Raw genomic sequence first — 57,671 nt, 5'->3', positions numbered from 1 at the left:
TATAGTTGGCGGTAACACTCACTGTTGGCGGTGCAATATCCGGATACTGTGTAACCGGTAACGAGATCAGTCCCAACACACCGAGAATCACAATCAAAATTGAGATTACGGTGGATAAAACCGGTCTGTTAATAAAGTTTTTTATCATTAGAATTTCGGTTTTATTGATTGAACTAAACTATCCATTTTGATGGGTTTTGGCTTCACGGCAGTTCCAGGTTTTAAACCTCCGATACCTGCTGCAATTACCTTTTCCCCTTTATTAACTCCTGTTTTGATAAGAGCCATATTGTCTATTCTGTCAATAACATTAATCACAACATTTCTTGCGGTATCTCCTTTATCTACTTTATACACGTAAACGATACCCTGTTGCTCATACGTTGCACTTTCAGGAACCACCAATACATTTTCATAATGTTGAGGGAATCTGATGGTACCACTGTTACCGTTGCTTAATAGTTTTTGAGCATTGGAGAAACCAACTCTGAACTGAATAGTACCCGTTGTAGGATCTATCTGACCTGTTATGGCTTCAATTTTTCCTTTTTCAGGATACAAACTTCCGTTCGCTAACTGAAGTTCAACCAATGGAAGATTTTTGATCTTTTCTGGCATTGAAGCTCCCGGTGCTTTTTCAAGGAAATCAAAATACTCTTTCTCGTTCATTGCGAAGTAAGCAAAAATTTGAGAAGTATCTGAAATAGTTGTAAGCGGAGTCTGATCGGACGGGCCTACCAAGCTCCCTACTTTTAATGGAAGTTTACCAATCACCCCGGAAATAGGAGCACGAATGATAGAGTATTCAATATTCGCTTCTACTCCTTTATAATTGGCTTCTGCCTGTCTTTTGGCAGCGTTTGCCTGTTGTAGCTGCGCCTGAGCCTGGGCAAGATTTGCCTGTGCAGTCTGAAGCTGTACATTGCTGATAATATTTTTCTGAACCAAAGGTTTTAGTTTGTTAACTTCAACCTGAGCTGCATTTACAGAAGCCTGAGCTGCCGCAATACTGGATTCTGCCGCACCGATTCCTGCTTTGGAAGCTGCTGCATTTTCATTCAGAATGTTGGTTTCAAGACGGAATAAAGGCTGTCCTTTGGTTACATATTGTCCTTCATCTACCAAAACCTGGGTAATATATCCCTGGATTTTTGCACGTACATCATTGTTTACTCTACCTTGGATGGTAGCCGGAAACGTCTGATAACCCACTATATTCTTTGACTCCACGGAAACTACAGGGTATGGCTTTGCGCCATCCTGTTTTGGAGCTTCTTTTTTGCAGGCAGTGAGTGAAAATGCCGCAATAGAAAGTATAACTAGCTTATTATTCATTTTATAGTTTATTAAGAGATTCCTGAATATTTTCTATGTTTTTGTTTAAGAGTGCTTTGTAATGTTCTATTCTTTCGTTGTATCCATCATCGTTACTTTTTTTAAAATTGTCTAAATCATCTAGTAGTTTTAATTCGTCCTGCATTTTTTGAACTATTTTCTCAAATCTTATTTTTTTGTATTCATCATTGATAAAAAAATATCGTTTTCGCTCATCCATTTTGTTATGGTCTATAATGAGTTCCGCATTGAGTAATAGCGAAATACTTGTAGAAACAGAGCTTTTGCTGGCAGAAAGCACTTCCACAAATTCATCAAAAGTAATTCCTACTCTCTCATAATCGAAAAGAAGGTAGGAATAGATTTTTGAAGCTAAAGGGGGTAAGTTGAAAACGGTGCCGTAGAATTTTACGGCATCTTGAAAAATCTTCTCATCAATTTCTATACTTTGATGCATAATATAAAAATTTGAACAAAAGTAAATATTAGTTCGGAACTAAACGAACAAACACGATAGAGATTATAAATATGGGGTGTTTTAAAAATTCAATGAGAATTGATTTAACTTTTTCCTCAAATTATAATCTTTTCAAAGGCTTTTCTCATGCCGTCTCTCAAAAGGACTTCTCCACAATAGGAATATCCTCTGCCTTCCAGAATTTTCAGCATCGCCAAATTGTCATGATTGGTATCTACTTTGATGCTCTGAATTCCGTTGGATCTTGTAAAATCTTCAATATGGTCAAAAAGTTTTTTCACCATTCCTTTTCCTGCAAATTTCTCATCTACAGCCACTCTGTGTACTACTACAAACTCTCCGTCGCTTAGCCATGCCCCTTCAATTTTACTGTAAGCAGGTTCGTCATTAAGAATCAATGCAGCGTATACTGCGATCTCCCCATCAACACTAAGAACATATGCAAATCCTTTTGCGATGTCACTTTCCACTGTGTCCAAATTAGGATACCCATTCTGCCATTGCGTGCTTCCATCCTGTCTTCTTCTTTCAATAGACTGCTGGATTATTCCCCAAATAATGTCTCTGTCTTCAATTTCCGCTTTTCTTAGTTTGATTTCTGAATCCATGTTGTTTTAAAAAATATATGTTATAAAAAATGATCAAAAAGAATTGAATGATTAAAAGATAAACTTTCTTATTACAGTTTCTGAGCAAATTCTGAAAACTGAAATTTTAATGGTTAAATCAATTAAAAAACCGAAAACTAATTAAAATTAATTTTCGGTTCGAAGTAGTAAAATTTAAAATTATGAAATTGTTTATTAATTTTCATTTTGTTGAAGATAAGCATCAATAATTTCGAATGCTTTCTTCTCATCTTGCAGATCTACCATCACTTTCAGCGACGTGGCTGTGGGTGTAGTAGTAAACGTAAGATAGTTATTTTCAATGGTATTTGTAATTTGTGCATCATCCAATTTAGACTTAACCAACTGAATCTCTGAAGGGTTATCACTTTCATAAACCGATACTCTCGTGCTTCTTTCCATATTCTAATTTGTTTGAATATCTAAATATACGATGTTTTGTTGAGAATTACAAATCTTTTGGTTTTAAATTTTATTAATATTGCTTTCGATCTTGTCTAATGCTAACTTTATTTCTTCTTGGGTAACATTCAGATGAGGTCTGAAACGTAGAGACTGATCTCCACATGGAAGTATGATCAATCCGTCATTGAAAAGTTCGTTCATCAGGTGATTTCTCTGTGCAGCAGTTGGAAGATCGATGGCGCACATCAGGCCTCTTCCTCTGGCGTTAGAGATCTTTTCCGGATACTTCTCTGCTAACGCTTTCAGATTTTCCAGTAAATAATCTCCTACCACTCTTGCATTTTCTACAAGATTTTCTTTTTCAATCACTTCCATTACCAATTGGAAACGAAGCATATCAATAAAATTACCTCCAAAAGTAGAGTTGATTCTTGAGCTTTCTCTGAAAACATTGTTCGGAACTTCATCGAATTTTTCTTTGTTGGCCAAAACTCCACATACCTGTGCTTTTTTACCAAAAGAAATGATGTCCGGTTTTGCTGTAAAGTGTTGGAAAGCCCACATTTTTCCAGTAATGGCGATTCCAGTTTGTACTTCGTCAAAGATTAGTAAGATCTCATTCTCATCACAAATTTTTCTTAATCCTAATAAGAATTCGTCTCTGAAATGATTATCTCCACCTTCTGCCTGAATAGGTTCAATGATGATACAAGCCACTTTATCAGGGTTCATCAGAATCGCTTCTCCAATCTGCAGTAAAGCAAGGTTTTCATTCTTGATTGTTTCTTCAAGGTTTTCTTCCGTAATTGGGAATGTAAGTTTAGGATTCAAAATTCTTGGCCACTCGAACATTGGAAAATATTGGTATTTTCTCGGGTCTGAAGTATTGGTTAAGCTTAACGTATAACCGCTTCTTCCGTGGAAAGCCTGTTTGAAGTGAATGCAGATTCCGGCTTCTGTCTGAAGTCCTTTTTCAAAATTTTTGCGGGTTTTCCAGTCGAAGCATGCTTTCATAGCATTTTCAACGCCCAGAGTTCCGCCTTCGATAAAGAAAGCATATTGTAATTCTTCAGGGATCACTACTCTTTCAAATACTTCTAAAAACTGAGCATATTCTTCTGAGTAAACGTCTGCCAAAGTCGGTTTGTTCACTGCCATTCTGCCCAGCCATTCTGATCTTTCTAAAAGGTAAGGATGGTTGTAGCCAATGGAAGCGGATGCGAACATAGAGAACATATCGAGGTATTCTCTATCAGTAAGTTTGTCATAAAGCCATGATCCGTGGGATTTTTCAATATCCATCACGAAATCGAAACCGTCTGCCAACACGTGTTTTCCAACTGTTTCTTTTACTTTATTTGCTTTTATATCTAATGTTTGTTCCATAATAAATTGTTGTGTGATTTAATAAGTGAATGATTAAATCGCCAAAAAATGACACATCAAACCATTCAGGTTATTAATTTTTATTGTTTTTTTGAGTGCTTAAAGTAAGACTTTTATAAGTCAAATTTAATCCCTTGTGCTAAAGGAAGTTGTGCGGTGTAATTTATAGTATTAGTTTGTCTTCTCATGTAGTACTTCCAGGCATCAGATCCTGATTCTCTTCCTCCTCCTGTTTCTTTTTCTCCACCGAAAGCACCTCCGATTTCAGCCCCTGAAGTTCCGATATTTACATTGGCGATACCACAATCTGAACCTGCGTGAGAAAGGAATAATTCTGCTTCTCTAAGATTCTGTGTCATGATTGCTGAAGACAATCCTTGTGGAACATCATTTTGAATAGCGATAGCTTCTTCTAACGTTTTGTATTTGATCAAATATAAGATCGGTGCAAAAGTTTCATGCTGAACAATCTCATAAGAGTTTTTCACTTCTGCAACGCAAGGCTGAACATAGCATCCGGACTCGTAATCTTTTCCGCTTAGTACTCCGCCTTCTACAACGAATTTACCACCTTCTTTTTTACATTTTTTAATGGCTTCAGAATATTGGTTCACAGCATCTACGTCAATCAAAGGACCTACATGGTTCTTTTCATCCAATGGATTTCCGATTTTCAGCTGCCCGTAAGCTTTTACCAATCTTGTTTTCACTTCGTCATATACACTTTCGTGGATAATCAGTCTTCTTGTTGAAGTACATCTCTGACCGGCAGTTCCTACAGCTCCGAAAACAGCTCCGATAATAGACATATCGATGTCTGCTTCTTTTGTGATGATGATGGCATTGTTTCCACCCAATTCAAGGATTGATTTTCCGAATCTTTCTGCTACTTTAGAAGAAACCATTCTTCCTACTCTTGTAGAACCGGTGAAAGAAACCAGTGCTACTCTTTTATCATCTACCAATTTCTGTCCGATTTCGTGATCGGATACCAATACGCTTGAAATGCCTTCAGGAAGGTTGTTTTCCTTTAAAACTTCCATCATGATATTCTGACATGCGATGGCACAAAGTGGTGTTTTTTCTGACGGTTTCCAAATTGTTACGTTTCCACAGATCCATGCCAATGCTGTATTCCAAGACCATACGGCAACCGGGAAGTTGAATGCGGTAATGATTCCCACTACTCCAAGAGGATGGTATTGTTCGTACATTCTGTGACCTGGTCTTTCTGAGTGCATGGTATACCCTTGAAGCTGTCTTGAAAGACCTACTGCAAAATCGCAGATATCGATCATTTCCTGTACTTCTCCAAGCCCTTCCTGTAATGATTTACCCATTTCGTAGGAAACCAGTTTTCCAAGGTCATCTTTATATTCTCTTAACTTTAATCCCAGCTGTCTTACCATTTCTCCTCTTTTAGGAGCTGGGATCAGCCTGAATTCCTGAAATGCCTTTTGAGCAGTTTCAATTACTTTGTCATAATCACTTTCTCCGGAAGTTTTCACTTTTGCGATTAGTTTTCCATCCACAGGAGAGATGCTTTCTATCACCTTTCCTGAAGCGAAATATTTACCACCTACTGAGGTACCTTTATTTTCTTCTTTAATCCCTAAGTTTTTCAGTGTTTTTTCGATTCCGAAATCCTTTACTTTTTTTGACATAAAATCTTACTTTTCGTTCTCTCTAAAGATAAAAATATTATGTGAACCTCAAAACTTTAATTTTTTAATGTGTTTTTTATTTGGACTAATTATAAACATGCTTATCTTTGTAAGGTAATCTTTTGAATTTCAGCAATGGAAAATAACAGCACAATAGAAGATAATAATACGACAAAAGAAAACAAGGGCTCGAAATGGAAAAGCCTTGTAAAGAAGTTTGGAATAGGCGGAATTATATTCTTTACCGTAAAAGGAATCATTACTTCCACTCTGATCTATTTCCTGGGAAAAAATTTCTGGACTGTGATCAGTAATTACTTTACCACTCTATTTGAATAAATACTTGATATACCACAAAAAATAAAGCAGAGAATAATGTTCTCTGCTTTATTTTTATAATAAGGTTCTTTTTTAGGGTAAGATTAGTCTTTTTTCTTTCTCCCCGAATTCACAAGGCTTTGATGCAGTAGATATTCTATCTGTCCGTTTACACTTCGGAATTCATCATTGGCCCATTTTTCCAGAAGTTTGTACGTAGACTCATCTATTCTTATGACAAAGGATTTCTTGGCTTTGTTTTCTGAAGAGTTCTGAGCTTTTTCTGATTTCATTCTCTAAATTTCTTTAAAAAGATTATCTGCCTATTTTAAAGTAGAGAAAATCTACCGTAAAATGTAATTGTTACTGTTTCACTTTTAGTTATAAAGTGTTCCTGCATTTAAGATAGGGGTTGCAGCTTTTTCACCGCATAAAACCACCATTAAATTGCTTACCATTGCTGCTTTTCTTTCGTCGTCAAGTTCTACAATATTGTCTTCGGAAAGTTTTTTCAGTGCAAGATCTACCATTCCTACAGCTCCTTCTACAATCTTTGTTCTTGCTGCAACGATAGCTGTAGCCTGCTGTCTCTGAAGCATCGCTCCGGCAATTTCTGATGCATAGGCAAGGTGTGAAATTCTCGCTTCCTGAATGACAATTCCTGCTTTTGAAAGGCGGTCTGTAAGTTCCTGCTCCAAAATAGAATTGATCTTATCTCCTCCTTCTCTCAAGGTAATCGGAGCGTGATCATCTTCCAAATTATCATAAGGGAAACTCATTGCCAAATGGCGCACTGCTGCCTCGCTCTGCATTTTTACAAAATCAGAATAGCGTTCAACATCAAAAGCTGCTTTATAAGTATCTCCTACTTTCCATACAATAACTACGGCAATTTCAATAGGATTTCCCATTTTATCATTTACCTTCAAGGTCTGTCCCTGTAAGTTTTCTGAACGGAGAGACATTTTCTGTGATGAATATAAAGGGTTGATGAAAAACAAACCATTCTCTTTCACTGTTCCTACATATTTTCCAAAGAAATTCAACACTCTTGAGTGGTTAGGCTGAATAATCATAAGTCCTTTCAGGAAGAAGCAGGAAGTAAGAAAACAAAGCATTGCCAACACAACGAAAGTAATACTCTGATCTACTCCGCTGATGAAAAAGTAAACGGCAGCTATAAACAAAATGAGACAAATCACTAATGTCACATAGCCGGACATGGGTTTTAAGATTTTTTCCATATAAATTCAGTTTTTAATTTGATATTATTTTGATATCATAAAGATACTAATGAATTTTGAATTATGAATGATAAATTTTGATTTTTTGGAATGTGGTGTGAGCAGTGAGTTTCGGGATTAGGAGGTATGGGATATAAGATTCAGGTATTTTTAACTAACGCAGAGTTCGCGAGGTTAATTTATTAGGATACATTATATTTTTGTTCGCGAAGCCACTTCGTTTAGCTAAGACCGCTAGTTTCTGTACTGAGTGAAATGCCTTTACGAAAGACAGCTCATCACCAAAATCATTGTAAATCTTAGCGCTTAGAAAAATACAAGTTCTTTACATTTTAGAAAACTTCCAGCTTAACCAAACCACCGCCTTCTCTTGCTGAGTGAAACGCCTTTGCGAACGACAACTCATCACCAAAATAATTGCGAACATAGCGTTAGGACAGCTTAATCCAAAGTCAGAAACAGTATGAACAAAAAAATCCCGGAAATTACTTTCCGGGATTTTATATTATATAATCAACATTTTATTTCTTAGTTAATGCTTTAAACTTCACATAAGAAACTGCTGACAGAAGGATCATTACTGAGACTCCAATGTATACCCATGCTGGCACCGGTACCGGATCTCCTGCTGCGTAAGAGTGCAATCCGCTTAAGTAATAGTTCACTCCAAAATAAGTCATTACCATTGAGCAGAAAGCAAACATTGTTGCTACGTGGAACGCCCATCTGCTTCTCAGTCCTGGAACCAATCTCATGTGCAATACGAAAGCATACACCATAATAGAAATGAAAGCCCATGTTTCTTTAGGGTCCCAGCTCCAGTATCTTCCCCATGATTCGTTGGCCCAGATTCCTCCAAGGAAGTTTCCAACCGTCAGAGCAAAAAGACCAATTGTTAATGACATTTCAGAAACGATTACCAATTCTTTCAATGTTGTATCGTGGTGAATTTTATATGTTTCTTTATTTGAAATAATATAGAATACTAAAGATAGTACAGCAATAATCATTGACAAGGCAAAGAAACCATAACTTGAGGTAATAATTGCTACGTGAACAATTAGCCAGTAAGACTTCAGAACCGGAACAAGCGGCGTAATCTGTGGATCAAGTGCTGAACCTCCATGCGCAAATCCCATCATGATAACGGCAACCATAAATCCAGAGGCAGGAATCAATGCATTTGCATTTCTGTAAAGAATTAAACCTGCTGTAATACCTACCCATGAGATAAAGATAATGGCTTCATATCCGTTACTCCAAGGAGCGTGTCCTGAAATATACCATCTTGCTACAAGACCAAGGAAATGACAAATATATCCAATCAAACCAACTGCAATGATAACCTTAATCGCTTTCTTCAAGACTTTACTTGGCTTGAATAATTCAACAAACCCAAGAATTAAAAGAAGACCTCCAATAATGGTATAGAAAATCAATAATTTGAAGTTGATATCTGCTTTGTTCATGAAAACCTCAAGATCAACTTTAGATTTTGTAGGAACTACTGCTTTTCCCCATTTCTGTTGATAATCTGAAAGCTTCGCTAATTCTGCATCTGCCTTAGTCCAATCTCCAGTTTTCTGAGCGTTAAGTGCTTCTGCAAAATAAGGCCCCATCACTTCCTGAGACTCCATGTCCGGTTCAAATTTCTGATCCAGCCATGAGTGCCATGTATGATTAGCGTCATTCTTTACAGGAACAATTCTCATAAACTGTCCGCTGAAAAACTCATTAAAGATCTGTACTCTTTCGTTAACCGCAATTACTTCTTTATCATAATTGGTTTGTTCAGCCGGTTTTTTACGGAATGCTGTATTATAATCATGTTCCAGAATATAGTTCAGGTTACCGTTAGCATCCGCAGGGAAAAGGTTCATTAGTGAAGTATAACCGTCTTCATCCGCCTTTGTTTTATTCTTTAATTCATCACCTCCTTTTGGTCCAACTTTAATCATTGGAACCATTGTCCAGCTTGGTGTATCCGTATTAATTGAAAGGAACCATTGGTTAGCCGTCAAAGATTTTCCGTCTGTTCCTTTGAAGCTATCATGCTTATAAAGTTTTCTTAAAACCTCCAAAGCCTGCGTGTTCATTGGAATAATTCTTCCTTCGAAGTTCTGAACCAAAAGATATCCGAATTTATCAGCATGTTCTTTGCTGATTTTGTTTCTGGCAATAATCTCATCCGGAGAAATTGATCTCATTTTCCCCATTGGAGTAGCCAAAGAGTTCTGCTGCTTAGGAGAAGCGCCATCAATAGGCTGAGCATGCGTATGGCCATCACCTTCTACATGGACATGCTCTGTGCTTCCGTCTGTTGTACCGTGAGTTTCAATTTTCTGAGCATTTAAGCCTAAACTTAAGAATAACAATAGTACAGCTGCTGCTTTTCCTTTCTTTTTGTTAACATCAGTCAACATTTTATTCAATTTCCAGAAGTGTGTTCCTTTCCAGAAGAAGATCACAAACATTCCTAAGAATAGAAGTCCGTACCCGATATAGGAAATCAAAGTTCCCCAATAATCGTGGTTTACAGAAAGAACGGTTCCCATTCTGTCCGGATCAAAACTTGACTGGAAGAAACGGTATCCTTTATGGTTAAGAACGTGGTTCATATAAATTTTATAAGGAGTTTCTTTTCCTTCATCAATAATTTTCACATGGCTTTCATAAGCACTTGGAGATGAACTTCCCGGATAGGTTTCCATTACGAAATCATCCAGTTTCAGAGCGAAAGGAGTATTATACACTTTAGGTCCGAATCCTACCATGATATTCAAACCGTCCATGGTTACTTGTTTGTAAGCATTTGGGTTTCCTTTTTCTACAGAAAGGTCAACAAGTTGTTTTGTTTTAGGTCCCTGAAGCTCAATCTGAAGCATATCCGGAACATTGATGTCTTTCTTTCTGTCTCCTTCAATGGCAATCAGTCTTCCTTTTTTAAGACCTTCAGGAACAACTAATTTCAACTCATTGATGGTATATAAACTTCTCAACGCTAAAGGCTGAAATTCGTTTTTCACGGTATTCCCTGTTGCCTGCGTAGCCATCGTCATATAGCTTGCATCTACAGGAGTTTTAATCATTAACTTTCCTTCCTCATTTTTAAATTCAACAGCTCCATCAATCGCTCTGTTGAACGTTACCAGAGTTCCATTGATTGATTTGGTTTCTCCCGGTTTAATGTAAATATTCTGTCTTCCGGTATTTCCTGTAGAAACCAGATGCAGATATTCAGCACCGTTGGGCTCAGCTACCAAGCTGTCTTTCTTTCTCTGGATGTATTCTTTAGCGAATACTTTTATTTCTTTTCCGTGAAAGTCATACGTTGCCTGGAAATCTTTGTGTAACGGCGACATCAGATAAGGTACATCCTGGTAGTTAAGAACATCTCCTTTTTCTTCGACCTGGATTTTAAAGAAATTTTTATCCGTTACGATTTCATTGGAAGTTTCCCCTTCTCGGATGTGCATCGTTCCTTCGAAGCTAATGTATCGGGTAATGGCTCCCCCAATGAAAATGAAGACGAAGGCGAGGTGAAAAACCAGAACGGGCCATTTATCCCTTTTCCAAAGTCTATATCTTCCGATATTTCCTATGAAGTTAAGAATAAGCAGCACCATGATCAGTTCAAACCATTTTGCTTCATAAATTAATGCTTTTGCTGTAGGAGTTCCGTAGTCGTTTTCTAAGAACGTTGCATAAGCCATCGCAAATGCGTACCCCAGTAACAATACAGCCATTGTCCTGGTTGAGATAATAATATCTTGGAGCTTCTTCATGTTTTATTGTACTTGACATGCAAAAATAAGGATGATAAACCACAAAGAGCTCAAAAAAAGCTGTTTTTTATCACTTTAGAGCCTATTCAGCTTATTTTGAACCATTCTTAATAACCCTGAAAACATTAGGGAAAATTCAATTTTGAAATCCGAAAAAATATACATTTATAATTCCTATTCAGCTTATTGAAACCTTCTATATGGCGATGTTCAAAAAACACATAATAAGCACATTTACATCATTTTACAATAAAAACAACGTGAAATCTAAAAAATTATTCATAAAAAATCCATTCTCAAAGGAAATAGTTTTCAAATTTTAATAAATATTTATGATTTTAAAGCTTGAAAAATTTTCATTGGAACTTGGATCAATATTTGTTCTTGTTGTAAAAAATAAACCTCAGATCACGTTTTATTGAGGGTTCGAAATGATATAAGAAAAATATCTTAAAATTCCGTTTCATTTCAAAAAAAATAACCCTAAATTAGGCTTTCTTTAGAGTAAAAAAGATTCATTTAGTGTTGAAAAAACATTAAATTTGCCACATTGATATTATGGACAAAAAGACACAAAAAAAACCGACTGAATTGCCTGATACAGGCAGAATTTTATCTAAGCCACGTATTTTTTTCGGGCTTACTTTTATACTTTTCTCGGCCGTTCTTGCCTTCTCTTTCATCTCTTATTTAATGAACTGGAAAGCAGATCAAAGCCAGGCAGGTACCATGCTTGATAAAAGTATAAAATCTTCAAATGTATTTGGTAAAGCAGGAGACTGGCTGGGAAATATTTTTATTTTTGAAAGTATCGGTATCGCTTCATTCATTATAGCCTTCTTATTTTTAGTCGTAGGAACCCTTATCCTTAAAAAGAAAGTTTTCAAGCCATGGAAGACCATCGGTCACTCTTTGTTTTTTATCTGCTGGCTGCCTATTTTTATGGGAGCACTTACAAAAGGTCAGGGTGTTTTAGGAGGTGTGTATGGTTATCAGATCATGGATTATTTGAATGCCATTATCGGAACGGTAGGTTTATGGACAGTACTGGCCGCAAGTATTCTTTTATATTTCATTTTGGAATTCAACCTTCGTCCAAGTTCCATCAAAGCTAAACTGAATAAAATTAATGAAAATACGATTGGGAAAGTAAAATCTATGATCCCGGATTCTGAAGAAGATTTTGAAGCAGATGAAGAACTGAAAGAAGAGATAGAAGAATCAGAGACAAAGGAAGTAATCGCTCCTAATGTAACTGTAAGTGAAGTAACCAATACTCCACCTCAAAATCCTATCAATATCACAAAACCACAACCTCAGATCAATACTCCTAAAGGATTTTCAGAGGCTGCTTCTACTGAGATAGAAACGATTGTTACTCCTAATCATACTTCGTTTGATAATGAGCCTAAAGATTTTTCACAACCTCTCAATTTAAATATTTCTCCCAAACCAGTTGTTCCGGTTTCGAGCCCGGAGGAGGCATTTGATATCAGACCATCAACTCCATCACCTGCAATGACTGCTTCAACAGCAGCTCCGGTAGTGGAAGATATTAAATTTAATGTAGAAGTAGCTCCGGTAATTGATACTCTTGATGATTCAGAAAGAAAGTCTCAGGAACTGGTAGAGAAACATGGTCTTTATGATCACCGATTAGATCTTGCCAACTTCCATATGCCTCCTGTAGATTTACTGAAAGATTATGGGAATGAGGAAATTTCTATCAATAAAGAAGAATTAGAAGAAAATAAAAATAAAATTGTAGGACTGCTGAAGAACTTCAATGTAGGGATTGCAGAAATTAAAGCGACCATTGGACCAACCGTTACATTATACGAAATTGTACCTGAAGCAGGGATCCGAGTTGCTGCCATTAAAAAACTGCAGGATGATATTGCCTTGAACCTTTCAGCATTGGGAATCAGAATTATTGCACCAATGCCTGGAAAAGGAACCATCGGTATCGAAGTACCAAGAAAAAATCCTACGATGGTTTCTATGCGTTCGGTAATTGCTTCTCACAAATTCCAGAATACGGATATGGATCTTCCGGTAGTTTTCGGAAAAACGATTTCTAACGAAGTTTTCATGGCCGACCTTGCCAAAATGCCTCACTTATTGATGGCAGGAGCGACAGGTCAGGGTAAATCTGTCGGGATTAATGCTATTCTTACTTCCCTACTTTATAAAAAACATCCTAGTGAACTGAAGTTCGTGATGGTGGATCCTAAGAAAGTGGAACTTTCATTGTATTCAAAAATTGAAAGACATTATCTGGCAAAACTTCCGGATGTAGATGAAGCCATCATTACAGATACCAATAAAGTGATCAATACCCTGAACTCTCTGTGTATTGAAATGGATACCCGATATGACCTTCTTAAAAACGCCTTCTGTAAAAACTTAAAAGAGTACAATAAGAAATTCACAGAAAGAAAACTGAATCCTGAAAACGGACACAGATACCTTCCTTATATCGTATTGGTGGTAGATGAATTTGCAGATTTGATCATGACCGCAGGAAAAGAGGTTGAATTACCGATTGCCAGACTGGCGCAGCTTGCAAGAGCCGTGGGAATTCACCTTATTGTTGCTACGCAAAGACCATCAGTAAATGTAATTACAGGTATGATTAAAGCCAACTTCCCGGCAAGGGCTGCGTTCAGGGTAATTTCCAGTGTAGATTCAAGAACGATTCTCGATTCCACGGGAGCGGACCAGCTGATTGGTAAAGGAGACATGCTGTATTTCAACGGAAATGAAATTCTAAGACTTCAGTGTGCATTCGTAGATACACCAGAGGTAGAAAAAATCGCAGAATACATTGGAGAGCAGAAAGGATATACTTCAGCATTTTTACTTCCGGAATATGTTTCTGAAGATTCTTCATCAAGCTCAGCCGGAACTTTTGATCCTAATGAAAAAGATGCTTTATTTGAAGATGCTGCAAGAATTATTGTTTCTACACAACAAGGATCTACTTCAATGCTTCAGAGACAGCTGAAACTGGGATATAACAGAGCCGGAAGAATTATGGACCAGCTGGAAGCCAGTGGAATTGTAGGAGGTTTTAATGGAGCTAAAGCCAGAGAAGTTCTGATCAGTGATCTTCATTCTTTGGAACAGTTTTTGGAAGATCTGCGTAGCTAAGGGATAAACTGAAGGTTTTAACCTTTACAATTAAAAAATGTCTAAAGATTATTAAATAGAAAAATGAAAAATATTATTTCAAAAGTTATATTAGGAAGTTTTGTAGTAGGTGCAGTAGGAATGGCCAATGCTCAGAAGATTGATGCTAAAGCTAAAAAGATTCTTGATGATATTACTGCCAATTATAATTCTAAAAAGAATTCTTACTTCAAATTTTCTTTTGGAAGCGGCCTAAACGGGCAGGTGACCAAAACAGAACCTGGGATCTACTATGCTGCCGGTGAAAAATACAAACTGAAGATCATGGATACAGAACAGATCTTCGACGGAAGTAAAATCTATAACATCAATTCGGATGATATGGAAGTAACGATTGCCAAACCTAACGGAAGCAGCACCATGTTCTCCCCTATCAACTACCTTACGACTTACAGAAATGATTATAACGTAACTTATAACGGTAAGAAAATGGTAAACGGAGTGAATGCCGACTTCATTAAACTGACTCCAGTAAAATCAAACGGAATAACGGCGGTTTATCTTTTTGTAGATTCTACAAAGAAACAAATGGTAAAACTGGAACAGCACGGAAGCAATAAAGATGTTGCTGTAATTGCGATCAAGGAGTACAAAGAGAACCAACAGCTGGATCCTAACATGTTTGTTTTTGATAAAAATAAATACAAAAACTACGTAGTTACAGAACTTTAAAAAGTAAAAAGGCAGATTTCTGAATCCACTTTAGAAAAAAAATAACAAAATATAAAAAGCCACAAGTAAAATTTGTGGCTTTTTGATTAATTTTGGCGCATGTTAAAAATACTAGACCGATATATCATAAAAACCTTCTTTGGACCGTTTTTCTTTATATTCAGCGTATTGTTTTTCATTTTTATTGTAAACATTATCTGGGTTCAATTGGGGCAATTTATGGGAAAAGGATTAAGCTACTGGCAGATCCTGAAACTTCTTTTTTATCTTGGGGTGAACGTTATCAGTATGGTTCTCCCACTTACCATCCTGTTGGCTAGCATCATGTCTTTCGGGGAATTTGGGGAACGGTATGAGCTTGCCGCAATGAAAGCTGCGGGAATTCCTTTAACCAGAGTTATGACACCTCTATTTGGGATTGCTACCATACTTGCTGTAATGCTTTTCTTCTTTTCCAATAATATCATTCCGGATTTTCAGAAAAAGGCTAAAAATATGCTTTTCAATATTGCTCAGACGAAGCCTGCTATCAACTTTACGCCAGGACAGTTCATTGATCAGATTCCCGGGTACATGGTAAAATTTGACAAGATCTATGGTGAAAATGGTGAAAATATTGAAGGAGTTTTTGTTCACAAAAAAGCAAATACATATGAAAACCAACAGTCTGTAGTAGCTGAAAAAGGACAGTTTGTTCCTGCCAGCAATAAAAACTTCCTGAAACTTGTTCTTTATAATGGATATGTATTTGAAGATGCTTTTGCAGGAAAAGGCGATAATGCAAGACAGAAACAACCGGATCAGGCTATTAAATTTGACACGTTGGTTTCTCACTTCGACATCAGTGAAATCATTAATAAAGCGATTGAAAAAGAGCAGATCACAGATGATTACCGTTTTCAGACGTATAACCAGCTTAACGAAACGGTCGACAGAAGCAAAAAAGAGAATAAAAAATTCTTTGATAATATCGGATATGAAGTACTGAGCCAAACCAACTCGGTGATCAGTTACATGGACAAGGGAAACAAACATAAGGTTGCTCCTAAAGCTCAGATCAAATTAGACTCTGTAAAAAGTGATAAGAAACTGGATATGATCTACTATTCTTACAACCGATTAGAGAACCTGAAAACCACGCTGGAATCTAAAAAGAATGAGTTCAGCACCAATGTAAAATACTTCAGTAAAGTCGTGATTTACCAGCAGAGGATTATTTCTTATTCGGTTACCTGTATTATTTTCTTCTTGATTGGAGCGAGTTTAGGATCTATTATCAGAAAAGGAGGTATGGGACTTCCGGTGATTATTGCGATTGTGATCTTCATTATATTCTACGTTATGAATGTAGGAGTGGAAAACATGTCATGGAGCGGAAAATTAAATCCTTATCTGGCAGCATGGCTTCCTAACTTTATCCTTCTTCCTTTTGGAGTCTGGATGACTTATAAAGCGCTCACCGATTCACAGTTATTTGATGCTGAAAAATACAAAGTGTTCTTTAAGCCTATTACGAAACTCTTTGTTAAGAATAAAGAACATCAGCGATACCAATAAATGTAATTTAAAATTCAACCATAAAAAAGATCCGGAATATGTCCGGATCTTTTGTTTTTTTAGAATATAGAACTCATTACCATTTCAAGATAAAGAGATCATAAAGCTTTCTTTTTTTATAGAAATTTTGAATTCATGATTATATTGAATGAAAAATCTATCTTTGCTGAAGATTTATATATAACCATGAAGAAATTACTACTTACGGCCATACTAGGGCTTATTTCCCTGAATAGCTATGCTCAGGAAGAAACAGCATCTTATAACGGAGAAAAATATGGATACATTATTGATAAAGCAGGAAAAAAGACTGAAGGTGTTGTAAGGCTTCACGGAAGTTACTACAGCCCATGGCAAAATCAGCTGAAAGTGAAATTTGCGGCCCCTGCTGATATCGATAAGGTAAAAAACAAAATCAAATATAAAAACTACGACGCTGACGATATCAAAGAATATATGGTGTATGAAGGAGACACACCCAGAGTTTTTCAATCTGTAAAATACTCGAACGCAAGAGAAGCACTGAATACTACTTCTGACGATATAACAGGATTGAGTGCAGGCTTAAAAGCAATCAATAACCTTTCAAGAAGTTCTCAGTTTGCAGAAGTTGTAGCAGAAGGTAAAATTACAGTATATAAACTATACGGCTATCCGTCATCCGTTACAGCCAACAGTGCCAATGGTGTATCCAGAGAAGAAACCGAAAGACTGCAGAAATATCCTAACTATATCTACTCTAAAAAAGGAGGAAAAGTAGAAGAACTTACTCCCGCAAAAGCAAAAATCATCATTGCGGATTGTCCTTATACAAAAGCAAAAGTAACCAAAGGCGAATATGGCTCGCTGAAAAACGAAGAGAAAAAAAGAACAGGCCTTGGAAAATTCATCAGAGAAGAGATCAGTAATTCTATGACAGATAAAATGACTCTCATCAATGAAGTGATTTATGACTACAACGAAAACTGTAAATAATGGTCAGTTCTACAAACTAAGATATTTTATAAAAGAAAAGCGGTTTTATTGAAAAACCGCTTTTTTATGATTCAAATTTATCTTTTTAAAATATTTTGGGATAGACAATGGAACTTTTAAAACTTATAAACAAAAGCATTGATATTCATCCCGGCTCCTACAGAAGCAAATAAAACAACATCCCCTTTCTCAATTTTATGATGTTCCAGTTCATCATTTAAAATCATGGTCAGCAAAGAAGGGATAGTCGCCACACTGCTGTTTCCCAGTTTGTGAATCACCATCGGCATAATATTTTCCGGAACAGGTGTTTCGTATAATTGATAAAACCGGCTCACAATTGCCTCATCCATTTTTTCATTAGCCTGATGAATGATGATCTTATTCAAATCAGAAATGGAGTATCCACTGTTATCAAGACATTTTTTCATGGCATCTGGAACATTCAGTAAGGCAAATTCGTATATTTTTCTTCCATCCATCTTAATGTATCGTATGGTAGGACAGTTTTCATTGTTATACGACTTTCCAAAATACAGATAATCTTTCTCCTCTAACGTATAAGAAGCTGATAAATGTGCCTTTATTCCAACATCGTCAGTACTGTCAGCTTCCAAAATAGCAGCGCCAGCACCATCGGCATAGATCATACTATCTCTATCATGAATGTCTGTCACACGGGATAATGTTTCGGCACCAATCACTAAACAACGTTTTGCAATGCCGGCCTTAATAAAAGCGTTTGCCTGAATGACTCCTTCAATCCATCCCGGACATCCAAAAACGACATCATATGCCACACAAAAATTATTTTTTATTCCCAGCAAATGCTTCACTCTTGCCGCAAGACTGGGAACCATATCCGACTGAACAGTTCCAAATCGAACATCCCCGAAATTATGTGCGAATATAATATAGTCAAGCGTTTCAGGATCTATCTTAGCATTTTCTATTGCTGAACGGGCGGCAATGTATCCCAAATCCGAAGTTACTTCTGTACTGCGAGCGTATCTTCTTTCTTCAATACCTGTAATTTTTTTTAACTTGTCTGTAATGGAGGCATTATTTTCTTTTAATAATATGCCTTGCTCATTAAGAAAAACATGTTGATCAAAAAATAAGTTGGTTATTGTTTCAGATGGAATGTAATTACCTACCCCGATAATCTTTGTCATTAATTAAATATTTAATTTCTTGTTGATAATAAAACTGGAGAAATAATTCTCTCAATATATAACGAGCTAACGTAAGAACTTATCAATATCGTATAAACTTCGAAAGTATTTTCACAAAAAATCTAAAGAAATAATATGCAGTCCTCAGTATCTCTGCTGTTAAAGATAACAAAACCTGATGATATAAAAAAAGAGGTTCCTCAAAGAAACCTCCTTATTATTTCAAAAACTGAAAATTATACTTTCATAATTTCAGCCTCTTTTGTCTTAAGATGCTCGTCACAAAGCTTTACATATTTGTCAGTATAAGTTTGAATCTCCTCTTCTACTCCTTTCACAACATCTTCAGAAACTCCGTCCAGCTTTTTAAGTTCCTTCAAACCGTCCTGTCTTGCGTTTCTTACTGTCACTTTAGTTTGCTCAGCTTCTACTTTAGCCTGTTTTGCAAGCTCTTTTCTTCTTTCTTCTGTTAAAGGCGGTACATTAAGGATGATGTTTTCTCCGTTGTTAGAAGGAGCAAACCCCAAGTTTGAGTTGATGATTGCCTTTTCAATAGCATTGATCGCTGTTCTGTCCCAAGGTTGAATAGAGATTGTCATTGCATCCGGTACAGAAACATTGGCAACCTGGTTGATAGGAGTCGGTGCTCCGTAATATTCTACCATTACATCCTGAACCATAGCTGTAGAGGCACGTCCTGCTCTAATTCTTTGAAATGCATGATCCAAGTGCTTTACAGCCGCATCCATGTCCTGTCTTACAGATTCTAATATAAGATCTAATTCTTCCATTATTATAGTATAGTTTGATAAATTACACATTTTAATATAATCTGAAAATCAAATAGTTAAATAACACAAATCGCCTATTTAAAGCTGTTTTTCAATGCTTTTTTACTATTTTTTACTATTCAGTGGTGCAAAAATAATGATTGTTTTTGATATTTCAGCAAAGCAATATTTCATTCTTTAGAATTTAAGCTTTTATTATACAGCAAAAGAGATTAATTTAATCTCTTTTTATTATTACCAGTTGTTATCTGTATCGGAAGGTTTGTTCATTTCCTGTTTTAAATCAGACACATTAAGTTCAACACTATCTTTTATGAATTCCTTAATGTCTTCCCATGCAATATCTTTAGGATTACCCCAGCTGGGTTGTGGAGCTTTTTCTGCCGTTGTTATTAATCCATAATCTGTATTTTTACAACTGAATCCTTTAGATCCTTGATGTACAAAAGAATGAAATACATATTTATATCTGCCATCTTTAACAAAAATACTAAGTGTTAATTTAACAGGCCCTTCCACACATGAGGCTCCATAGTAACTCTTTCTCTTTCTATAATCTATTGTACCACTAGCTACTAATTCTCCAGCAGCTTTGTCTTCTATATCAACTGAGCTTTTCTTTCTATTAAAATTCCTGCCAATCCAGCTTCTAGCTCTATTATATAATTCGTCTTTCGTAATATTGGGATCAACACTTACTACTTCCACATATTTTAATTCTTGGGAATGAATAAAAATGCTTATTAAAAAAACAATTATTAATAATAGTTTATTCATATTAATATGCATTAAAAATTAGATTATCTGATATTATTCTTAGCAATAATTTCTAAGTAATATTCACTTTGTTTTAAAGCATCTTTAACAGAAGCTCTAACTACATAATAAGTGATGATGCTGCCAAATACAAGGCCTAAAAACATGGGTATGATTAAAGGTAATAAAAGATCTGTCATGGTTTTAATTTTTCCACAAATATAGAAATACTATAAGTACACAATTTTATGGAAACCCGTAGTTATGTGGTTTGTAAGAATTATTTTTTTGTTACATATTAAAACAATCCACTTTATAAAAACATATAACGCTGGTTAAATACATTATTCAGATCTCCTTTTATTTTTAGAGAAATTCGAGTACAAATACCTATTGTAAACATCGGTTATTTCCCCTTACAGCGATCTCTTTTTTTATAACGTATTTTACTTTATTGAAAGTTTAATTCATAAACGACAAAGAACACAGACAAGAATAAGCAGCATGAAAAATATTCAGACCAAAAAATCTGGATCACGTCAACGGAAAACAGGTCTTGATTATTGTAAATATTAATTTTAAAACATTCAGATTATGACAAATCCATCTTTAGATGCCTATCAACAGGTATTTGGCCTGGCTTGTTTAGCAGACCGTGCGGCACAGTACAACGGAAATCAAGCTCAATTGCAGCAACAGCTTCAGTATGATTTATCCTATTATTTCAACAATGTTCCGCCCGTGGAAATAATGAACCAGACAGAACCTTCAACAGCCGATCCTTCCATTCCTCCATTGCTGGGAAACTGGAATCTTGTATGGGGACCCGCTCTGATTGAAGAAACAGATGAAGACGGCAATCCGACCGGTGTTGCTGATAATGCGTTATATGTAGTTCAATGTGACAGCGTTGCTTTTCCTGGAGGTCCTACTATCCCTGCTTATGTAGTTGCTATTGCGGCAACCAATCCTTCTTCACTTTACGATTGGGAAACAGAGGATTTTTCAGTATCAGAGATTATTAACTGGACAACGTACAATCCTTCTGATTTTACTCCGTCAGCATATAACGGCTCTGATCCTTATATTTCAAAAGGAACTGCTACAGGGATCAGTATCCTCCTTAATCTTACAACGGTAGAAACGGCAGTATCACCTAACACAACCCTCGAAAAGTTTCTTACGAGTTTGAAACCAGATCCGAACACCGCTATTATTTTTTGTGGACACAGCCTTGCCGGAGCATTATCTCCTACCCTTGCATTATATTTAAAAGAGCATGCATTACTGGATGCTTTTGCTTTTACTCTCGTATATCCTACTGCAGGTCCTACCCCTGGTGACATCACTTTTGCTGAAAGATTCAATACTACTTTTCCTCCATTACCAGAGGGTTGGATATTACAATCCGGAGATTATCAGCATTGGAATACGATGCATTGGAATGATCTGGATGTGGTTCCACATGCCTGGGCAAATGAAGACCTGCAGCTGATTGCAAAAATATATGGAGCGTCAACAGATTTCTTTACAGGTTTAAAGCTTGATGCCCTACAGAAAATTGCGATCGATGATGGATCAAAATCAGGAGCTCCTTATACAAGAATACAAAATCAGCCACTTCCGGGAACTATTCAAAGTACATATGGAAGCCATTCTATGAATACACCTCCCCAGTCTTTGAATGATTATTTTTACCAGTTGGCTTCACAACATACAGATCTGTACACAGGTACTGAAGATAGCAACGGCAATCCACTTTTACATGGGCTCATTCTACCACAGCCTATTCCACTTCCTACAACCAACAATCCTTTACCTCTAGTACCGGGAGTAACAAAAGTAACAAAGGATGAAATGATTTTAAAAGTCATCAACCAAATTATAGACTGGATCTTATCTCATCTGGTACTTTCACAACAAGAAAATAGTTTGCGGAATGCTGAAACCGATGAAGTACAAAGTTTTTAATTTCCGAAATGTTATCCATACAAAAAGCACCTGTACAGCCCAAAACTGTAGCAGGTGCTTTTAATTTTATATCACTTACACTGTTATGATAATATCAATTGTAAGTTTTATTCTTTTATGATACTTTATTTCTCAAAGTAATTTAAATACCTTAAAAATAGTATATAATTTACAACAGAGTTATAAAGTACATGTTAAGCAAATGATAACTGATGCGTAATAATGATTAATTTTTCACATTATTCATCCGAAAATCTGAAGTCTGACTATAAATCAACCAGAGTTCCTACATTTTCACCATCTACGATTTTCTCTAAATTCCCGTCTTTATTCATGTCGAATACGATGATCGGCAATTTATTTTCGTGGCTTAAAGTAAAGGCAGTCATATCCATTACTTTAAGGTTTTTCTCAAATACTTCATCGAAAGATAATGAGTTGTATTTTACAGCATCCGCATTCTTTTCAGGATCGCTGTCGTAGATTCCGTCCACTCTTGTTCCTTTCAGGATTACATCTGCTCCTATTTCGATAGCTCTTAAAGTAGCCGCTGTATCTGTAGTGAAATAAGGGTTTCCTGTTCCGGCTCCGAAGATTACAACTCTTCCTTTTTCAAGGTGTCTTACGGCTCTTCTTTTGATGAAAGGCTCAGCTACTTTATCCATTTCGATAGCAGACTGAAGTCTTGTTTTGATTCCTGCATCTTCCAGAGCACCCTGTAATGCCATCCCATTGATAACGGTGGCAAGCATTCCCATATAATCACCCTGTACTCTGTCCATTCCTTTTGCAGCCCCTGCTACACCACGGAAAATGTTTCCTCCTCCAATGACGATCGCTACTTCACAGCCTTTTTCAACTACTTTTTTGATCTCAGCAGCATATTCCTGCAGTCTTTCATTGTCAATACCGTACTGTCTGTTCCCCATTAATGCCTCTCCGCTTAGTTTCAGAAGGATTCTTTTATATTTCATCTTTTATTTTTAGTAACTTTTTATTAGTATCGGTTTCCCCGAAATTTGATTTTGCAAATATAATCATTAAAAATATTGATAAAAGAAAAATATTTAATTAGAAATAATGTTAGAAATATTTTGAAAAGTACGAAAAAGGATTATTTTTGCATTAATTATAAATTGAGTTGAAGAAAATTATCATTTTTTCATTATTTCTATCAGGAATTGTTTCTTATGCACAAACAGGAACAAACGTGTATCCGTTTTTAAATGTACCTGTATCCGCAAGACAGGCTGCTTTGGGTGGAGATGCAATTTCGATAAGAGATTATGATGTTTCCTTTGCTATTGCAAACCCGGCCCTTTTAAATAAAGATTCAGACAAGCAGCTTTCTGTAAATGCTACAGCCTACCTTGCCGATTCTAAATACGGAACTATAGCTTATGCTAAAGACTTTGATAATGGTCATATGGCCACCATCAATGCAAGGTACATGAGCTACGGAAGTATTCCGAGAACGGATGAAAGTGGTTTTCAGGATGGAGAATTCAAAGCTTCCGATGTTGCTATTGGTGCGGGCTACGCCTACCAGTTTGAAGAAGACTGGACCATCGGTGGAGGACTTAACTTCATTACCTCAAAAATAGATAATTATACTTCTTCCGCCATCTCAGGAACGGCGGGAATTACCTACCACAACAAAAAGAACAAAGAAGTACTTTCCCTTGTCCTTAGAAATTTCGGGTTCCAACTGAAATCCTTCAATGGAGACAGAGAAAATCTTCCGTTCAGAATAGATCTAGGATATACCAAAACTTTAAAAAACTTCCCTCTGGCCATCACTGTTACGGCACATGATCTTCAGGAATTCAATATCTCTCAGGATCTTAATAAAGATGGACAGAAAGTAAATGCAGGAAGAAAAATTGCAGACCATTTCTCATTAGGTGCAGAACTATTCCCTGACAAAAATTTTAACATCCGATTGGGGTACAATGTAAAAAGAGGAAACGAACTTGCTGTAGCAGACCAAAGAAACTTCTCAGGGCTTTCCGGAGGTTTTGGAGTGAAAGTATCAAGATTCCGCATAGATTATGCACACATAAGATATCACAACTCATCGAATGTCAATCAGATAGGTATTTCTATGGATCTTTCCAGCCACAGAGGAGAGTAACTGCCAAGGTGGGAAATTCTTAAAATAAGCAAGAAATTTATCTGCTTCTCTTGATTTTTAAGAAAAAATCTTGAAATTTGCAGAATGAAAAAACCTGTAATAGCTATCGATGGGTACTCGTCTACCGGAAAAAGTTCTATCTCTAAAATCATTGCAGATAAACTGGGACTTATTCATATGGATACAGGAGCGCTTTACAGAGGTGTTACCTGGTATGCATTGCAGCACTGTGTGAATGAAGATGGTGAAATTGATCTGAATACCTTATTTTCCTCATTTGACCAGATCCATCTTGAGTTTAAAAACAATGACGGGACACTGATCCTTTTCCTTAATAATACCGATATCTCTAAAGAAATCCGTACCAATATTGTTTCGGACAATGTAAGCCTTGTTGCCAAACAGAAGGAAGTAAGAGACTTTTTGCTGCAGTCGCAACGTTCTTTGGCAGAAAAAGGAGGCGTTATTATGGATGGACGTGACATAGGGACAGTAGTTCTGCCAAATGCGGACTATAAATTCTTCCTTACTGCCAGTATTAACGAAAGAACCAACAGACGTTTTCTGGAACTGAAAAGCCTGGGAATGGAAGCGGATAAAGAGCAGGTAAAACAAAACCTTATAGAAAGAGACAAAATCGACAGTGAGCGTGAAATAGCCCCTTTGAAGCAGGCTGACGACGCTATTGTTATTGATAATTCTGAGCTTACCAAAGAAGAAACGATCGATCTTATTCTATCTCACATCGAAAAGATTTAACAATTTTTAATAGGCTCAAAGCCTCCTTTGGTACACAAATTGTAAGTTTTATTACTGTAAAAAACTAATCTATTATTAATTATTAAAAAACTTAAAATGTCTAGAAAAGGAAATAATACAGCAGGTATATTGGCAGGACTTTTAGCAGGTGCTGCAGCAGGTGTAATCTTGGGAATGCTTTACGCTCCTGAAGAAGGAAAAGAAACCAGAAAAAAAATCAAAAACAAAGCGAATGATTTAAAAGATCAGGCTAAAGATAAATACGGAGAGGTTTCTGAAAGAATGAAAGACCAGTACAGCAATATTTCTTCTACTTTTAAAGAAACAGCAAACAGCGTTGCACATACCGTAAAAGACGGATATGACAAATATAAAGATCAAATTGTTTCTAAAACTGCAGACGTTGTAAAAGACGTAGAAGCAGAACTTAATGATCTGAAAAAATAAAAGTAATTTATCTTTTTTAAGTAAATTACAGAAAGGAACTTTTGTGCGAAAGTTCCTTTTTTTGTAACTTTAAAAAAAAACAATGATAGAAACTATTAAAGAATACGCATCTAAGAGAATCGATCTTCTGAAAATTGAAGCCACCGAAAAGTCTTCTCTTTCTGCCGGGCTCATTACCTACTTTGTAGTACTGCTTGTTGCTTTTGCTTTTTTTATTATTCTTTTCAACTTTGGAATTGCTTTTCTTATTGGCAAAGCATTGGATAACTATTCCTATGGATTCTTGATTGTTGCTGCGTTTTATGCCTTGGTAATGGCCTTCGTTATTGCTTTCAAAAATAAAATCGTTAATACAGTTGCAGATCAGGTTATTAAATTTTTAAATCATTAAACTATGAGCAGAAAATACGAAAGCATTGAAGAATTAAGAAGAAAGAAAAAACTGCTTCAGGGTGAAATAAGTGATCTTGAAAATCTTCTTACCTTCAAAAATACGAAGGAAAGCCTGAGTGCATTTACCAATGGCCTGAGCGACCAGTATCTGCAGGAAAAAGTAGATGAAGACGGTGATGAAAAAGTGGTTCTTAGAAAAGATGTTATCGCCAAACAGCTTACCTCAGAAGTAAAAGACCTTTTGATTAATAAAAATACTGCAGTTGGCCTTGCAAGTTCAGCTTTCAAAGGTAATATAACAGACAGTATCATCAAACTCGGGGTTACTGCAGTAGTAGGAAACTACGCCAAAAAAAATATGAAAAGTTCCAATTGGAAGAAAAAGCTTATTGGCGCTGCTTTAATATACCTTGCTCCTATCGCTCTGAAATATGTCAGAAAAAAGATGGAGGTTTATCAGAAAAACAAAAGTGTTTCCAGTATGGAACAACTGATATGAGAAATTAGGGCTCAGGATTGATTAAATAATTATATTTATTTTACTTCCTGAGCCCTAATTTTTTAAATTCTATTTTCTTCTTTCTATTTTGAAAATAATTGTCCTAAGATGATCCCAGCAGCCATGGATACATTCAGGCTTTCTGTAGACTGGGACTTTCCAAATCGTGGAATACTGATGCTTTTTTTCAACAGTCTTTCTGTCTCCGGCCTCATTCCGTTGCCTTCATTCCCTAGTATAAGGTTGATTTTTTCAGGTTTTTCGAAAGTATAAATATTCTCCCCGTCCATATCCGTTCCGATATTCACATTGTCTGTCGCAGATAAATATTCTACCAGATTTGTATACACGATATTGACTCTGGTAAAAGATCCCATCGTAGCCTGAATCACCTTTGGATTATAAAAATCCACCGTATCTTCACTGCAAATGATCTGTTCAATTCCGAACCAATCTGCAAGACGTATAATCGTTCCTAAATTCCCAGGGTCCTGAATACCATCCAAGACAAGTTGGATGCTCTTATCTTCCACTTTTTCTTCTTCAGCCAGGTAACACACGGCAACAGAATCTTTTGGGGTTTTCAGAAAACTGATTTTTTTTAATTCATTCTCAGTGATATGAGTGATTGGGGTATCAGTACGGTCCAATTTTTGCGGATCGGTTGATAATATTTCTTTAACTTTAAAGTTAGAATTAAAAAGTTCACAAATGATTTTATTACCTTCAACCAAAAACAAATTGTATTTTTGTCTGAACTTCTTTTTATCTAAAGATTGTAAAACTTTTATTGTATGAGCTGTAAGCATTATAAGAATTCTCCTCAAAAATATTATAAAATTATCTCATTTGCAACATTTGTTGGTCTCCTTTATGCTTGTAGTACGACAAAAAAAGTTCCGGACGGTGAATATCTGCTTAATAAGAGCAACTTTCAGTTCGGAGATAAAAAAGAATTTTTTGATGAGGAGCTGAAAGACTATGTTCAGCAAAAGCCCAATAAGAAGCAACTTCTTTTCATGCCATTAAGTCTTACCTTATATAATATGGCCAATCCGAAATACGACACTATTCTTAATGAATATATGACCTATCCCCGTGAAATGAGAAATCAGAAACTAAGGGATTCTTTATTCATTAAGTATAATATGAAAAGCAGCATAGGAAAAGGGTTATTTTTCGACCGTCTTTTACATAGCTGGGGAACGCCTCCCGTTATTCTGGATCAGACAAAAAGTGAAAAAAGTGCTGAATCTATCAAGAAAAGACTTACCTACAGAGGTTTTTGGGATGCAGACGTAACATATAAACAAGTTCTTGATACCGCTTCTAAAAAGGCTGCTGTTAATTATTTTATTACGCATAACCAGCCAACCCGTATTAAAGATTACTATTATAATATTCCAGATCAGGGGATCAAGGGATATTATACTTATAATCTGAACAGGAGTCTTGTAAGAAAAGGACGTATCCTTGATCAAACTGTACTTGAAAGAGAAGTAACGAGAATTACAGATCTTATGAGGGAATTCGGATTTTATAAATTTAACAATCTGAATGATGAAGTATATTTTGTGGCAGATTCACTGAAAAGCAAAAAGCAAATCCCGCTGACTCTTGAAATTCATAAAGATTCATTAGACACTCCCTATAAAATTGCCACTTTTGGAAACATAGACGTTGCCATTGTGGATGAAGCCAACGATTATCCAAAAAATACGAAAAAAGACAGCTTAAGGAGAATCCGATTCCATACGATGAATGATAAATACAAAATTTCATCAATATGGAGAGCCATCCTTCCGGATAGTAAAAAGGTATTTGACCAAACCCAACTGGATATCACGAAGAGAAATATCTTGTCAATGAACAACTTCAGTATTGTAAAAGCAAGAGATTCCCTGAGACAAGGTGGCATGGCAGCTCCTAATGACAGTATTGTTGATGTATTATATGTACTGAAGCCGCTTCCAAAGTATGAGCTTAAAGTGGGTACGGATATTAATTATTCCCAGGTTTTAAATCTCGGAATCACTCCTTCTGTGGATCTCACAACAAGAAATGTTTTCAGAGGAGCAGAAAACCTGTCTACCAGTCTTTCTGGTACATTTGGATCGATCAGAAGTACAAAGGATATTGATAAAAGGGTAACGGCTTATGAAATATCAGCACAGGCCTCACTGAATTTCCCGAGATTGCTGCTGCCATTTAATTATTACAAATTTATTCCTAAACGTTATACCCCGACTTCCTCTATTCTATTGGGAGCATCTATTCAGGAAAATATAGGACTGGGAAGGGTTATTTTTAACACAGGACTGAATTATCAGGCCAATGTAAACGATCAGGTATATCATAAACTTACTTTATTCAATACCCAGGTGAGTTTAACAAAAAATAAAGATGCTTACTACGATTATTTCGTCAATGATGGTAGGGTAAAAGATGAGATCTTTAACGATTATTTTGCTTACAATCCTGGTGAAAAGACAAAATATGATGCAGGTCTGCTTAGCATGGATCAGGTTTCAAAGGATATTGTGAATGATTCCAATTACAGCAATCAGCTTAACCAGTCCGGAACCGACCTTCTGACAGCATTCAGGGGAACTTTGGTGAATAAAGACAGACAGACTCAGGATGTTCTTATTTCTTCCATGATCTATAATTTTGTATATAGTGAAATTGGAAAAAAAGAATATCCCAATGCTTTCTATTTTAACGGAAAAGTAGAATTGGCAGGTAATATTTTAAGTTTATTCAACAAAAAAGACAATGATGGTGGAGTTGTAACTGCTCCTCAAAAAACTATTTTCGGACTCCCTTACGCACAATTTGTCAAATTCGACATTGATACCAGAAAATACTTTAGATTCAATGGAAACCAGACATTAGTACTTCGCCAATTCATTGGGGTTGGAATTCCTTATGGAAATTCTCAGGATATGCCAATTATTAAGTCTTACTTCAACGGAGGTTCCAACGACATCAGAGCCTGGGTGGCTTTTGGTGGCTTAGGACCTGCCGATTCTCAGGTAGATGAAAGAGTACGTACCTATATGACCGACAACTTAAAGCTTACTACCAATATTGAATACAGAATTCCTTTCAACAGAATGTATGAAGGTGCTTTATTTACAGATATCGGTAATACATGGAGTCTTCGTAATTACAATGACGGATACGGAGATGAGTTTAGATTTAATAAATTTCTGAAACAAGTCGGGATCGGGAGTGGATTCGGATTAAGATTAAATATTGCTTATGTTACAGCCAGATTAGATCTTGCCTATAAGATCTATGATCCAAACAAACCTGAAGGCGACCGATGGAGATTCAAAAATTTCCAACCTTTTAAGCCTACCATTAATATCGCGTTCGGATATCCTTTCTAATCTGGAGAAACGCCTAATATAAAATAAACCACAGCAATCACACGGGCGAGGATTTCCCTCGCCTGATTTCTGTAGAAACTTTCCGGTTTCGTCACATCCTGAGCATCGAAACCTAAAGCATTCATATCATTATTTCGGGCAAAAAACAAAGCTCTTAGGTTGTGATATCCTTGAGAAACAATGATTACATTTTTCTTTTTGTACACGTCCTTACAGCGAAGAATACTTTTGTAGGTATTAAACCCTTTAGGATCTTCTACAATAATATCTTCCGGAACACCTTCCTGGTACACCAGATAGTTTTTCATCGCAGCCGGCTCGTTATAACCTTTACTTTTTTCTCCGCTTACAATAATCTTTTTGATTTTCCCATGGTGGTAAAGCAAAGCAGCAGCATCCATTCTTTTAGTAAAATAAGGATTGGAAAGTCCCGATCTCATTTTGGGAGATGTTCCTAAAACCAAAGCAATTTCCCTTGGTGGTATTTTTGATATCTTGGTATAGGTACGGCCGTTGGTAAGCCCGAAAACCCAGACATTACAGAAACATATCATTAAAATTCCCAATTCTAATGATACAAAACCTAAGTTAAATATGTTTCTGATAATTCTCAACTAAGATCAAAGTTAAGCTTTATTTTTTTACTTTTCACTATCGACATACAAGCCAATATGTGCCCTTGTGCTTCTTCTTTTTCCGTAAGATATTCATTCTCCAGAAGTTCCACCTCTCCTTCTACTAAAGAACATTCGCAACTTCCACAAATTCCGGATTTACAGGAATAAGGAACAGGAAATTTCTGCATTAGTAGCTGCTGAAGGATTCTATCTTTATTATCAGGAAGTTGGGTTGTATAATTTTCCCCAAGCATGGTAAATTCCACATCAATATCTTCAATAATAGGAAATTCTTTTTCTACAGGATAAATATCATTGTTAAATTCTTCAAACAGTTCAAAATGAATATTTTTTTTCGGAATACCATGATGATAGCAGGCATTTGCCAATGTCCTGATCATTTCACCTTTACCGCAGATCAATACTTCATCCACTGCATCCCATATTGTAGACTCCTCGTCCGTGTCATCCAAATGAAGGATCTGATTAATAATAAGTGCCAATTTTTTCTCATCCAGCCTTCCATAGAAAAACTGATCGTCTGTTTTTTCCCTTGAAAAAAAGTAAAAAATCTGAAGCCTGTCACCAAAAGTTCTTGCCAGAGCATCCAACTCTTCGCGATAGATCAGTTCTTGCGAATTTCTATTTCCAAAAAACAAAAAGAGTCTTGTTCTTGGCTCATTATGAAGTATATTTTTAAAGTGGCTTAAAATTGGGGTAATTCCTATCCCCGCAGCAAAAGCAACAATAGTTCGGAACTCACTCGGTTTGGAAACGATGGTAAACCTTCCAGCCGGTTCGCTCACCCACAGTTCATCTCCAACATTATAATTATTGAATAGCTGTGAAGTACCGCCATCAGGAGAATTTACTTTAATTCCTAAAGTAATTTTTTTCTCATAGGGAGCCGAAGTCATTGAATAATCATTAATAACCTCTTCACCATACGACTGAAATTTCACACTCACAAACTGCCCTGCTTCGAACTTAAAATTTTCCTTTAAATTCTCGGGAATATCAAACTCCAGAGAGAAAGTATTTTTGGTCAGCTCTTCCTTTTTCGCTATTTTTAACCGATGAAACTGTATAAGTTTCCCTTTGTAGATTTGTTGTTCCATAACTTCAATTCAAAAATAGATAAAAAATAATTTATGAAAAAGATAATTTTATCCATGTTCGTCATGGCTGCCATCTATAGCTGTAAAAATAAAGATCAGAAATCTGAACAGGCAGCTGCAACAGATTCTCTTTCAGTACACCAAAGTGCAGATACAGAAAAAATTGCTTTTGTGAACAAAGAAACTTCTCCCGAAGAACTCACTCAACATCTGGCTAAAAATAACGATACTTTATATATTACCAACTTCTTTGCGACTTGGTGTGGACCATGTATGCAGGAAATTCCAAGCTTTAAAGAAAAAATGCAGGAATTAAAAGGAAAGCCAGTAAAGTTCACTTTTGTGAATCTTGATGAAAAAGCTGACTGGGATTCTGCTGTAAAAAACTTCGTGGAAGAAAATAATCTTGGAGGAAATGTTATTTTAGTTGACGGAACAAAACTTGACCAGAAGTTCTTCACAACCAACTTCAAACAATGGACGGGTGGTTCTATTCCCTTCACATATATGAGAAAAGGCGAAAAAGTGGAAGAATATTCAGGATTGATGACAGAAGAAGCGTTGAATTCAAAAATCAGCTCTCTTTTACAATAAAACAGACAGAGGCTCTTTCGGAATTATGTCAAAAAGATTTAAAATCCTGTGTTTATTATTGGGGGTTGCAATCATTTTAGTTGCAATCATTAATCTGAACACAGGATTTCTCCCTTTAAGCATACAGGATTTTTTCCAGAATACTTCTCAGAATCAAATTGCTGAAATTAGGGTTAACCGCGTTTTGATCATGTTATTAGCCGGAGTATCCATTCCTACCTCCGGATTTCTGATGCAGGAATATTTTCAGAATCCATTGGCTGGGCCAGATATTTTGGGGATTACATCGGTAGCCAGTTTATCGGTGGCATTTTACATCTTACTTTCGCACAATATTCTTCTTCCGGAATTTCTACAGAACAGTTTTATAAGTCTAGCAGCAATTGGAGGAAGTTTAGCTCTCATGCTTGTATTGCTATCGATGTCTAATAAATTTCAGGATAAATCCTACCTTATCATCTTTGGATTCCTAATCTCTGCTTTTGCGGGAGCTATTGTTTCTCTTCTTCAGTTTTATGCGGAAAATCAAAGCCTGAAAAATTACATTTTATGGTCATTCGGAGCCAACAATATGGTCACCAGGAACCAGATTATTGTTTTATTTATTTTGGTTTTGATTGGGATATTCTTTTGTTTCAGATCTATAAAGCCGCTTATAGGAAATTCTCTGGGAACTTCTTATGCTCAGAGTCTGGGAGTGAATTTAAAACAGTTAAAACTGTTGATCATTGTATCATCATCTCTCCTATCGGCCTCTATTACAGCTTTTTTGGGTCCTATCCTATTCATAGGAATCATTGTACCTCATTTCTGCCGATTGATTTACAACCCCTCTAAGCTATGGCAGCAATGGATTCTTAATATGTTTTTGGGAATGTTGATTATGCTTCTGTTCTCTATCATTGCTGAAAAAACACAGATCCCTTTGAACGTGATAAGCTCTATATTTGGAATTCCTGTGATTCTGATGATGCTTTTGAAGCAAAACAAGGTATAATATTTTGTTGTGTTGGAAACGCAAAGACGCTAGTTTCTTATCCACCCCTTGCTATAAGGCGCAAAGATTTTATCTTCGATAAAATTTAATACCATAACATTAAGATTAGTAATTAAAAACTCCCCCCCCTTGCTGAAAATCTTTGATTTTCTTGCGCCTTAAAAATATGCAAAAAGCTTTACAAATCCTTGCGCCTTTGCGTTTTCACAAACAATTTTTATATTTATAAAAATAAAAAACACATAAAAATGACTGAAAACGAAATATCCAAAATTATTTTTGAAACAGGATTAAAAATCCACAAAAAACTAGGAGCAGGATTATTTGAACACGTTTATGAAGAATGTCTGTTCTACGAATTATCAAAAACAGGATTACTAATAGAAAAACAAAAACTTCTTCCTATTATTTATGAAGATTTGAAAATAGAAAATGCCTTCAGACTTGATATCATTATTGAAAATAGAGTTATTTTAGAAATAAAGACCGTCGATTACATTAACCCGACTCACAAAGCACAACTTTTAACCTATTTAAAAATGTCAAACTGTAAACTAGGGATGTTACTCAACTTCCAATCTGATGTTTTCAAAAACGGAGTAACCAGAATTGTAAACAACTTATAGAATAAAATTTCAGTAAAGCCCAATTCCTTACACCTTAAAACATTATTTTTGTAGAACATTTTACGCCATTTAGGTTAATCAACAACGAATATGTACCTACAGATCAAGCAAGCAAATATCGGCTATAATACAACACTAATCTCCAATTCTAATGCAGATTTGAAGCTTGGTGATGTATGCTTGCTGATCGGCAATAACGGTGTAGGAAAAACAACCTTAATTAAATCAATATTGCATCAACTTTCTTTACTGGGTGGGGAAATTTTAATTGATGGTAAAAATGTAAAAACCCTTTCTATAAAGGAAATTGCTGAGCATATTGCAATCGTTTTTTCTAAAGCACCAGTTCCTCAGCATTATACGGTTGAGGATCTTATTTCCCTGGGAAAATACATCTACTACCCTTTTTATTTCGAACTTAAAAAAGAAGACCGTGAAGAAGTTGCTCATATTATTGAAGAATTAGACCTTAAGCAATATCAATCTACCATTCTCAAAAACCTTTCCGATGGAAATCTTCAAAAAGCGTTTATAGGAAGAGCAATTACTCAAAATTCTCCTATTATTATTCTGGATGAACCTACAACCCATCTGGATGAAAAGAACAAAATCATCATTCTTAAAACCTTAAGAAGACTGGCTAAGGAACAGAATAAACTTATCCTGTTTTCTTCCCACGACTGGCGACTGGCCAAAGAGTTTGCAGATAAAATATGGTACGTGAAAGACAAAACTCTGTATACAGGCATTGTTGAGGATATTTTACTTCAACATGATGAATTAACCAATGCTTCGTTATTTCAGATCAACGAAAGTTTTATTCCGCCTTATATCTCCGCACCGCAGTTTTATAAAGAAATGTTGTATTCTCTGCTTCAAAAAAACTTCCCAAAAGACCTTTCTTCCCTTAGTTTTGAATTTCAAGAGCCTTTTTGGGTAATTACTAAAGATTCAGCTCAATACCAATGTGAATCTTTCGAAGAAATCATCAATTACATTAAAAACATTCATTAATCCTAAGTTTTTATTGATTATTCAATATACTATGCATGCATAGTATTATGCTAATCATACAATTTAATCTATTTATTATCAGATTATTAACAAATTTTAACGTTAATAAATACTATGCATGCATAATATTTACTAAATTTGGGTAAAACCATTAGCGCAAAAATGATGGATAATAATAAAGAAAAAATAGAAAACGTAGACTTAATTTTAAAACAGACCTGGCTGGCTGTTTCAAAAATGTACACAGAACTTGCTCAGGAACATGATTCCACAGCAGTACAAGCCCTCACCCTTCTTAAAATTGATCCCAAAGAAGGTACCAGAAGTACGAATCTTGGTCCAAAGATGGCCATAGAACCAACTTCTTTAACCAGAATCATTAAACTCCTGGAAGATAACGGATATATCTATAAAGAAAAAACCACTACCGACAAAAGAGAAGTGATCATTAAACTTACTGACAAAGGACTAAATTCTAGAAATATGTCGAAGGAAGTTGTGGTCAATTTTAATAAAAAAGTAATGGAAAAGATAGCTCCTGAAAAGATGGAAGCTTTTAAGGATGTAATGACTGAGATCATGAAAATAGCCAACGAGCTGCTTAATAACAGAAAATAGATCATACTGAAACCGAAAAGGGTGCATATACCTTATAAATAATAAAAATTTACATATGAAAAGAAGAATCAAACATGTAACGGTTCTTGGTTCAGGAATTATGGGTAGCGGTATCGCGGCTCACTTCGCCAACATCGGCGTGGAAGTGTCACTTTTAGACATCGTTCCTTTTGAACTGACGGAAGCTGAACAGAAAAAAGGTTTGACCAAAGATGACAAAGCAGTAAGAAACAGAATTGCTTCTGAAAACTTTGAAAAACTTAAAAAAGCAAGTCCTGCACTTCTTTACTCACCGAAATTTGCAGACAGAATCAAAGTAGGAAATTTTGATGATGACTTACCTAAAATAAAAAATACAGATTGGATTATTGAAGTAGTTGTAGAGAGACTGGACATCAAAAAATCCGTATACGAAAAAATTGAACAGTTCAGAAAACCGGGAACATTGATCTCTTCAAACACTTCCGGAATTCCTATTCATCTTCTTACTGAAGGGAGAAGCGAAGATTTCAAAAAATATTTTGCAGGAACGCACTTCTTCAATCCGGTAAGATACCTTCCTCTTCTTGAAATTATCCCTACCAATGACACAGCTCCTGAGATCATCGATTTCTATATGAATTATGGAGCTAAATTCTTAGGAAAAACGACCGTTTTAGCCAAAGATACTCCGGCCTTCATTGCCAACAGAATTGGAGTATTCTCCATGATGGATCTTCTTCACAATGTACAGAAATTAGGACTTACCGTTTCTGATGTTGATAAATTAACAGGCCCTGTAATTGGACGTCCAAAATCTGCTACATTCAGAACAGCTGACGTTGTAGGTCTTGATACTTTGGTAATGGTAGCCAATGGTGTTCGCCAAAGCGGCGCTGAAGCCAATAATTTTAATGATGTATTTGCTCTTCCTGACTATATCCAGAAAATGATGGATAATAAGTGGCTGGGATCAAAAACAGAGCAAGGCTTCTATAAAAAAGTAAAAAATGCAGAAGGAAAATCTGAAATTCACGGATTAAACCTTGATACTTTAGAATATGAACTTCAAGGAAAATCTTCTTTCCCTACTCTGGAATTAACAAAATCCATTGATAAGCCAATCGACAGATTCAAAGTATTGATTGGAGGTAAAGACAAAGCGGGAGAATTATACAGAAAATCGTTAGGAGCATTATTCGCTTACGTTTCTCATAAAGTTCCTGAAATTTCTGACGAAGTATACAAAATTGATGATGCCATGAGAGCCGGTTTCGGATGGGAAAACGGTCCGTTTGAAATCTGGGATGCAGTAGGCGTTCAGAAAGGTATCGAATTGGCAAAGGATGCTGGTTATGAAGTATCAGACTGGGTAAACAATGTAGAAACTTTCTATAAAGTAAATGATGAAGGACAAAGCATTTATGTAGACAAAAATTCAGGAGAATACAACAAAATCCCTGGACAAGATGCTTTCATTATCCTTGACAATATCAGAAAAAATAAAACACTTTGGAGTAATTCCGGTGCTGCGATCTTAGATTTAGGAGATGGGATCATCAACTTCGAGATTCGTTCTAAAATGAATTCCCTTGGAGGCGAAGTTCTTGATGGATTAAACAGAGCCATTGATTTAGCAGAAAAAGAATACGACGGATTGGTAGTAGGAAACCAAGGTGCTAACTTCTCTGTAGGAGCTAACCTTGCAATGATCCTTATGATGGCTATTGAGCAGGATTGGGATGATTTGAATATGGCCATTGCTTACTTCCAGAAATCAATGATGAGAGTACGATACTCTTCTATTCCAGTTGTCGTTGCTCCTCACGGAATGACTTTAGGTGGAGGATGTGAAATGACAATGCACGCAGATCGTGTAGTTGCAGCCGCAGAAACCTATATCGGACTTGTAGAAACAGGTGTTGGAGTAATTCCTGGTGGTGGTGGTACTAAAGAATTGACTTTAAGAACATCAAGAGAATTCCACAACGATGATGTTAAAAACAACAGACTTCGTGATGCTTTCATGAATATCGCGATGGGCAAAGTAGCCACTTCAGCCTATGAAGCTTACGATATGGGAATTCTTGAAAAAGGAAAAGACATCGTTTCAGTAAGCAAAAACAGACAGATTGCCGAAGCGAAGAAAGTAGCAAAATTATTAGCAGAACAGGGATATACTCAACCTATCGAACAGAAAGTAAAGGTTCTTGGTAAAGATGCATTAGGAATGTTCTATGTGGGAACAGATCAAATGTTAACCGGAAAATATATTTCTGAACACGATAAGAAAATTGCAGATAAACTAGCGAATGTAATGGTAGGTGGTAACCTGTCTGAACCAACAGTAGTAACAGAACAATATCTATTGAATCTTGAAAGAGAAACTTTCCTTCAGCTTTGTGGAGAAAGAAAAACTTTGGAGAGAATTCAGTACATGTTGCAAAACGGAAAACCATTAAGAAATTAATTTGTACAATGTCGGATGTAAAATGTAAAAAGTATTGACATGCACAATTTTAGAGATTTAGAAGTTTGGAAGAAATCAATTCTGCTTTGTAAGCATTATTACATAGTTTCCAAAGATTTTCCTAAGGATGAGTTATTTGGTTTAACCTCACAATCTAGGAGAAGCTTATATTCTATCCCATCTAATATTGCTGAAGGAGCAGGAAGAGATACCAATCCTCAATTTTGTCAATTTTTAAACATCGCATTAGGCTCTTCATTTGAATTTGAAACTCAGATCATAATTGCAAATGATTTGGAATTTATAAAGAAAAATGATTTTGATTTACTAATGACTGAAATCAGACATATTCAAAATATGATAATTAAACTAAAACAAAATTATTCAAAATAGAATTGTACAAGGTATTATGCAGCTCTACTGAATATAGTACAACCGACATTTTACATTATACATTTTACAAAAATTTACAAAAAAATGAAAACAGCATACATAGTAAAAGGTTTCAGAACTGCCGTTGGAAAAGCTCCAAAAGGAAGTTTAAGATTTACAAGACCTGATGTCATGGCAGCTACAGTTATTGAAAAATTAATGGCTGAGCTACCACAATTAGATAAAAACAGAATAGATGACCTTATCGTAGGAAATGCAATGCCTGAAGCTGAACAAGGCTTAAACGTTGCACGTCTGATCTCTCTGATGGGGTTAAATACAGATAAAGTTCCGGGAGTAACAGTAAACAGATACTGTGCCTCAGGAAGTGAAGCGATTGCCATTGCTTCAGCAAAAATTCAAGCAGGAATGGCAGACTGTATCATTGCAGGAGGTACAGAATCTATGTCGTACATCCCAATGGGAGGTTACAAACCAGTTCCTGAAACAGAGATCGCAAAAACAAACCCTGATTACTACTGGGGAATGGGTTACACTGCCGAAGAAGTTGCAAAACAATATAATATTACAAGAGAAGAACAGGATCAGTTTGCTTTTGAGTCTCATATGAAAGCTTTAAAAGCAAACCAGGAAGGCAGATTTGCCAATCAGATTGTTCCGATTCCTGTAGAATACAATTTCCTGGATGAAAACCAAAAACTGCAGACGAAAAAGTTTGATTTCTCTGTAGACGAAGGTCCTAGAGCAGATACTTCTTTAGCAGGATTAGCCAAACTAAGACCTGTATTTGCCAACGGAGGAAGTGTAACTGCCGGAAACTCTTCTCAAATGAGTGACGGAGCGGCTTTTGTAATGGTTATGAGTGAAGAAATGGTTAAAGAATTAGGATTAGAGCCTGAAGCAAGACTGGTAGCTTATGCTGCGGCAGGTCTTGAACCAAGAATCATGGGTATGGGCCCTATCTATGCTATTCCAAAAGCATTGAAACAGGCAGGATTAGAATTGAAAGATATTGAATTAATCGAACTTAATGAAGCTTTCGCATCTCAATCAGTGGCTATAAAAAAAGAATTAGGCTTAAACCCAGATATCTTAAACGTAAACGGAGGAGCTATTGCTTTAGGTCACCCTCTTGGATGTACCGGAACAAAACTTACTGTTCAACTTCTTGATGAAATGAGAAAACGTGGCAACAAGTACGGAATGGTTTCGATGTGCGTTGGAACAGGTCAGGGAGCAGCTTCAATTTTTGAATTGCTTTAATTAAAAATGAATGTCAAGAGGTAAAAAAGTTTCAGTATTCATTATTTTACTAATCGTAATAATAATTTTCTTTTTTGGATATAATACAGACTATGAGGATAGAGCAACATCATCTTTTATAATTGTGCTTTTATTATTATTCAGCTACATGGGGCTAACAATGTCTCAAGCAGAAAAGATTATTGGTAAAAACCCTGGAAAATTTCTTCATTTCCCTCTGAGGAAAATAAGGTATATAATTCTAAGTACATTATACACGATTATAATTATTTTTTTAGTTGCTACCACATTTTCTTTATCATTAAGATTATCGAAAAATAGGAAAAATACAATATTAAGTTCTTCTGAAACAAAAAATATGACAGGATTTATAATCAGAACAGATAGTATTAAACAGAGATACGGAAAAAAACCTGTTGCTTATTTAAACTATAGAATTGATAATAAAAACTATGAATTTGAATTTGACAATCAAAATGAAAAATTTAAGATACATCAAAAAATCAAACTTAAATATTCTTTAGAACATCCGGACATGTTTGAAATCATTAAATAGTTTTAATAATAAAAATCTATCATCAATCTGTCTATTATCTAAAGGGCAAAAAAAATTAAATAACAAAATAACATATGGCTACATTAAAAGGCGGGGAATTCCTGATCAAACAAATTCCTGCAAACGAAATTTTCAGTATTGAAGAGCTGAACGAAGAGCAAAAAATGCTACGTGATTCTGCAAAAGAATTTATCGACAGAGAGGTAGTTCCTCAAAGAGAACGTTTCGAAAAGAAAGATTATGCATTCACGGAAGAAACAATGCGTAAACTTGGAGAAATGGGAATGTTGGGAATTGCCGTTCCTGAAGAATACGGTGGTCTGGGAATGGGCTTTGTAACTACAATGCTTGCCTGCGACTATATTTCCGGAACAACAGGATCATTGGCAACGGCTTATGGAGCACACACCGGAATCGGTACTTTACCTATCGTTCTGTATGGAACTGAAGAGCAAAAGAAAAAATATCTTCCGGACTTAGCAACAGGAACAAAATTCGGGGCTTACTGTTTAACAGAGCCGGATGCAGGTTCTGATGCCAATTCAGGAAAAACAAGAGCAAAACTTTCCGAAGACGGAAAACATTATATCATCAATGGACAAAAAATGTGGATATCCAATGCAGGATTTGCAGATACATTCACTTTATTTGCTAAAATTGATGATGATAAAAACATCACTGGTTTCGTGATCAACAGATCTGAACTTGAGAACCCTGCAAGCTTAACTTTTGGAGAAGAAGAGCACAAATTAGGGATTCGTGCATCCTCTACACGTCAGGTTTTCTTTAATGATATGAAAATCCCGGTAGAGAACCTTTTAGGAGAAAGAAATAACGGTTTCAAAATCGCTCTAAATGCATTGAACGTAGGCCGTATCAAATTGGCAGCTGCCTGTCTGGATGCACAAAGAAGAATTTTAAACCACTCTATCCAGTATTCTAACGAAAGAAAACAGTTCGGAGTTTCAATCTCTACTTTTGGAGCTATCAGAAAGAAAATTGCTGAAATGGCAACCGGAGTTTTCGTAAGTGAGGCAGGTTCTTACAGAGCGGCTAAAAACATTCAGGACAAAATTGATGAATTGGTAGCAGGTGGACTAAGCCATCAGGAAGCAGAATTGAAAGGTGTAGAAGAATTCGCAGTAGAATGTTCAATCCTTAAAGTATTCGTTTCAGATCTTGCTCAGCACACTGCAGACGAAGGAATTCAGGTATATGGTGGAATGGGATTCTCTGAAGATACTCCGATGGAAGCAGCATGGAGAGATTCAAGAATTTCAAGAATCTACGAAGGAACTAACGAAATCAACAGATTATTAGCCGTAGGAATGCTTATTAAGAGAGCGATGAAAGGTGAATTGGATCTTTTATCTCCTGCAATGGCGATCAGCAAAGAGTTGATGGGAATTCCTTCATTTGAAGTTCCTGATTACTCAGAATTCATGAGCGAAGAAAAAGCAATTATTGCGAACCTTAAGAAAGTATTCCTTATGGTTTCAGGAGCTGCGCTTCAGAAATATATGATGGATATTGAAAAACAACAGCATTTATTATTGAATGCTTCTGAAATCCTTAATCAGATCTATATGGCAGAATCTTCAGTATTAAGAGCAGAAAAACACTTCTCTCCAGAATCTGTAGAAGCAGCTATGGCTCAATTAAACCTTTATAAAGCCGTTGAGAAAATCATCGTTGCTGCTAAAGAAGGAATTGTTTCTTTTGCCGAAGGAGATGAGCAGAGAATGATGCTTTCAGGATTAAGAAGATTTACAAAATATACCAACCATCCAAACGTAGTGGCTTTAACTGAAAAAGTAGCAGCACACTATATTGAAAAAGGAAATTATTAGTCTTTAATAACATAAATTTGATTCAAAACGCCTCATTTTGGGGCGTTTTTTATATATTTAATGGATAAAACGGTACATGAAAATACAATTATTCTCTCTTTTCACGATTCTGATCCATACCATTTCATTTTCTCAAACCCGACCTAACGATACTTTAAGATGTCACGGCATTTTGGAAGATCGTGTTTTAGCTAAAATACTTGATGCTTATAAAAACAAGCCTGAAAAGCCCAAACTCGTTTTAAAGAAAGAACAGGCTATCATTTGTGGTACTGAAATGATGAGAGAATCCGAAAGAGCACTTTGCGAAAATGCAGAAATGATTCTTAAAAAATATCCTTTTGTAATAGGTGAAATTAAAAGTCAAACAAAAAATCATCCAAATTACCTGAAAGCCGAAGCATTCTGGATGGATAAGAAAAAAGATAAGAGCGACAAAAGTTTGCAGCTTTACAGAGACACCAAACTTGAACAATTCGTGAACAAAGGAAACCATTCCTACTTTTCCTTCGTTATTATTTCAGATAAAACCAAAGAAAGCACTGAGAAGGTAAAACTTGTCATGAGATTTCCCGGAGAAGTCATTACAAAAAAATACAGATTGCCATCTATACAAGAATGAAAGTTTAAAACACCTTACATATCAATAATTTTTATTATTTTTAATACAATTAAAAACCAGAAGACCCAAAACATACAATGAAATTATTATTATTTTCACTCCTTACCTTCCCTGTTGCGTTTATTGCTCAGAAAAAAGATCGGCCGAGGATCTTCCCAAAGGTAGATACCACAAAAATTCAAAATAAAGATCTGTTTAAAAATTGGGGAACAAATTCTGTACACCAACAGAAAGATTTATATAAGTTGATGAACATTGTGCCCAAGGACACAACAATCTACGTGGCTTTAAAAGAATCACATAAAGATTATTCAAAATATAAAATACTAAACTCCATTACTCCGGAGAAATTGAATATCGAAACAAAAAAGGCAGTGCCTTCTAAATAATTATCAAGCAACCAATTCAAAATCATTTATTATGGGAAAATTTATTATTTCAAAAAGAACAAATGGTGACTTCCAATTCAATCTTAAAGCAGCAAACGGACAGGTGATCTTAACCAGCCAGGGCTACAGCTCCAAATCTTCATGTGAAAACGGAATAGATTCTGTAAAAACCAACTCACAGGACGATTCAAAATTCGAAAGAAACACCGCTAAAGACGAAAGATGCTACTTCAATCTTAAAGCAGGAAATGGACAAATCATAGGCACAAGCCAAATGTATGAGTCTGATAACGGCATGGAAAACGGTATAGAATCTGTAAAAAACAATGCTCCAAACGCTTCTGTAGAGGATGAAACCGCTTCATAAAATCTTATGAAATAATCTTAATAAAAATGCCTTATTTTTTAAGGCATTTTTTATTTTTGTATTCTATTTTTCATGAACAATGACAAAAGAAGAATTACTGAATAAAGCTATCAAAATTGCCGATAAGGCTCATAAAGGACAAACCGATAAATACCATGCCCCTTACATTGCTCACGTTATGCGTGTGATGGAATATGGCAAAACATTGGATGAAAAAATCGTGGGTGTCCTCCATGATGTTGTAGAAGATCATCCGATAGAGTTCAGCCTGGATTATCTAAGATCTGAAGGCTTTCCCGAGTATATGATCTTCGCGATAAGCTGCCTTACTAAATTTGACCCGGAAGAAGAATATGATGATTTCATCAAAAGAACAGAAAGGTCTCTCCTTTCCGTGGCAGTAAAGATCAACGACCTTCGTGATAATATGGACCTTAGAAGAGTAAACCGGGAGCTTACTCCAAAAGATATCAAAAGGTTCAATAAATACCTGAAAGCCTATCGTTATCTGGTAGAGAAATATTAATAAAAAACACATGACTAATAATCTTCCAAAAATTTCATCAGCTTATCAATCTAAGCTGTTTTCTGCTATTATATCTATTTCGGTTTTTTTTCTGATGTACCTGGCGCTTATACTCGCCGCTTTGCTCATGGTATTCTTATTAGGATATGGAGCCATAAAAATGTTGAGCATTTCTTTCAGCTATTTTACAGTTTTAGGGGCTGCAGGGCTTTTCAGTGTGGGTGTTTTTGTTTTTATATTCCTCGTTAAATTCATTTTCAGAAAAAACCATTACAGCAGAAGTCATTTATTGGAAATTAACAGATCTCATCAGCCCGAGCTCTTTGCTATTATTGATGAAATTGTAGCTGAAACACAAGTGAAATCTCCACAAAAGGTTTTCCTTTCCCCAGATGTAAATGCCAGTGTAAGTTATAATTCTGTTTTCTGGAGTATGTTTCTACCCGTGAAGAAGAATCTGACAATTGGTGTTGGGCTGATCAATTCTACCAGTGTAGGAGAACTAAGATCAATTCTGGCTCATGAGTTTGGACATTTCTCTCAAAAAAGTATGAAAGTAGGAGGCTATGTAAACCAGGCCGAAAAAATAATTTTCGAAACGGTTTACAATAATAAGGACTACGAAAATTTCATCATGGAGTTTTCAGGAGGGAATGCTATTTTTAAAATTTTCGGGTTAATTTCGGTCAGTTTTATTAATGCATTTCAGTCTGTTCTTAAAAGTATGTCCAATTTTCTTTTCAAAAATCATGCTTCGCTGCAAAGAGAAATGGAATACCACGCAGATGCTATATCAACTTATATTACCAATCCCGAAGAACAGGCCTCATCTTTATTAAGGTTAGAATTAAGTGATGTCGCTTTTAATAGTTCTTTTAATTTTTATGTTGAAAGCAATCAAAAATACCTACCAAAAGATCTGTACAAGAATCAGTTATCTTTAATGAGGATTTTATCCGAAAGGAACAATCACCCTTACGTAAACGGACTTCCGAAAATAGATGCTGAAGATCTTACCCGCTATAATAAATCCAGAATAGAAATTGAAGATCAGTGGACTTCTCATCCTGATATTTTAAAAAGAGTTGAAAGGATTAAAACAAATAAAACCAGAAACTCAGCAACAGATCACAGATACGCAAAAGAAATCATCAGCGGATTTGATAAGATTTGTGAAATCATGACATCGAAATATTTAACTTTACACACAGTGAAAAACGTAGGTGAAGTGATAGAGGATGAAACGTTCCTACAATTGTATCTGGATAATAATATATATAAGACCTTCAGTTCAAATTTCAATGGGTATTACGAAAGACACAATCCTATTATAGAAAATATTGAATCTGTAATTTTTGATACTTCCTCACATCACTATAATGAAGATTTATTCAGTGATAAAAAAGTATCTTTAGTTTACGAAAAATCAGGAATAGAAGGTGATATTCAGACCCTGCAATATCTGGTCTCTCATCCGAAAGAAATAAAAACATTCAGATTTGACGGCATTTTATACAAAGTAAAAGATGCTTCAAGCCTTATTCCAAAACTGGAAAATGAACTGAAAAAGGTAAAAGAAGAGCTTCAGGAAAACGATAAAGCAATCTTTCAGCATTATTATCAGATATCCAACGAAGATACTAAGAAAGATCTTCTCGGCAGATATAAAAATTTTGCGGTATTAGACAGTGAATTTGATGATTTCCAAAAAAGTCTTAATGATTTCACAGTATATCTGCAGTTTATGACTGTTACCTTACCTTTTGAAGAAATCCGTAAACACAGAGCCCAACTTTTGAAAGCCGAAGAACCTTTTAAACTAAAGACGCAGGAGCTGATTGAAAATTCTGCCTACAAAGAAGGATTAAAAGCCGAAGATCATCAACTTTTACAGGATTTTGTAAATTCTGAATATATTTATTTCAACAAAGATAAATACCTTGAAAATGAAGTAAATGCTATATCAGTAGTCATTGAAAAATATCAGGCCTTACTGAATGATCATTATCTTAATTCTAAACTGGAGCTATTGATGTTTCAGGCTGGTATAAACAAAAATTAATCTGCACCAGGGAAATCATACGTTTTCGTCTGATGGTCTGTTCCATCGATGTTAATATTTAAAGCAAGGTAAATAAAATGTAAATTTTTATTTCCTTTCGCTTCAAATTCGCGTTGCCAAAGATATCCGCTTACAATTCCGAAATAATCATCAATCTGATAACCGAAACCGCCATATACTCTATTTCTGGCGAAACTAGGCTTCATTGGAGTTACAAAGAAAATTTCATCATAGGCATTAGCGAATACAGTTCCTTTTTTAATGGTTTTAGCATTTAAAGGGACACTTACATTAAGACGGTAACGGTAGCGCATTCTTTGGGAAGTCAGATCTGTTTTAGGCTCATAAAACCAGCTTTTTTCAACACGGAAACGGTTTTCAAATTTTACGATTCCTTTCTTCAGATCAATAACGTCCTGAAGCCATACTCTGAGCTCTTCCCTGCTTAAGCTGTGATCTTTATAATTCACATATCTTCCAAGCCCTACAAAAGGTTTGTGATTTTTGGTAAGATTATACCCCAGCCCTCCTTTTATCTCATAATAATCGGGATAGGTATAATCTTCGTTACCACGCATCTGCCCTTCCGCATAGAGGAAAAATTTTGGATGAAACTTATAGGTTAGAGTCACTGCATTGAAGCTGGAAACATGTTCCTGTGCTTTGAAAAAAGAAATTGCAAGTACTAAGCCTAAACCTAAAAAACGCCTCATAAAAAATTTTTGCAAATGTAATTTTTTTAACAATTTGTTAATATTAACTTTTATTCATATCGAATTAACATCTACTTAATATTAATATTGTAAGAAAACCCAATATGGAACCACCTTTGCGGCATTTCTACACCAAACGCTTCCGTATATTTTGTATTGGTAATATTGTTAATTAAAACATACACAGAATAGTCTTTTTTAGCAAAACTTATTTTCTCATCCAGAAGATTATAAGTACCCAAATTCACTCTTTCATTGTATCGGTAAACCAACTCATTGGTAAAACTTTTCAGGAATTTAGTCTCTAATTTTGCAACGAACTGATGTTTCAGATTATCCAGAACATATCTAGAAACCAAATTGTTGGTTTCTTTATAATTACTGTCGATGTAAGTATATCCCACAGAATATCTTAGCCAGTCGGTCAGTCTTTGGTTCAATTCAGCTTCTATCCCTTTAGTTTTGATCTCACCAACATTTTGAGCATGCCATACAAGGTCATTAGGATTATTTTTTATCCAATCTATAGAATTATCGGAGTTTCTCATAAAACCACTGATCTTTGCCAAAATTTTACTATTCTGGTACTGATATCCGATTTCAGATGAAATAGCATTCTCTGGTGATAATCCAGGATTTCCCTGTTCCGTCTTACTTATATAATAAAGCTCCGTGAAAGTAGGAACACGATGTACTTTCGCTATATTTCCATATACTTTACTATTGGGATTAAAGTTATATCCTACATCCAATCCAGGGTAGAAAAAGTTTCCTTCTTTAGAATAATTTGCCCATGAAATTCCGGGACTAATATTCAGTTTTTTGTCTAACAGTGAAAAATGATGCTCAAAGAAAACCTGAGAAACAAAACGGTTGGGATTTCCAAGATTACTGCTTACCAAAAGTTCTTTCCTCAATTCAACTCCTACTCCCGTAGTTCCTAATCCCCATTGATAGCTGGAATTCACTTCACCACCCACATTATTTCCGATGTGCATATTTCTGTAAATGGAAGGATTTTGACGGTTAAAAAGATACATATCCTGCCCTCTTCTCCAATAGACATTAGAATTTAGTTTCAGTTTCCCAAAATGCTGCTGATGAGCAAGACTTACAATAGATGCCTGAGTTTCTTCATACTGCTCGGTAGCTGCTTTGGACGAATAAAATCCGTTAGCTCCAAATTTCTTTTCAGAAAACCCGGCTTGCAGTCTCAAATCACCGTTTTTTATATTCAGTTTTCCTTGATAGAAAACATTTCTTATTTCATAATCGGTATTATACATATACCCTTCCGAAGCAGCAGAATTGGCCTGAAGTGAATTGGAAAACTTTTCATTACCCATCTGCGCATTGAACCCTAATCCGTAAGAGCCATAGTCGCCTCCTTCGGCACTGATTTTCACTCTTTTTCCCGGCGTGGTTCTAGTTATAATGTTGATCACTCCCGCATAAGCATTTTGCCCGAAACGTCTTGCTGCCGGACCTTTTATGATTTCAATTTTCTCTACATCTTCAAGATCTACCGGAATATTCATATTGTTATGTCCTGTCTGAGAATCATTCATTCTGATCCCATTCAACAACAATAATACCTGCTCAAAAGAGCTGCCACGAAAGCCAATATCACTCTGAACTCCATTGGCACCTCTTCGTCTGATATCCATACCCGGAACCTGTTGAAGAATCTCATCAATACTTTTCGCCGGAGAATTGGTAATATCTTCTTTGGTAATTACTGTAATATTCTGGTTGGCACTTTTATAAGGTGTAGAGATGAATTTACCCTGAAATTCAACGCTTTCAATATCCGTTGTCTTTTCCTGTGCGTTTACCCAAAGTAAAGATCCCAGAAAAAAAGCGCTTCCTATCTTTTTGATCATAATCGTTTTCGTAGTTTGTTATAACAGGGTCCAAAAGTAAGAGAGTTCACCAAGACAGGCAAATGATACTTGTCATAAAACAGAGGGCATCCTTTTTGGTATAATTAGAAATAAAAAAATAAAAGAAGCTGTTTTTTGAAACAGCTTCTTGTGTGTGAGGGAGTCCTTGTTATCTTTTTCTCATTAAATGTGTAACTAAGTCTCTGAATAATTTTATCATTTCTCTATTACAAATTTATGAATACAATTTTAGCGTATTTTAAAACACAAAACAATACTTATATTAAAAAACACAACACATTCCTAAAATTAATTTAAACAACTGTAAAACAGTAACAAAAACAAAGATAAATATAAAAAAAATATTCAAATACAGGATTTCGCAGGATGAATAATTCCATATTATCCTTCTCCTTGAACGTTTACAATAATAATTTTTTAAACAATAAGATAAGCATAAAATTTTCACTAAAATTTCGTAATTTTGTGGGTCTTAATTTGACAATGAAAAGATCCTTTTTTCTATCGGTTTTCAAACAGCTTTTTGAAAAACAGCTCTTGAGATCATCACAGATTAAAAAGGTTATTGACACGTTCAATTAATGACATACTGCCTGGAATATTCTATGGCAAAACACCATTGCTGACGGCTAGATCATACTACTCTTCAGTCACTTTTATGAATAAACAAAATATGGCTAACACGACAGAAATTGATATAAAAAAGCAGATTTTCGTTAAGAATGCACATCTTAATAATCTGAAACATATAGACGTCCTGATTCCTAAAAATAAACTGATTGTTATTACAGGAGTTTCAGGAAGCGGAAAATCATCCCTGGCTTTTGATACCATCTATGCAGAAGGACAAAGAAGATACGTGGAGAGTTTGAGTTCTTATGCACGTCAGTTCCTTGGCAAACTTGAGAAACCGAAAGTTGATGATATTAAAGGACTTGCTCCTTCAATTGCAATTCAGCAGAAAGTTATCTCTTCCAATCCAAGGTCTACGGTAGGAACATCAACCGAGATCTACGATTACATGAAGCTGTTATTTGCCCGAATTGGGAAAACATTTTCACCGGTTTCTGGTGAAGAAGTAAAAAAAGATTCAGTTTCCGATGTTGTAGATTTCATCAAAGCATCAAAAAAAGATACGTCTTTTCTCCTGACTGCTCCATTGGAATACAGTCTGGATAATTTTGGTGAGACTTTAAATATTTTAAAACTGGCAGGGTTCACTAGACTTGAGATCAATGGAAATGTAGCAGGAATTGAAGATCTGGAGAGTTTCAGCTTCGCCCCGGAAAAAGGGATGATCATCAATCTTGTCATAGACCGTTTCGCTTATGAAGAAGACGAAAGTTTCCTTCAGCGATTGGCAGATTCTATTCAGATGGCGTTTTATGAAGGAAGAGGACACTGCTCATTAAAAAATACGGATACCGGAAAAGTAAAAGAATTCTCCAATAAGTTTGAACTGGACGGCATGGAATTTCTGGAACCGAATGTTCACTTTTTTAGTTTCAACAATCCTTACGGAGCCTGTCCCGCTTGTGAAGGATACGGAAAAGTAATAGGAATTGATGAAGATCTTGTAGTTCCCAACAAAACCTTATCGGTATATGAGGATGCCATTGTCAGCTGGAGAGGAGAAACCATGAGCGAATGGAAAAAGGATTTCATTAAGAAAGCAGGAGATTTCCCTATCCATAAACCTTATCATCAGCTTACCAAAGAACAGAAAAACTTCCTTTGGAAAGGCGATGGAAAAAGTACATTCCCTTCTATCAATAATTTCTTCAAAATGCTTGAAGAAAACCTTTATAAAATCCAGTATCGTGTAATGCTTTCACGCTATAGAGGGAAAACGCTGTGTCCTACTTGTGAAGGATTAAGACTTCGTGAAGAGACGAGCTGGGTAAAAATAGACGGCCACAATATCCAGTCCATGATTGAGCTTCCTTTAGACGAGCTGGAACCCTTAATCAATGAATTAAAACTTTCTGAGCACGATAAGGAAGTTGCCAAAAGGCTATTATATGAAATCACAACCCGACTGGAATTTTTACTGAAAGTAGGTTTGGGATATTTAACACTGAACAGAACATCCAATACTTTATCAGGAGGAGAAAGCCAGAGAATCAACCTTGCGACCAGCCTGGGAAGTTCTTTAGTAGGTTCTATTTATATTCTGGATGAACCTTCCATCGGTCTTCATTCCAAAGACACCGAAAACCTGATTGACGTATTGAAAAACCTTAGAGATCTTGGCAATACTGTGATTGTTGTAGAACATGATGAAGATGTGATGCGTGCGGCAGATTATATTATTGATATCGGTCCGGAAGCGGGTTATCTTGGTGGTGAATTAGTATTTGCCGGAGATTATAAAGACCTGAAAAAAGCCAATACTCTTACTTCAGAATACCTTACCGGAAGACTGGAAATCAAAGTTCCTGAAAAACGCAGAAAAGCAAAAGAATGGATCCATATTAAAGGGGCCCGTCAAAACAACCTTAAGAACATTGATGTAGATGTTCCTTTGGAAAATCTAGTGGTTATTTCCGGAGTTTCAGGAAGTGGAAAATCTACCCTGATGAAAGAGATTTTGACCAATGATATTCAGATTCAATTAGGAATGGGCGGCAAAAAAGGAGATTATGATTCAGTGGAATTTCCAAAGAAGCTGATCAAAAACATTGAACTTATCGACCAGAATCCCATTGGAAAGTCTTCCCGTTCCAACCCGGTTACCTATCTGAAAGCGTATGATGATATTCGTGACCTTTTTGCCAAACAGAAAGTAGCGAAAATGATGGGATATAAGCCCAAGCATTTCTCCTTCAACGTAGATGGTGGTAGATGTGATGAGTGTAAAGGAGAAGGGGTCATCAATGTTTCGATGCAGTTCATGGCAGATATCGAACTGGAATGTGAGGTTTGTAAAGGCACGCGTTTCAAAAACGAGATCCTTGAAGTAAAATTTGACGAGAAAAACATCTCCGATATCCTTCATATGACAGTAGATGAAGCATTAGAGTTCTTTAAAGACAACAATGAGGAAAAGATTGTAACCAAACTGAAACCATTACAGGAAGTTGGATTGGGCTATCTGCAGCTGGGACAAAGCTCTTCTACTCTTTCCGGAGGAGAAGCACAACGTGTAAAACTAGCTTCATTCCTTGTAAAAGGTGTAACAACAGACAAAACATTATTCATTTTTGATGAACCTTCTACAGGTCTTCATTTTCATGATATTCAAAAACTGTTAAAATCATTACAGGCCTTAATAGATCTTGGACATTCCGTCATTGTTATTGAGCATCAGCCAGATATCATCAAATGTGCCGATTACATCATCGATATTGGCCCGGAAGCTGGAAAACACGGTGGAGAAGTTGTTTTTACCGGAACTCCTGAAGACTTAACAAAAAATAAAAAGTCTTACACCGCAAAATATATTAAAGAAAAACTTGAGCAATAAATAAAAACGACTGTATCAGATACAGTCGTTTTTTTATGAATTAATATTCCTTCACCTTAAATTCATGTACCTGCGTACCCATTTTAAGACTTAAAATGGGTTGGATGGCAGGATTTTTGAACGTTTTCATATGTTTTATTATCACTATTTTATCAATTCAAAACTATTCTTATGCCTTGGAATCCAGAATTATATGATCAGTACAAAGATGTACGTTACAAACCTTTTTACGATTTAGCCACTCTTATTAAGCCTGAAAATAATATCAAAGCCATTGATTTGGGATGTGGTACGGGTGAACAAGCCTCTATTTTAACGGAAAAACTTCCCGAATCTACCTTTCTGGGAATTGATTCCTCTGCTGAAATGCTTGAAAAATCAAAAAAATACGAAAGTGAGCATCTTCATTTTAAGCTCCAAACGATAGAGGAAGCCGCAAATTCGGGACAAAAATGGGATTTGGTTTTCAGTAACGCCGCTTTACAATGGGCAGATGATCATGAAAAATTATTTCCTAAAATCATCAAATTATTATCGGATAATGGTCAGCTGGCTATCCAAATGCCTGTTCAGAATGAAAATATCCTGAACCAGATTCTTATGCAAATGGTGGATGAAGAACCTTATGTCTCCTATTTAAACAATTTCAAACGCAATTCACCTGTCCTTTCTATGGATGATTATGCACAGATTCTGTTTGATAACGGCGTCCAAGACATAGAGATTTCCCAAAAAGTATATCCTATCATTGCAAAAGATCATGAAGTTCTGTATACTTTTATATCAGGTACGTCATTAGTTCCTTACCTGGAACGCCTGGAAGGAGAGCAAAAAGAAAAATTCATTATAGATTTTAAAGACAGAATAGCTCAAAGATTTACAAAATATCCTGCAATTTATGCCTTTAAGCGTATTTTGATCTACGGACGTAAACAATAAGCTTTATAAAGCGGCCTCCTTTCTTTGTAATACCAATGCAGGAGACCGCCTTTTTAATGAAGTATTATATCATTTTAACTTATCAGATTATACAGAAAAGGACTTTTTCCAATATATTCACGATCTTCAATCTGTGAAATCAGAAATCCTGCAAGATCTGTGGCACTGATACTTTCACCTTTACAATCGGTTATATTGACCTCTGTTGCAAAACTCTCATCCGTCAGTTGAATGAGCGGTAGCCTTACTAAGGTCCAATCCAGGTTACTTTTTGATAAAAGTTCGTATTCTTTCTGTTTATCTTTGGTTGTTTCCGGATAGTTTTTGTACATCCAATCGGTTGCGATCTTTACACTTTCATTTTTATGATCAAACGGAGTGTCTACGTTTAAACCTGTAGTTACGATATATCTCCTTATTCCATAATGGTTCATCGCCTGGATGATATTGCCGGTAGCATCGCTAAAGATAGTCTTCTCTCCTTTTGGCTGTCCCAAAGTACTGATTACAGTATCACATTGACTGATCAGTGAATGTACAGCATTTTCATCCCTTATATCACCTTTCACCACTTCTATTAATGGATTTTCAATGGTAAAAAGTTCCGGATTCCTTACTAATATCTTGCATCGATATTTTTTCTGAATAAGCTGCTTCACCAGGTATTTCCCTGATTTTCCGGTGCCGCCAATAACGGCTATTGTATGTATTTTCATAATGATTTTATTGTAAATAGAATTGAGTACAAAACCCGTAACATTAAATTTTCCAAATTGATTACCTTTTCATAATCATATCAGAATTCCGGTTTTGCACAAAATTCGATGCCCGACAAAAGACAGTCAAATTACTGTAAGATCTGCTTTCGACATAAGCGTTGGTTAAAAATTATAGGATATTAGGCCCAGAAACCTGAGCTCTATATTTTCAGGCTTTAGAAAGTGCCTGAGACGGGATAATATGTATTAAACAATTTTAATGACATAAAGTTACTACTTTTTTAATAAATACTTAGAATTCATGTTGATAACTTTACTTTAAGGTAAAGAATCTTTATCTTCGAAAAGTAAAAAATGCCCAACCGACTGCCTTTATGAAATACAGCAAAGTTTTATATGCCTTTCCTAGCCTTTTGCTTTTCATCAATTGTTCTGTAAAGAAAAATATGAACGGCTCTCATGATTATAAAGTAAAATTAGATACTTTAACATTATATGACCAAAGCAGAAACAGAAAAATCCCGGTTGCTTTCTATCTTCCGGAAAGCAAAAAGGCCATTGCTCAGCAAAAGATCATTATTTTCAACCACGGCTATGGCTCTAATAAGGGCGGAGATTATTTGGTATATTCTTATTTAACCCAAAAACTGGCTTCCAAAGGATATTTCACTATAAGCATTCAACATGAACTGCCTACTGATGATCTTTTACCTACAGAAGGAAAACTGCAAGTGGTAAGAAGACCTTTCTGGCAAAACGGCTCAGATAATATTGTATTTGTTTTACATGAACTTAAAAAGACAAATCCCCATCTTGATTATAAACATCTGACTTTAATTGGACATTCTAATGGTGGTGATATGGCCGCTTTATTTGCGAATCAGCATCCTAATCTGGTTTATAAAATCATTACCATGGATAACCGCCGGATGTTTCTTCCCAGAACTTCCATTCCTAAAGTTTATACCCTTCGCTCTAATGATTATCCAGCCGATGAAGGCGTTTTACCTACTGAAGAAGAACAGAAAAAGTATCACATGACCGTACAGCCAACTGCTATTAACCATGGTCATATGGATGATAAAGGCAATAATGAAGAGAAAAAGGTACTCTGTGATTTTATTATAAAGTATCTTGATGAACAGTAATTTTGTCCTTTGTCTAAATCCATTAAATGATAAAAACAACTGGACTTTAAATTAACAAACGACTTATCCACAAAAAAATGTGGATAACTTGTGAATTTTAACATTAAATTCATACTTCGTATTAAAAATATCACTACATTTACTATGTAATAAAAATCGAAGTGAAAACTTTATTTGCTTTTCTTGCTACTATTGAAATTGCAATTAAATTTGAAATAAAAATTTAAGCACAGCATTGTCGGCTGTGCTTTTTATTGTTGTCTAATTAAAAAAATGAGATGTTTTATCTACTGAATCTACCCCTAAAGGGTAGATTCTTTTATTATAAAGAAGATAATAATCAAGAAAAACCGAGTTCAGCACTCATCAATAATGAAAGGATAGTTACCTGATAAAATATTTGTATTTTTATTAAGAAAAAAAGGCCCTATAGTTCAATGGATAGAACAAAAGTTTCCTAAACTTTAGATACAGGTTCGATTCCTGTTGGGGCTACCAGACAGGGATAAGCTATTTTCTTATCATTTTTTTTATTATTTACACCACCTAATCCATTGGTTACAAGAGATATACTTCTTAACACAGAGTTTACTCTGGTAGTTCAATATTCAATTCCTGTAAATTCAAGATTTTCTGGATATATCGAACTAATTATTTTTCTTTTTGCTTCTACACTACTTGATTGGTATAATAATGATAAGTTAGATATAACTGATAGAGCCTTGTTTAAGCGATCATCAACTTTTTCTGGTTTACGAGTCACAACTAAACAAGAATGAAGTTCATTTTCAAGAATTTCAATTTTTTGTTTAGACTATGTTTTAATGATCATACAATCGTCATCTTCAATCTTTTCCGCTAATTTGATGCATCTAGTGTATATAGTCAAAAATTATATTTATAAGCAGTATTCTACTGATAGATTAGAAATTATGGTTATTTTCGTGACTTAGAAAACCGAACTGCGGTTATTAAAATAAAACTAATCCCTAATGAAAAAACTAACAACCTTATTTATTGCAGTATTCATCACCCAATTTAGCTTTGCTCAAAATACAGTACTTGACAGCTTGGTACAAAAAAATGGTTTTCCTTTCCAAAATGAAAAGAATATTTCATTTCGGGGAAAAGGATGGGATGTTTTGCTCAACGAAATTAAACAATCTAATTCCATCCTGTTGGGAGAAACTCATTTCACCAACGAAGTTCCTTATTTTACCAATGCTATAATCAATGAGGTTAAGTTTGACAATTACTTTATTGAGGTTGACCCTTATTCCGTAGGCATCATTGAAACCAAAATTAAATCTTTACCTGCTGAAAAGCTCAATTCTTTTGTTAAAGAATATAGTACCAACTTTTCTTTTTTGGAGCACGAACCGGAATTTGATTTGGTTAAGGATTTAACTAAACGCAATACCAAAATATATGGTATTGAACAAATCAGCGTTTCTGCCGACCAAATGATCATTTCCAGCTTAAAAGAAGCTTCGAAAAATAAAAAAGCGATCGAGATCTATGACCAAATGCTCCATAACTCCAAACTGGCAGCGTCTAAAGAGGGTCTTGAGAAATACTATCTGCTCTCTGAAGACTGCCTTCAAAAGATAGACTCATTACTAACGTTAAATCTGTCTGACAAAGAGCGAAAAGAGATTGAAGACCTGAAGTTAAGTAGAGAGATTTACACCAAAAGAAATCATCTCTTAAGGATTCAACTACTGAAAAACATTTTGCTAACCCAACTTCCTGATTGGAAAAATAAAAAGAATCTTTTCAAATTTGGTGCGAACCATCTTCCAAAAGGTGAAACGATATTAACAAAAACTGACATCTATGATATTGGTAACCTCATCTCTAATATTGAAGAGGCTAATTTTAGGAAATCATTACATCTAATGATCGTTGGAAAGGGAGACAAAGATGATGACATTAGTTTTAAATCTTTTCTGAATGTGGCAAAAGACGATCAGTGGTACTGTTTTGATCTAAGACCTCTAAAGAAATCTATTTTGCAAAACAAGCTGAAGGTAGATGATGTCTATTTGTCGAGAGTTATTAAGGGTTATGACTATCTTATCTATATTCCTAAAATTACTAAAAGTAAAGAATTCTCGAAAGAATAGCAGATAAGTCTATTGCAGCAGATTTAGAAAACAGGTATACATTATGGATGTGCAATTTTTCAAACCTAAAAATGAGGCCCTAAAAAATATATTGAAGGATATTATTTTATGTCCGAAAATGAAGCATTGAAGTCCAATAGATGTTGGACCTTCCCAACCAATTTTTGCCTTGTAACCATCTGCCAAAATGCCAATATCATTTCTGAAATCAATAAAATATAAATTCTACCATCTACAGGACATCAACTTGGTTATTATTTCGTTTATAATATTTCAATTCCTGTTGTCAAAAAAATTGAGGAATCTATAAACAAGTTTAAATCCCATCATTATAAATAGTTTATCAAGATAATACTATAAAGACGATTTTCAAAAATTTAATATCTCGGCTTTTGCCGAGATATATTATTAAGTTACAACAGTTTTTTAATAGGTATCTTTCTTTCTTGAATTGACATTAAGATTAAAAACTTTGACATATCAGAAAAATTTTAAATTTTAGAAAGCAGTCTATTCTGAAAGAGCTACCCAAAAAAACGTATTCAAATAAGGTATGAAAAATTGTAGTGCTGGCCTGTCTATCTCTACCCAGCGATCGGCGTAAAACAGTTTCCCGGGATCTAATACCAATGTAA

General features: G+C 35.5%; 52 protein-coding genes and 1 tRNA gene (1 of these 53 only partly in view). 32 read left to right on the top strand and 21 right to left on the bottom strand.

Annotated features, from left to right (window positions below):
- The 7 genes from ACL9RH_RS04510 to ACL9RH_RS04480 form a co-directional block, all read right to left on the bottom strand.
- Positions 1–148: the start of an efflux RND transporter permease subunit gene (locus tag ACL9RH_RS04510; protein ID WP_422692146.1), read on the bottom strand. The gene continues 2,999 nt to the left of window position 1, outside the view; 148 of the gene's 3,147 nt are visible here — the first part of the coding sequence; the start codon lies at positions 146–148; its stop codon lies off the left edge, out of view.
- Positions 148–1,335 carry an efflux RND transporter periplasmic adaptor subunit gene (locus ACL9RH_RS04505; protein ID WP_422692145.1) on the bottom strand — a complete coding sequence of 396 codons (1,188 nt, stop codon included), beginning with the start codon at positions 1,333–1,335 and terminating at the stop codon, positions 148–150. The genes ACL9RH_RS04510 and ACL9RH_RS04505 overlap by 1 nt, the downstream gene beginning before the upstream one ends.
- Before the next feature lies 1 nt (position 1,336).
- Entirely contained in the window at positions 1,337–1,792 is a 456-nt protein-coding gene (locus ACL9RH_RS04500; protein ID WP_422692144.1) for a transcriptional regulator, read from the bottom strand.
- A 116-nt stretch (positions 1,793–1,908) separates the two neighbouring features.
- On the bottom strand, positions 1,909–2,421 hold the full coding sequence (locus ACL9RH_RS04495; protein WP_422692143.1) for a GNAT family N-acetyltransferase: 513 nt from the start codon (positions 2,419–2,421) through the stop codon (positions 1,909–1,911).
- Between the two features lie 195 nt (positions 2,422–2,616).
- The gene (locus ACL9RH_RS04490) at positions 2,617–2,844 is read right to left on the bottom strand and encodes a DUF2007 domain-containing protein (RefSeq protein ID WP_422692142.1); all 228 of its coding nucleotides are present in this window, start codon (positions 2,842–2,844) and stop codon (positions 2,617–2,619) included.
- Between the two features lie 63 nt (positions 2,845–2,907).
- Positions 2,908–4,233: an L-lysine 6-transaminase gene (gene lat / locus ACL9RH_RS04485; RefSeq protein WP_422692141.1), complete on the bottom strand. Its 1,326-nt coding sequence runs from the start codon at positions 4,231–4,233 to the stop codon at positions 2,908–2,910.
- Between the two features lie 113 nt (positions 4,234–4,346).
- Positions 4,347–5,897, bottom strand: a complete 1,551-nt coding sequence (locus tag ACL9RH_RS04480; RefSeq protein WP_422692140.1) for an aldehyde dehydrogenase family protein — start codon at positions 5,895–5,897, stop codon at positions 4,347–4,349.
- A gap of 135 nt (positions 5,898–6,032) precedes the next feature.
- Between ACL9RH_RS04480 and ACL9RH_RS04475 the strand changes: the two genes are divergently transcribed.
- Positions 6,033–6,236: a hypothetical protein gene (locus tag ACL9RH_RS04475; RefSeq protein ID WP_422692139.1), complete on the top strand. Its 204-nt coding sequence runs from the start codon at positions 6,033–6,035 to the stop codon at positions 6,234–6,236.
- Positions 6,237–6,319: 83 nt separating this feature from the next.
- Here the strand turns inward: ACL9RH_RS04475 and ACL9RH_RS04470 are convergent, their stop codons facing one another.
- The 3 genes from ACL9RH_RS04470 to ccsA form a co-directional block, all read right to left on the bottom strand.
- On the bottom strand, positions 6,320–6,508 hold the full coding sequence (locus tag ACL9RH_RS04470) for an Arc family DNA binding domain-containing protein (RefSeq protein WP_422692138.1): 189 nt from the start codon (positions 6,506–6,508) through the stop codon (positions 6,320–6,322).
- 84 nt (positions 6,509–6,592) lie between these two features.
- Positions 6,593–7,459: an SPFH domain-containing protein gene (locus ACL9RH_RS04465; RefSeq protein ID WP_422692137.1), complete on the bottom strand. Its 867-nt coding sequence runs from the start codon at positions 7,457–7,459 to the stop codon at positions 6,593–6,595.
- Between the two features lie 521 nt (positions 7,460–7,980).
- Positions 7,981–11,244, bottom strand: a complete 3,264-nt coding sequence (gene ccsA, locus ACL9RH_RS04460; protein ID WP_422692136.1) for a cytochrome c biogenesis protein CcsA — start codon at positions 11,242–11,244, stop codon at positions 7,981–7,983.
- Positions 11,245–11,802: 558 nt separating this feature from the next.
- On the opposite strand from ccsA, the gene ACL9RH_RS04455 reads away from it, so the two are divergent.
- From ACL9RH_RS04455 to ACL9RH_RS04440, 4 genes are all read left to right on the top strand, one after another.
- On the top strand, positions 11,803–14,397 hold the full coding sequence (locus ACL9RH_RS04455; RefSeq protein WP_422692135.1) for a DNA translocase FtsK 4TM domain-containing protein: 2,595 nt from the start codon (positions 11,803–11,805) through the stop codon (positions 14,395–14,397).
- 63 nt (positions 14,398–14,460) lie between these two features.
- Positions 14,461–15,108 carry a LolA family protein gene (locus ACL9RH_RS04450; RefSeq protein WP_422692134.1) on the top strand — a complete coding sequence of 216 codons (648 nt, stop codon included), beginning with the start codon at positions 14,461–14,463 and terminating at the stop codon, positions 15,106–15,108.
- A 99-nt stretch (positions 15,109–15,207) separates the two neighbouring features.
- Positions 15,208–16,665: an LptF/LptG family permease gene (locus ACL9RH_RS04445; protein ID WP_422692133.1), complete on the top strand. Its 1,458-nt coding sequence runs from the start codon at positions 15,208–15,210 to the stop codon at positions 16,663–16,665.
- Between the two features lie 186 nt (positions 16,666–16,851).
- Positions 16,852–17,640: a hypothetical protein gene (locus tag ACL9RH_RS04440; RefSeq protein WP_422692132.1), complete on the top strand. Its 789-nt coding sequence runs from the start codon at positions 16,852–16,854 to the stop codon at positions 17,638–17,640.
- Between the two features lie 116 nt (positions 17,641–17,756).
- On the opposite strand, the gene ACL9RH_RS04435 is transcribed toward ACL9RH_RS04440, so the two are convergent.
- The 4 genes from ACL9RH_RS04435 to ACL9RH_RS04420 form a co-directional block, all read right to left on the bottom strand.
- Complete coding sequence (locus tag ACL9RH_RS04435; protein WP_422692131.1) at positions 17,757–18,815, bottom strand: 3-oxoacyl-ACP synthase III family protein; 1,059 nt, start codon at positions 18,813–18,815, stop codon at positions 17,757–17,759.
- 236 nt (positions 18,816–19,051) lie between these two features.
- Complete coding sequence (frr, locus tag ACL9RH_RS04430) at positions 19,052–19,606, bottom strand: ribosome recycling factor (RefSeq protein ID WP_422692130.1); 555 nt, start codon at positions 19,604–19,606, stop codon at positions 19,052–19,054.
- 234 nt (positions 19,607–19,840) lie between these two features.
- Positions 19,841–20,383 (bottom strand): DUF4468 domain-containing protein, encoded by a 543-nt coding sequence (locus tag ACL9RH_RS04425; protein ID WP_422692129.1) that lies wholly within the window; start codon positions 20,381–20,383, stop codon positions 19,841–19,843.
- A 23-nt stretch (positions 20,384–20,406) separates the two neighbouring features.
- Entirely contained in the window at positions 20,407–20,562 is a 156-nt protein-coding gene (locus tag ACL9RH_RS04420) for a hypothetical protein (protein ID WP_422692128.1), read from the bottom strand.
- Positions 20,563–20,956: 394 nt separating this feature from the next.
- On the opposite strand from ACL9RH_RS04420, the gene ACL9RH_RS04415 reads away from it, so the two are divergent.
- A complete protein-coding gene (locus tag ACL9RH_RS04415) occupies positions 20,957–22,333 on the top strand; it encodes a lipase family protein (RefSeq protein ID WP_422692127.1) in 1,377 nt (458 codons plus the stop codon).
- A 266-nt stretch (positions 22,334–22,599) separates the two neighbouring features.
- On the opposite strand, the gene pyrH is transcribed toward ACL9RH_RS04415, so the two are convergent.
- Positions 22,600–23,307 (bottom strand): UMP kinase, encoded by a 708-nt coding sequence (gene pyrH, locus ACL9RH_RS04410; RefSeq protein WP_076355472.1) that lies wholly within the window; start codon positions 23,305–23,307, stop codon positions 22,600–22,602.
- 167 nt (positions 23,308–23,474) lie between these two features.
- Between pyrH and porQ the strand changes: the two genes are divergently transcribed.
- The 5 genes from porQ to ACL9RH_RS04385 all read left to right on the top strand — a co-directional run bounded on the left by porQ (position 23,475) and on the right by ACL9RH_RS04385 (position 26,565).
- Positions 23,475–24,467 (top strand): type IX secretion system protein PorQ, encoded by a 993-nt coding sequence (gene porQ / locus ACL9RH_RS04405; RefSeq protein WP_422692126.1) that lies wholly within the window; start codon positions 23,475–23,477, stop codon positions 24,465–24,467.
- An 84-nt stretch (positions 24,468–24,551) separates the two neighbouring features.
- On the top strand, positions 24,552–25,226 hold the full coding sequence (gene cmk, locus ACL9RH_RS04400) for a (d)CMP kinase (protein WP_422692125.1): 675 nt from the start codon (positions 24,552–24,554) through the stop codon (positions 25,224–25,226).
- Positions 25,227–25,322: 96 nt separating this feature from the next.
- A complete protein-coding gene (locus ACL9RH_RS04395; RefSeq protein ID WP_422692124.1) occupies positions 25,323–25,673 on the top strand; it encodes a YtxH domain-containing protein in 351 nt (116 codons plus the stop codon).
- 82 nt (positions 25,674–25,755) lie between these two features.
- Positions 25,756–26,064 carry a phage holin family protein gene (locus ACL9RH_RS04390; RefSeq protein ID WP_047496002.1) on the top strand — a complete coding sequence of 103 codons (309 nt, stop codon included), beginning with the start codon at positions 25,756–25,758 and terminating at the stop codon, positions 26,062–26,064.
- A gap of 3 nt (positions 26,065–26,067) precedes the next feature.
- Positions 26,068–26,565, top strand: a complete 498-nt coding sequence (locus ACL9RH_RS04385) for a phosphoribosyl-ATP pyrophosphatase (protein WP_422692123.1) — start codon at positions 26,068–26,070, stop codon at positions 26,563–26,565.
- Between the two features lie 83 nt (positions 26,566–26,648).
- Here ACL9RH_RS04385 and ACL9RH_RS04380 read toward each other — a convergent pair whose 3' ends face one another.
- Positions 26,649–27,374: a TrmH family RNA methyltransferase gene (locus ACL9RH_RS04380; protein ID WP_422692122.1), complete on the bottom strand. Its 726-nt coding sequence runs from the start codon at positions 27,372–27,374 to the stop codon at positions 26,649–26,651.
- Between ACL9RH_RS04380 and ACL9RH_RS04375 the strand changes: the two genes are divergently transcribed.
- A complete protein-coding gene (locus tag ACL9RH_RS04375; protein ID WP_422692121.1) occupies positions 27,360–29,960 on the top strand; it encodes a BamA/TamA family outer membrane protein in 2,601 nt (866 codons plus the stop codon). The genes ACL9RH_RS04380 and ACL9RH_RS04375 overlap by 15 nt on opposite strands.
- On the opposite strand, the gene ACL9RH_RS04370 is transcribed toward ACL9RH_RS04375, so the two are convergent.
- Both ACL9RH_RS04370 and ACL9RH_RS04365 read right to left on the bottom strand, forming a co-directional pair.
- On the bottom strand, positions 29,957–30,514 hold the full coding sequence (locus ACL9RH_RS04370; RefSeq protein ID WP_422692120.1) for a SanA/YdcF family protein: 558 nt from the start codon (positions 30,512–30,514) through the stop codon (positions 29,957–29,959). The two genes, ACL9RH_RS04375 and ACL9RH_RS04370, sit on opposite strands and share 4 nt — an antisense overlap.
- 56 nt (positions 30,515–30,570) lie before the next feature.
- Entirely contained in the window at positions 30,571–31,695 is a 1,125-nt protein-coding gene (locus tag ACL9RH_RS04365) for a 2Fe-2S iron-sulfur cluster-binding protein (protein WP_422692119.1), read from the bottom strand.
- A 33-nt stretch (positions 31,696–31,728) separates the two neighbouring features.
- Here ACL9RH_RS04365 and ACL9RH_RS04360 point away from each other — a divergent pair, with 33 nt between their 5' ends.
- The 15 genes from ACL9RH_RS04360 to ACL9RH_RS04290 all read left to right on the top strand — a co-directional run bounded on the left by ACL9RH_RS04360 (position 31,729) and on the right by ACL9RH_RS04290 (position 46,021).
- The gene (locus tag ACL9RH_RS04360; protein ID WP_422692118.1) at positions 31,729–32,289 is read left to right on the top strand and encodes a TlpA family protein disulfide reductase; all 561 of its coding nucleotides are present in this window, start codon (positions 31,729–31,731) and stop codon (positions 32,287–32,289) included.
- Positions 32,290–32,314: 25 nt separating this feature from the next.
- The gene (locus tag ACL9RH_RS04355; protein ID WP_422692117.1) at positions 32,315–33,286 is read left to right on the top strand and encodes an iron chelate uptake ABC transporter family permease subunit; all 972 of its coding nucleotides are present in this window, start codon (positions 32,315–32,317) and stop codon (positions 33,284–33,286) included.
- Between the two features lie 248 nt (positions 33,287–33,534).
- Entirely contained in the window at positions 33,535–33,912 is a 378-nt protein-coding gene (locus ACL9RH_RS04350) for a GxxExxY protein (protein WP_422692116.1), read from the top strand.
- 90 nt (positions 33,913–34,002) lie between these two features.
- Positions 34,003–34,926: an ABC transporter ATP-binding protein gene (locus ACL9RH_RS04345; protein WP_422692115.1), complete on the top strand. Its 924-nt coding sequence runs from the start codon at positions 34,003–34,005 to the stop codon at positions 34,924–34,926.
- A gap of 165 nt (positions 34,927–35,091) precedes the next feature.
- Complete coding sequence (locus ACL9RH_RS04340) at positions 35,092–35,544, top strand: MarR family winged helix-turn-helix transcriptional regulator (protein ID WP_315028110.1); 453 nt, start codon at positions 35,092–35,094, stop codon at positions 35,542–35,544.
- A gap of 55 nt (positions 35,545–35,599) precedes the next feature.
- On the top strand, positions 35,600–37,993 hold the full coding sequence (locus tag ACL9RH_RS04335; RefSeq protein ID WP_422692114.1) for a 3-hydroxyacyl-CoA dehydrogenase/enoyl-CoA hydratase family protein: 2,394 nt from the start codon (positions 35,600–35,602) through the stop codon (positions 37,991–37,993).
- Positions 37,994–38,032: 39 nt separating this feature from the next.
- Positions 38,033–38,386, top strand: coding sequence for a four helix bundle protein (locus ACL9RH_RS04330; RefSeq protein ID WP_422692113.1), 354 nt, complete (start codon positions 38,033–38,035; stop codon positions 38,384–38,386).
- An 84-nt stretch (positions 38,387–38,470) separates the two neighbouring features.
- Positions 38,471–39,649 (top strand): thiolase family protein, encoded by a 1,179-nt coding sequence (locus ACL9RH_RS04325; RefSeq protein ID WP_422692112.1) that lies wholly within the window; start codon positions 38,471–38,473, stop codon positions 39,647–39,649.
- Between the two features lie 10 nt (positions 39,650–39,659).
- Positions 39,660–40,205, top strand: coding sequence for a hypothetical protein (locus ACL9RH_RS04320; RefSeq protein ID WP_422692111.1), 546 nt, complete (start codon positions 39,660–39,662; stop codon positions 40,203–40,205).
- 74 nt (positions 40,206–40,279) lie between these two features.
- The gene (locus ACL9RH_RS04315; RefSeq protein ID WP_422692110.1) at positions 40,280–42,055 is read left to right on the top strand and encodes an acyl-CoA dehydrogenase family protein; all 1,776 of its coding nucleotides are present in this window, start codon (positions 40,280–40,282) and stop codon (positions 42,053–42,055) included.
- 76 nt (positions 42,056–42,131) lie between these two features.
- On the top strand, positions 42,132–42,677 hold the full coding sequence (locus tag ACL9RH_RS04310) for a hypothetical protein (RefSeq protein WP_422692109.1): 546 nt from the start codon (positions 42,132–42,134) through the stop codon (positions 42,675–42,677).
- 77 nt (positions 42,678–42,754) lie between these two features.
- Positions 42,755–43,066 (top strand): hypothetical protein, encoded by a 312-nt coding sequence (locus ACL9RH_RS04305; protein WP_422692108.1) that lies wholly within the window; start codon positions 42,755–42,757, stop codon positions 43,064–43,066.
- 31 nt (positions 43,067–43,097) lie between these two features.
- Entirely contained in the window at positions 43,098–43,433 is a 336-nt protein-coding gene (locus tag ACL9RH_RS04300) for a YegP family protein (protein WP_422692107.1), read from the top strand.
- A 79-nt stretch (positions 43,434–43,512) separates the two neighbouring features.
- Positions 43,513–43,959 (top strand): phosphohydrolase, encoded by a 447-nt coding sequence (locus ACL9RH_RS04295; RefSeq protein WP_422692106.1) that lies wholly within the window; start codon positions 43,513–43,515, stop codon positions 43,957–43,959.
- 10 nt (positions 43,960–43,969) lie between these two features.
- Positions 43,970–46,021 (top strand): M48 family metallopeptidase, encoded by a 2,052-nt coding sequence (locus tag ACL9RH_RS04290; protein ID WP_422692105.1) that lies wholly within the window; start codon positions 43,970–43,972, stop codon positions 46,019–46,021.
- Here the strand turns inward: ACL9RH_RS04290 and ACL9RH_RS04285 are convergent.
- Both ACL9RH_RS04285 and ACL9RH_RS04280 read right to left on the bottom strand, forming a co-directional pair.
- Positions 46,018–46,734, bottom strand: coding sequence for a DUF2490 domain-containing protein (locus tag ACL9RH_RS04285; protein WP_422692104.1), 717 nt, complete (start codon positions 46,732–46,734; stop codon positions 46,018–46,020). The genes ACL9RH_RS04290 and ACL9RH_RS04285 overlap by 4 nt on opposite strands.
- 71 nt (positions 46,735–46,805) lie before the next feature.
- Positions 46,806–48,617: a TonB-dependent receptor plug domain-containing protein gene (locus tag ACL9RH_RS04280; protein ID WP_422692103.1), complete on the bottom strand. Its 1,812-nt coding sequence runs from the start codon at positions 48,615–48,617 to the stop codon at positions 46,806–46,808.
- Positions 48,618–49,311: 694 nt separating this feature from the next.
- Here ACL9RH_RS04280 and uvrA point away from each other — a divergent pair.
- A complete protein-coding gene (gene uvrA, locus ACL9RH_RS04275; protein WP_422692102.1) occupies positions 49,312–52,104 on the top strand; it encodes an excinuclease ABC subunit UvrA in 2,793 nt (930 codons plus the stop codon).
- Positions 52,105–52,275: 171 nt separating this feature from the next.
- Positions 52,276–53,043, top strand: a complete 768-nt coding sequence (locus ACL9RH_RS04270; protein WP_422692101.1) for a methyltransferase domain-containing protein — start codon at positions 52,276–52,278, stop codon at positions 53,041–53,043.
- A 74-nt stretch (positions 53,044–53,117) separates the two neighbouring features.
- Here ACL9RH_RS04270 and ACL9RH_RS04265 read toward each other — a convergent pair whose 3' ends face one another.
- Entirely contained in the window at positions 53,118–53,759 is a 642-nt protein-coding gene (locus tag ACL9RH_RS04265; RefSeq protein ID WP_422692100.1) for an NAD(P)-dependent oxidoreductase, read from the bottom strand.
- A gap of 377 nt (positions 53,760–54,136) precedes the next feature.
- Here ACL9RH_RS04265 and ACL9RH_RS04260 point away from each other — a divergent pair, with 377 nt between their 5' ends.
- From ACL9RH_RS04260 to ACL9RH_RS04250, 3 genes are all read left to right on the top strand, one after another.
- Entirely contained in the window at positions 54,137–54,910 is a 774-nt protein-coding gene (locus tag ACL9RH_RS04260; RefSeq protein ID WP_422692099.1) for an alpha/beta hydrolase, read from the top strand.
- Positions 54,911–55,333: 423 nt separating this feature from the next.
- A tRNA-Arg gene (locus ACL9RH_RS04255) sits at positions 55,334–55,408 on the top strand.
- Positions 55,409–55,902: 494 nt separating this feature from the next.
- Positions 55,903–57,036, top strand: a complete 1,134-nt coding sequence (locus tag ACL9RH_RS04250) for a hypothetical protein (protein WP_422692098.1) — start codon at positions 55,903–55,905, stop codon at positions 57,034–57,036.
- Positions 57,037–57,671 lie beyond the last annotated feature (635 nt).

This window comes from Chryseobacterium sp. Mn2064 (assembly GCF_049319685.1).
Classification (GTDB): Bacteria; Bacteroidota; Bacteroidia; order Flavobacteriales; family Weeksellaceae; genus Chryseobacterium.
Note: the sequence above shows the minus strand (reverse complement) of the source record. Positions and strands in the feature narration are given on the sequence as shown.

Excerpts from the sequence above, each read along its gene's own strand:
- ccsA (WP_422692136.1), bottom strand. The coding sequence starts at position 11,244 with ATGAAGAAGCTCCAAGATATTATTATCTCAACCAGGACAATGGCTGTA.
- ACL9RH_RS04390 (WP_047496002.1), top strand. The coding sequence starts at position 25,756 with ATGATAGAAACTATTAAAGAATACGCATCTAAGAGAATCGATCTTCTG.
- ACL9RH_RS04280 (WP_422692103.1), bottom strand. The coding sequence starts at position 48,617 with ATGATCAAAAAGATAGGAAGCGCTTTTTTTCTGGGATCTTTACTTTGG.
- ACL9RH_RS04500 (WP_422692144.1), bottom strand. The coding sequence starts at position 1,792 with ATGCATCAAAGTATAGAAATTGATGAGAAGATTTTTCAAGATGCCGTA.
- ACL9RH_RS04250 (WP_422692098.1), top strand. The coding sequence starts at position 55,903 with ATGAAAAAACTAACAACCTTATTTATTGCAGTATTCATCACCCAATTT.
- ACL9RH_RS04270 (WP_422692101.1), top strand. The coding sequence starts at position 52,276 with ATGCCTTGGAATCCAGAATTATATGATCAGTACAAAGATGTACGTTAC.
- ACL9RH_RS04375 (WP_422692121.1), top strand. The coding sequence starts at position 27,360 with ATGAGCTGTAAGCATTATAAGAATTCTCCTCAAAAATATTATAAAATT.
- ACL9RH_RS04450 (WP_422692134.1), top strand. The coding sequence starts at position 14,461 with ATGAAAAATATTATTTCAAAAGTTATATTAGGAAGTTTTGTAGTAGGT.
- ACL9RH_RS04265 (WP_422692100.1), bottom strand. The coding sequence starts at position 53,759 with ATGAAAATACATACAATAGCCGTTATTGGCGGCACCGGAAAATCAGGG.
- ACL9RH_RS04380 (WP_422692122.1), bottom strand. The coding sequence starts at position 27,374 with ATGCTTACAGCTCATACAATAAAAGTTTTACAATCTTTAGATAAAAAG.
- ACL9RH_RS04295 (WP_422692106.1), top strand. The coding sequence starts at position 43,513 with ATGACAAAAGAAGAATTACTGAATAAAGCTATCAAAATTGCCGATAAG.
- ACL9RH_RS04345 (WP_422692115.1), top strand. The coding sequence starts at position 34,003 with ATGTACCTACAGATCAAGCAAGCAAATATCGGCTATAATACAACACTA.
- ACL9RH_RS04420 (WP_422692128.1), bottom strand. The coding sequence starts at position 20,562 with ATGACAGATCTTTTATTACCTTTAATCATACCCATGTTTTTAGGCCTT.
- ACL9RH_RS04365 (WP_422692119.1), bottom strand. The coding sequence starts at position 31,695 with ATGGAACAACAAATCTACAAAGGGAAACTTATACAGTTTCATCGGTTA.
- ACL9RH_RS04360 (WP_422692118.1), top strand. The coding sequence starts at position 31,729 with ATGAAAAAGATAATTTTATCCATGTTCGTCATGGCTGCCATCTATAGC.
- ACL9RH_RS04395 (WP_422692124.1), top strand. The coding sequence starts at position 25,323 with ATGTCTAGAAAAGGAAATAATACAGCAGGTATATTGGCAGGACTTTTA.
- ACL9RH_RS04305 (WP_422692108.1), top strand. The coding sequence starts at position 42,755 with ATGAAATTATTATTATTTTCACTCCTTACCTTCCCTGTTGCGTTTATT.
- ACL9RH_RS04480 (WP_422692140.1), bottom strand. The coding sequence starts at position 5,897 with ATGTCAAAAAAAGTAAAGGATTTCGGAATCGAAAAAACACTGAAAAAC.
- frr (WP_422692130.1), bottom strand. The coding sequence starts at position 19,606 with ATGGAAGAATTAGATCTTATATTAGAATCTGTAAGACAGGACATGGAT.
- ACL9RH_RS04350 (WP_422692116.1), top strand. The coding sequence starts at position 33,535 with ATGACTGAAAACGAAATATCCAAAATTATTTTTGAAACAGGATTAAAA.
- ACL9RH_RS04300 (WP_422692107.1), top strand. The coding sequence starts at position 43,098 with ATGGGAAAATTTATTATTTCAAAAAGAACAAATGGTGACTTCCAATTC.
- ACL9RH_RS04335 (WP_422692114.1), top strand. The coding sequence starts at position 35,600 with ATGAAAAGAAGAATCAAACATGTAACGGTTCTTGGTTCAGGAATTATG.
- ACL9RH_RS04415 (WP_422692127.1), top strand. The coding sequence starts at position 20,957 with ATGACAAATCCATCTTTAGATGCCTATCAACAGGTATTTGGCCTGGCT.
- lat (WP_422692141.1), bottom strand. The coding sequence starts at position 4,233 with ATGGAACAAACATTAGATATAAAAGCAAATAAAGTAAAAGAAACAGTT.
- ACL9RH_RS04355 (WP_422692117.1), top strand. The coding sequence starts at position 32,315 with ATGTCAAAAAGATTTAAAATCCTGTGTTTATTATTGGGGGTTGCAATC.
- ACL9RH_RS04310 (WP_422692109.1), top strand. The coding sequence starts at position 42,132 with ATGAAAATACAATTATTCTCTCTTTTCACGATTCTGATCCATACCATT.
- ACL9RH_RS04315 (WP_422692110.1), top strand. The coding sequence starts at position 40,280 with ATGGCTACATTAAAAGGCGGGGAATTCCTGATCAAACAAATTCCTGCA.
- uvrA (WP_422692102.1), top strand. The coding sequence starts at position 49,312 with ATGGCTAACACGACAGAAATTGATATAAAAAAGCAGATTTTCGTTAAG.
- ACL9RH_RS04325 (WP_422692112.1), top strand. The coding sequence starts at position 38,471 with ATGAAAACAGCATACATAGTAAAAGGTTTCAGAACTGCCGTTGGAAAA.
- ACL9RH_RS04470 (WP_422692138.1), bottom strand. The coding sequence starts at position 6,508 with ATGAAATCAGAAAAAGCTCAGAACTCTTCAGAAAACAAAGCCAAGAAA.
- ACL9RH_RS04385 (WP_422692123.1), top strand. The coding sequence starts at position 26,068 with ATGAGCAGAAAATACGAAAGCATTGAAGAATTAAGAAGAAAGAAAAAA.
- ACL9RH_RS04495 (WP_422692143.1), bottom strand. The coding sequence starts at position 2,421 with ATGGATTCAGAAATCAAACTAAGAAAAGCGGAAATTGAAGACAGAGAC.
- ACL9RH_RS04285 (WP_422692104.1), bottom strand. The coding sequence starts at position 46,734 with ATGAGGCGTTTTTTAGGTTTAGGCTTAGTACTTGCAATTTCTTTTTTC.
- cmk (WP_422692125.1), top strand. The coding sequence starts at position 24,552 with ATGAAAAAACCTGTAATAGCTATCGATGGGTACTCGTCTACCGGAAAA.
- ACL9RH_RS04330 (WP_422692113.1), top strand. The coding sequence starts at position 38,033 with ATGCACAATTTTAGAGATTTAGAAGTTTGGAAGAAATCAATTCTGCTT.
- ACL9RH_RS04505 (WP_422692145.1), bottom strand. The coding sequence starts at position 1,335 with ATGAATAATAAGCTAGTTATACTTTCTATTGCGGCATTTTCACTCACT.
- ACL9RH_RS04445 (WP_422692133.1), top strand. The coding sequence starts at position 15,208 with ATGTTAAAAATACTAGACCGATATATCATAAAAACCTTCTTTGGACCG.
- ACL9RH_RS04340 (WP_315028110.1), top strand. The coding sequence starts at position 35,092 with ATGGATAATAATAAAGAAAAAATAGAAAACGTAGACTTAATTTTAAAA.
- ACL9RH_RS04475 (WP_422692139.1), top strand. The coding sequence starts at position 6,033 with ATGGAAAATAACAGCACAATAGAAGATAATAATACGACAAAAGAAAAC.
- ACL9RH_RS04320 (WP_422692111.1), top strand. The coding sequence starts at position 39,660 with ATGTCAAGAGGTAAAAAAGTTTCAGTATTCATTATTTTACTAATCGTA.
- ACL9RH_RS04435 (WP_422692131.1), bottom strand. The coding sequence starts at position 18,815 with ATGACAAAGATTATCGGGGTAGGTAATTACATTCCATCTGAAACAATA.
- ACL9RH_RS04440 (WP_422692132.1), top strand. The coding sequence starts at position 16,852 with ATGAAGAAATTACTACTTACGGCCATACTAGGGCTTATTTCCCTGAAT.
- ACL9RH_RS04370 (WP_422692120.1), bottom strand. The coding sequence starts at position 30,514 with ATGATATGTTTCTGTAATGTCTGGGTTTTCGGGCTTACCAACGGCCGT.
- ACL9RH_RS04260 (WP_422692099.1), top strand. The coding sequence starts at position 54,137 with ATGAAATACAGCAAAGTTTTATATGCCTTTCCTAGCCTTTTGCTTTTC.
- pyrH (WP_076355472.1), bottom strand. The coding sequence starts at position 23,307 with ATGAAATATAAAAGAATCCTTCTGAAACTAAGCGGAGAGGCATTAATG.
- ACL9RH_RS04290 (WP_422692105.1), top strand. The coding sequence starts at position 43,970 with ATGACTAATAATCTTCCAAAAATTTCATCAGCTTATCAATCTAAGCTG.
- ACL9RH_RS04465 (WP_422692137.1), bottom strand. The coding sequence starts at position 7,459 with ATGGAAAAAATCTTAAAACCCATGTCCGGCTATGTGACATTAGTGATT.
- ACL9RH_RS04425 (WP_422692129.1), bottom strand. The coding sequence starts at position 20,383 with ATGAATAAACTATTATTAATAATTGTTTTTTTAATAAGCATTTTTATT.
- ACL9RH_RS04490 (WP_422692142.1), bottom strand. The coding sequence starts at position 2,844 with ATGGAAAGAAGCACGAGAGTATCGGTTTATGAAAGTGATAACCCTTCA.
- ACL9RH_RS04455 (WP_422692135.1), top strand. The coding sequence starts at position 11,803 with ATGGACAAAAAGACACAAAAAAAACCGACTGAATTGCCTGATACAGGC.